Source organism: Microbispora sp. CL1-1, assembly GCF_012034195.1.
Taxonomy (GTDB): Bacteria; Actinomycetota; Actinomycetes; order Streptosporangiales; family Streptosporangiaceae; genus Microbispora.
In genome coordinates this window covers 1-45,276 of record NZ_JAATEK010000055.1, presented here as the reverse complement: position 1 = coordinate 45,276, position 45,276 = coordinate 1, and the positions used below count along the sequence as shown (strand labels likewise).

The 45,276-nt window shown below is 71.3% G+C and carries 41 protein-coding genes; 19 read left to right on the top strand and 22 right to left on the bottom strand.

Annotation, left to right across the window (positions count from 1 at the left end):
* Positions 1-446: 446 nt before the first annotated feature.
* Positions 447-665, bottom strand: coding sequence for a hypothetical protein (locus HCK04_RS36690; protein ID WP_205831160.1), 219 nt, complete (start codon positions 663-665; stop codon positions 447-449).
* 229 nt (positions 666-894) lie between these two features.
* Positions 895-1,368, bottom strand: coding sequence for an Lrp/AsnC family transcriptional regulator (locus HCK04_RS36685; protein ID WP_142651936.1), 474 nt, complete (start codon positions 1,366-1,368; stop codon positions 895-897).
* A gap of 131 nt (positions 1,369-1,499) precedes the next feature.
* Between HCK04_RS36685 and HCK04_RS36680 the strand changes: the two genes are divergently transcribed.
* A complete protein-coding gene (locus HCK04_RS36680; RefSeq protein ID WP_142651935.1) occupies positions 1,500-2,390 on the top strand; it encodes a phenylalanine 4-monooxygenase in 891 nt (296 codons plus the stop codon).
* Positions 2,391-2,493: 103 nt separating this feature from the next.
* On the opposite strand, the gene HCK04_RS36675 is transcribed toward HCK04_RS36680, so the two are convergent.
* From HCK04_RS36675 to HCK04_RS36655, 5 genes are all read right to left on the bottom strand, one after another.
* Positions 2,494-3,963: a phosphodiester glycosidase family protein gene (locus tag HCK04_RS36675; RefSeq protein WP_142651934.1), complete on the bottom strand. Its 1,470-nt coding sequence runs from the start codon at positions 3,961-3,963 to the stop codon at positions 2,494-2,496.
* Between the two features lie 132 nt (positions 3,964-4,095).
* Entirely contained in the window at positions 4,096-4,308 is a 213-nt protein-coding gene (locus HCK04_RS36670) for a hypothetical protein (protein ID WP_142651933.1), read from the bottom strand.
* A gap of 87 nt (positions 4,309-4,395) precedes the next feature.
* A complete protein-coding gene (locus HCK04_RS36665; protein WP_168066559.1) occupies positions 4,396-5,469 on the bottom strand; it encodes a P1 family peptidase in 1,074 nt (357 codons plus the stop codon).
* Positions 5,470-5,509: 40 nt separating this feature from the next.
* Positions 5,510-7,120, bottom strand: a complete 1,611-nt coding sequence (locus HCK04_RS36660; protein ID WP_142651931.1) for a PucR family transcriptional regulator — start codon at positions 7,118-7,120, stop codon at positions 5,510-5,512.
* A gap of 82 nt (positions 7,121-7,202) precedes the next feature.
* The gene (locus HCK04_RS36655) at positions 7,203-7,913 is read right to left on the bottom strand and encodes a TetR/AcrR family transcriptional regulator C-terminal domain-containing protein (protein WP_142651930.1); all 711 of its coding nucleotides are present in this window, start codon (positions 7,911-7,913) and stop codon (positions 7,203-7,205) included.
* A gap of 83 nt (positions 7,914-7,996) precedes the next feature.
* On the opposite strand from HCK04_RS36655, the gene HCK04_RS36650 reads away from it, so the two are divergent.
* From HCK04_RS36650 to HCK04_RS36635, 4 genes are all read left to right on the top strand, one after another.
* Positions 7,997-9,466, top strand: a complete 1,470-nt coding sequence (locus tag HCK04_RS36650) for an MFS transporter (protein ID WP_142651929.1) — start codon at positions 7,997-7,999, stop codon at positions 9,464-9,466.
* A gap of 69 nt (positions 9,467-9,535) precedes the next feature.
* Positions 9,536-10,831, top strand: a complete 1,296-nt coding sequence (locus HCK04_RS36645) for an aspartate aminotransferase family protein (protein WP_142651928.1) — start codon at positions 9,536-9,538, stop codon at positions 10,829-10,831.
* Entirely contained in the window at positions 10,818-12,311 is a 1,494-nt protein-coding gene (locus HCK04_RS36640) for a CoA-acylating methylmalonate-semialdehyde dehydrogenase (protein ID WP_142651927.1), read from the top strand. The genes HCK04_RS36645 and HCK04_RS36640 overlap by 14 nt, the downstream gene beginning before the upstream one ends.
* A gap of 96 nt (positions 12,312-12,407) precedes the next feature.
* Positions 12,408-13,574 carry an extracellular solute-binding protein gene (locus HCK04_RS36635; RefSeq protein WP_142651926.1) on the top strand — a complete coding sequence of 389 codons (1,167 nt, stop codon included), beginning with the start codon at positions 12,408-12,410 and terminating at the stop codon, positions 13,572-13,574.
* A 48-nt stretch (positions 13,575-13,622) separates the two neighbouring features.
* Here HCK04_RS36635 and HCK04_RS36630 read toward each other — a convergent pair whose 3' ends face one another.
* Positions 13,623-14,261: a hypothetical protein gene (locus tag HCK04_RS36630; protein WP_205831159.1), complete on the bottom strand. Its 639-nt coding sequence runs from the start codon at positions 14,259-14,261 to the stop codon at positions 13,623-13,625.
* Between the two features lie 87 nt (positions 14,262-14,348).
* Here HCK04_RS36630 and HCK04_RS36625 point away from each other — a divergent pair, with 87 nt between their 5' ends.
* Positions 14,349-14,939 carry a TetR family transcriptional regulator C-terminal domain-containing protein gene (locus HCK04_RS36625; RefSeq protein ID WP_142651925.1) on the top strand — a complete coding sequence of 197 codons (591 nt, stop codon included), beginning with the start codon at positions 14,349-14,351 and terminating at the stop codon, positions 14,937-14,939.
* A 106-nt stretch (positions 14,940-15,045) separates the two neighbouring features.
* Here the strand turns inward: HCK04_RS36625 and HCK04_RS36620 are convergent, their stop codons facing one another.
* Entirely contained in the window at positions 15,046-16,134 is a 1,089-nt protein-coding gene (locus tag HCK04_RS36620) for a sel1 repeat family protein (RefSeq protein WP_142651924.1), read from the bottom strand.
* 427 nt (positions 16,135-16,561) lie between these two features.
* Here HCK04_RS36620 and HCK04_RS36615 point away from each other — a divergent pair, with 427 nt between their 5' ends.
* On the top strand, positions 16,562-16,717 hold the full coding sequence (locus HCK04_RS36615; RefSeq protein WP_168066557.1) for a hypothetical protein: 156 nt from the start codon (positions 16,562-16,564) through the stop codon (positions 16,715-16,717).
* Positions 16,714-16,899 (top strand): hypothetical protein, encoded by a 186-nt coding sequence (locus HCK04_RS36610; protein ID WP_142651923.1) that lies wholly within the window; start codon positions 16,714-16,716, stop codon positions 16,897-16,899. Before HCK04_RS36615 ends, HCK04_RS36610 begins: the two co-directional genes overlap by 4 nt.
* Positions 16,900-16,930: 31 nt before the next feature.
* Here HCK04_RS36610 and HCK04_RS36605 read toward each other — a convergent pair whose 3' ends face one another.
* Together HCK04_RS36605 and gabT are read right to left on the bottom strand one after the other, a co-directional pair.
* Positions 16,931-17,179: a hypothetical protein gene (locus tag HCK04_RS36605; protein WP_139576006.1), complete on the bottom strand. Its 249-nt coding sequence runs from the start codon at positions 17,177-17,179 to the stop codon at positions 16,931-16,933.
* Between the two features lie 170 nt (positions 17,180-17,349).
* Complete coding sequence (gabT, locus tag HCK04_RS36600; RefSeq protein WP_142651922.1) at positions 17,350-18,699, bottom strand: 4-aminobutyrate--2-oxoglutarate transaminase; 1,350 nt, start codon at positions 18,697-18,699, stop codon at positions 17,350-17,352.
* Between the two features lie 109 nt (positions 18,700-18,808).
* On the opposite strand from gabT, the gene HCK04_RS44490 reads away from it, so the two are divergent.
* Positions 18,809-20,764 carry a PucR family transcriptional regulator gene (locus HCK04_RS44490; protein WP_312845789.1) on the top strand — a complete coding sequence of 652 codons (1,956 nt, stop codon included), beginning with the start codon at positions 18,809-18,811 and terminating at the stop codon, positions 20,762-20,764.
* Positions 20,765-20,786: 22 nt separating this feature from the next.
* Here HCK04_RS44490 and HCK04_RS36585 read toward each other — a convergent pair whose 3' ends face one another.
* Entirely contained in the window at positions 20,787-21,416 is a 630-nt protein-coding gene (locus HCK04_RS36585) for a TetR/AcrR family transcriptional regulator (RefSeq protein WP_142624811.1), read from the bottom strand.
* 218 nt (positions 21,417-21,634) lie between these two features.
* On the opposite strand from HCK04_RS36585, the gene HCK04_RS36580 reads away from it, so the two are divergent.
* On the top strand, positions 21,635-23,080 hold the full coding sequence (locus HCK04_RS36580) for an aldehyde dehydrogenase family protein (RefSeq protein WP_142651921.1): 1,446 nt from the start codon (positions 21,635-21,637) through the stop codon (positions 23,078-23,080).
* A 65-nt stretch (positions 23,081-23,145) separates the two neighbouring features.
* On the opposite strand, the gene HCK04_RS36575 is transcribed toward HCK04_RS36580, so the two are convergent.
* A complete protein-coding gene (locus HCK04_RS36575) occupies positions 23,146-24,336 on the bottom strand; it encodes a S41 family peptidase (RefSeq protein ID WP_142651920.1) in 1,191 nt (396 codons plus the stop codon).
* A gap of 399 nt (positions 24,337-24,735) precedes the next feature.
* Between HCK04_RS36575 and HCK04_RS36570 the strand changes: the two genes are divergently transcribed.
* Positions 24,736-25,389, top strand: a complete 654-nt coding sequence (locus tag HCK04_RS36570) for a response regulator transcription factor (protein ID WP_142651919.1) — start codon at positions 24,736-24,738, stop codon at positions 25,387-25,389.
* On the top strand, positions 25,386-26,513 hold the full coding sequence (locus tag HCK04_RS36565) for an ATP-binding protein (protein ID WP_142651918.1): 1,128 nt from the start codon (positions 25,386-25,388) through the stop codon (positions 26,511-26,513). The genes HCK04_RS36570 and HCK04_RS36565 overlap by 4 nt, the downstream gene beginning before the upstream one ends.
* Positions 26,514-26,572: 59 nt before the next feature.
* On the opposite strand, the gene HCK04_RS36560 is transcribed toward HCK04_RS36565, so the two are convergent.
* Positions 26,573-27,139: a TetR/AcrR family transcriptional regulator gene (locus HCK04_RS36560; protein ID WP_142651917.1), complete on the bottom strand. Its 567-nt coding sequence runs from the start codon at positions 27,137-27,139 to the stop codon at positions 26,573-26,575.
* Positions 27,140-27,233: 94 nt separating this feature from the next.
* On the opposite strand from HCK04_RS36560, the gene HCK04_RS36555 reads away from it, so the two are divergent.
* Complete coding sequence (locus HCK04_RS36555) at positions 27,234-28,199, top strand: aldo/keto reductase (protein ID WP_142651916.1); 966 nt, start codon at positions 27,234-27,236, stop codon at positions 28,197-28,199.
* Positions 28,200-28,352: 153 nt separating this feature from the next.
* Here HCK04_RS36555 and HCK04_RS36550 read toward each other — a convergent pair whose 3' ends face one another.
* Positions 28,353-29,021 (bottom strand): response regulator transcription factor, encoded by a 669-nt coding sequence (locus tag HCK04_RS36550; protein WP_142651915.1) that lies wholly within the window; start codon positions 29,019-29,021, stop codon positions 28,353-28,355.
* Positions 29,018-30,184, bottom strand: a complete 1,167-nt coding sequence (locus HCK04_RS44485; protein ID WP_142651914.1) for a sensor histidine kinase — start codon at positions 30,182-30,184, stop codon at positions 29,018-29,020. Before HCK04_RS44485 ends, HCK04_RS36550 begins: the two co-directional genes overlap by 4 nt.
* A 276-nt stretch (positions 30,185-30,460) precedes the next feature.
* On the opposite strand from HCK04_RS44485, the gene HCK04_RS36540 reads away from it, so the two are divergent.
* A complete protein-coding gene (locus tag HCK04_RS36540) occupies positions 30,461-31,672 on the top strand; it encodes a cytochrome ubiquinol oxidase subunit I (protein ID WP_205831158.1) in 1,212 nt (403 codons plus the stop codon).
* Between the two features lie 25 nt (positions 31,673-31,697).
* Entirely contained in the window at positions 31,698-32,639 is a 942-nt protein-coding gene (locus HCK04_RS36535; protein ID WP_168066555.1) for a cytochrome d ubiquinol oxidase subunit II, read from the top strand.
* 4 nt (positions 32,640-32,643) lie between these two features.
* On the opposite strand, the gene HCK04_RS36530 is transcribed toward HCK04_RS36535, so the two are convergent.
* Positions 32,644-33,738 carry a hypothetical protein gene (locus HCK04_RS36530; protein WP_142651912.1) on the bottom strand — a complete coding sequence of 365 codons (1,095 nt, stop codon included), beginning with the start codon at positions 33,736-33,738 and terminating at the stop codon, positions 32,644-32,646.
* A gap of 51 nt (positions 33,739-33,789) precedes the next feature.
* Entirely contained in the window at positions 33,790-34,938 is a 1,149-nt protein-coding gene (locus HCK04_RS36525; protein WP_168066552.1) for a peptidase, read from the bottom strand.
* A 221-nt stretch (positions 34,939-35,159) separates the two neighbouring features.
* On the opposite strand from HCK04_RS36525, the gene dxr reads away from it, so the two are divergent.
* A complete protein-coding gene (gene dxr, locus HCK04_RS36520; protein WP_142651911.1) occupies positions 35,160-36,347 on the top strand; it encodes a 1-deoxy-D-xylulose-5-phosphate reductoisomerase in 1,188 nt (395 codons plus the stop codon).
* Between the two features lie 52 nt (positions 36,348-36,399).
* Here dxr and HCK04_RS36515 read toward each other — a convergent pair whose 3' ends face one another.
* Complete coding sequence (locus HCK04_RS36515; RefSeq protein ID WP_221890022.1) at positions 36,400-37,545, bottom strand: lytic polysaccharide monooxygenase; 1,146 nt, start codon at positions 37,543-37,545, stop codon at positions 36,400-36,402.
* Positions 37,546-37,879: 334 nt separating this feature from the next.
* On the opposite strand from HCK04_RS36515, the gene ispG reads away from it, so the two are divergent.
* The 3 genes from ispG to HCK04_RS36500 all read left to right on the top strand — a co-directional run bounded on the left by ispG (position 37,880) and on the right by HCK04_RS36500 (position 41,862).
* Positions 37,880-39,043 carry a flavodoxin-dependent (E)-4-hydroxy-3-methylbut-2-enyl-diphosphate synthase gene (gene ispG, locus HCK04_RS36510; protein ID WP_142651910.1) on the top strand — a complete coding sequence of 388 codons (1,164 nt, stop codon included), beginning with the start codon at positions 37,880-37,882 and terminating at the stop codon, positions 39,041-39,043.
* A 481-nt stretch (positions 39,044-39,524) separates the two neighbouring features.
* On the top strand, positions 39,525-40,964 hold the full coding sequence (locus tag HCK04_RS36505; RefSeq protein ID WP_142651909.1) for an alpha/beta hydrolase: 1,440 nt from the start codon (positions 39,525-39,527) through the stop codon (positions 40,962-40,964).
* Between the two features lie 55 nt (positions 40,965-41,019).
* On the top strand, positions 41,020-41,862 hold the full coding sequence (locus HCK04_RS36500) for a GNAT family N-acetyltransferase (protein ID WP_142651937.1): 843 nt from the start codon (positions 41,020-41,022) through the stop codon (positions 41,860-41,862).
* Between the two features lie 111 nt (positions 41,863-41,973).
* Here the strand turns inward: HCK04_RS36500 and HCK04_RS36495 are convergent, their stop codons facing one another.
* The 3 genes from HCK04_RS36495 to HCK04_RS36485 form a co-directional block, all read right to left on the bottom strand.
* Entirely contained in the window at positions 41,974-42,372 is a 399-nt protein-coding gene (locus tag HCK04_RS36495) for a DUF3037 domain-containing protein (RefSeq protein ID WP_142651908.1), read from the bottom strand.
* Positions 42,369-43,193 (bottom strand): HipA family kinase, encoded by an 825-nt coding sequence (locus HCK04_RS36490; RefSeq protein WP_142651907.1) that lies wholly within the window; start codon positions 43,191-43,193, stop codon positions 42,369-42,371. The genes HCK04_RS36495 and HCK04_RS36490 overlap by 4 nt, the downstream gene beginning before the upstream one ends.
* 81 nt (positions 43,194-43,274) lie before the next feature.
* Positions 43,275-44,597 carry an alkyl sulfatase dimerization domain-containing protein gene (locus tag HCK04_RS36485; protein WP_142651906.1) on the bottom strand — a complete coding sequence of 441 codons (1,323 nt, stop codon included), beginning with the start codon at positions 44,595-44,597 and terminating at the stop codon, positions 43,275-43,277.
* Positions 44,598-45,276 lie beyond the last annotated feature (679 nt).

Sequence of the window (45,276 nt, the reverse complement as noted above, 5' to 3'; positions counted from 1 at the left end):
TCGGGCACCTTTCTTTTTCGCGGGTTTGTTTCCGGGGTTTGTTCCTGGGGTGTGTTCCCCGGCGGGTTGCTGGGTGTTGGTTCCCGCTGCCTGTTTCTGCGTGTGTGTGGGCGGTGGGTGTGGGTGTGGGTGTGGTGGCCCCGGCCGGGGTGTGGCCGGGGCTTTCGCATGTCCGGGGCGGTTTCCGGGGGTGTCGATCGGCACTGGTCGGGGGCTGGTGGGGGAGACGGTTGAGGAGCCGGCAGGCCCGCAGCTCGAGGGACGCGCTGGGGCGTGCAGTCAGCAGGCCGTGGGGTGACGGGCGGCGCCGGGGATGGGAGTAGCAGGCACGCGGCGGGGCGATCGGCGATGCCGAGAGGGAAAGCCGAGAGGGAAAGCAGTCGGCAGGCCGTGGGAGAAGGGTCAACACCGGGGCGGGGGCGGCTGGTCGGGTGTGGGGCGGCTGGTTAACTGTGGGGCAGGGGCTCTTGAGGACAGCGGCGAGGAGTCCCGCAAATGCGGAGAAGGACGACGGCGCCGAGTGACGACCACGGGATGTGCATGGTGGCGTCGCGGAGAGCCCGCTTCACGATGGTCTCGCAGCCGGCCCAGGCGAAGCCGATGCCGATCACGGTGCCGAGCAGGGTGGCCACGACCGTCAGCAGCACCGCCTCGGTCGCCGGCATCCGCCGTAGCTGTCCGCGGGTGAGCCCCATCGTCCCGCGCCCCAAGGGTGGACTCCGTGTCGTCGTCGAGCTGCTGCGCCCTGTTGATCTGCCGCTCCCTGTTGATCTGCCGCTCCCTGTCGAGCTGCCGGGCCATGTTGATCTGCTGCGTCCTGTTGATCTGCCCGCAGCGGGACGTCCCGGCCCGGCACCCGAATTCCGCCCGGCCCGATCGGCCTGAGTCCGGCCGTTATGCCGGGGGAGGCGTGACCGCGGCCTTCAGCAGGGGCTCGATGCGGAAGGGGATCTGGGTCGACAGGGCGATCGTCGTGTCGGTCCGCTGGATGGCGGGCGAGGCGAGGATCCGGGCGATGATCTCCTGGAGGTGCGGGGTGCTGTGGGCCACCACGCGGCACAGCAGGTCGGCCTGGCCGCTGGTGCCGTACACCTCCAGGATCTCCGGGACGTCCGCGAGCCACTGCACGGCCTCGGTCAGCCGGCCCTGGGCGATCTGCAGGGACGCGAAGGCGAGGATCGGATAGCCGATCTGCTCGGTCGTGATCGTCGGGCCGAAGTCGCTGATGACGCCGCGCGCGGTGAGCTTGTCGAGCCGCGCCTGCACGGTGCCGCGGGCGACGCCGAGGAGGCGGGCCAGTTCGGTGAGCCCGATCCGGGGGTTGGCCCGCATGGTGATCAGGAGGCGGCTGTCGAGCGCGTCGAGCATGCGCCGAGGGTACGCCTCGACTGAGCGGATCGACCAGTGGCATCCACCTCGAATGCGCTTTTTTGAGCGTTTCGCACACCTGAACTGGTCACTCTTGCCAGCCAAACGAATAGTTGCTGTCCTATGGGAGTATGTTCGAAGAAGCGCAGTATTTCGCCCCGGTCGCGACGAAGGATGACGGATCCGTCGTCGTCGAGCTGGCCACGAGCCACCCCGGTTTCGCGGACGCCGTCTACCGCGAGCGGCGCAATGCGATCGCGGCGCTGGCGCTCGGTCACACCCCCGGTGACCCCATCCCCACGGCCGAGTACACCGACGAGGAGCACCACGTGTGGGCGCTCGTCACCAAGGAGCTGGCGGTCAAGCACCAGAAGTACGCGGTGCGCGAGTTCCTCGACGCGAGCAAGCGGCTCGGCCTGCCCGAGGACCGCATCCCGCAGCTCCAGGAGGTCGGCGACCTGCTGGAGCCGCTGACCGGCTTCCGCTACCTGCCGGCGGCCGGGCTGGTCCCGCTCCGGGAGTTCTACGGCGTCCTGGCGGACGGCCTGTTCCACTCTACGCAGTACATCCGGCACCATTCCGTGCCCTTCTACACCCCCGAACCCGACGTCATCCACGAGGTGATCGGGCACGCGAACACCCTCGCCTCACCCCGCTTCGCGGAGCTGTACCGGGCCGCCGGCCGTGCTGCCCGCCGGGTGGAGACCGACGAGGCGCTGGAGTTCGTGTCCAAGGTGTTCTGGTTCACCCTGGAGTTCGGCGTGATGCGGGAGGACGGCGAGCTCAGGGCGTACGGCGCGGGAATCCTCAGCTCGTACGGCGAGATCGAGGAGTTTCGCGGGATGGACATCCGCCCGCTCGACCTCGCGGCGATGGGGACCACCCAGTACGACATCACGAAATATCAGGAGGTGCTCTTCGAGGCGGCCTCGTTCGACCACCTCGAAGACACGGTCGGGACGTTCTGGGACACCTGCGACGACGAGTCCATCGCCCGCCTGCTCACGACGTCCTCGGCCTGAGCAGGCTCGTACGCAGCCCCGCGAACAGCCCCGCGAGCAGGCCGCGTAAGCAGGCCCGGAAACAGCCCCGCGTGCAGGCCGCGTAAGCGGCCCGAAAACAGGCTCAGCGCGCGCCGACGATCAGCAGGGCGTCGCCGACCGCCCGCTCGGCGCCGTCGGACGGACGGTTGACCACCTTCTTGCCGATGACCATGGTGGTCGATCCGCCGCCGTCCAGGTTGATCGCGTCGCGCGCGCCGAGCCAGCGCATGAGCTCGGCCGCCTCGAAGAACGAGGCGCCGATCGTGCTGCCCGGCGCGCGGCCGTCGACGACCGCGACGAGGAGCTTGCCGTCGCGGGTGACGCCCGCGAGCGTACGGGGGTGGCGCCGCAGGATCATGTTGGTGTTGGCCATGCCGTCCCGCGCCGCGGTGATGGAGGTCCTGCCGTTCCTGACCAGGCCGATCGCGCCGCCGATGATGTTGGTCTCCGGGGTCAGCGGGATGGCCTTGTTCGTCCGCAGGTCGGTGACCCGGGTCGTGACCGTGACGGCCGTGCCTTCGCCCGCGTGCTGCGACAGCCAGCCGGCGGCGGCCCCGACGCCGTGCAGCACACGGGTGCCGGGTGTCACGGGACCACCGGACGCGCGGACGGCGGTCACCCTGCCGGAGGCGTCGAGGACCACCTCGATCCCGTCGTCCTTCGGGGTGTCCCGTCCGAGCTCCTCGGTGTACATGACCAGCTCGTCCGGCTTCGGCACCCGGTTGAGGCCGGTCACCTCGGCCGTGGCTCCGTCGGCCGCCCGCGCGGCGACCGAGGACGACAACTCGGTGACGCGGGCCGTACGGCCCCGGAGGACCAGGCCCACGCGGCCGGCCACGGCCTCGCTGAGCAGCTTGCCGCCGACGACGGAGATGCCCGTGGGGTCGCCGCGGAAGGCGGGCAGCGTGTGGATGTCGAAGAAGCCGCCGTTCACGGCGGCGAGGGCCTTGGCGGCGGAGGCCATGGCCGAGACCTTCTCCCGCTTGGCGACGCTCGTGCCCAGGGACGCCTGGTACGAGCCGCGGAAGGCGCGCGGGTCGACGACGATGACCCGCACGCTCCAGGGGCCGGTGGTGACGAAGCCGTCGTCGCCCTGGAAGTCGACCTTCGCGCTCACCCCGGCGTCCTTGAGCTGTTTGACGACCGCGGCGGCCTCGGCCTTCTGGTCGAGCGGCCAGCTGCCCACCCGCACCATGAAGTAGTCGCCGGCGGGGTGGTCGGCGACGGCGGGCCGGGTGAACTTCACGATGACGGGCTCGAGTCCGGCCATCTGTACGGCTGTCGCCTGGGCCTGCGCGTTGGCCTCCGACATGAAGTCCTTGCCTTTGACGACGACGCTGACCGTGTATCCGTCCTGCGGCGTGCCGTGGCGGAGCGTGAAGTAGCTGACTCCGGGGGCCAGGCTCTTGGCCGCCGACTTCGGGATCCCGGGCTCGCCGAGCGGGAAGCTCGTCGTCGGCAGCCCGGCGACGGGCTCGGCGGCGGCCGGGGCCGAAGGGATGGTCGTCGTCAGGGCCAGCAGGGCGGCCCCGACGACAAGGCGGCGTCTCATGCGATTACTCCCCATCGGTGATCCTTGCGGGACCATCGTGGCGACAATTTCCACCGGAGACGACCGAAACGCGGCGAAGCGCATGAATTTCCCAACAACAGCCGGACATTAGGGGCATAAGCCCATAAAACGTCAGGGAGGATCGGAATCGATCTCCCGGGCGCGCTGGACGAACTCCTGTGCGGACCGGGCTTCGATGTGGACGAGCAGCCCGTCACGCCTCCGGGACATGCCCCAGTAGTGCGCGGTGGCCTCGCCCCACCAGATGGTCCATTTGGGGAATCGCGCGGACAGGGCCCGCACGACGACCGTCGGGCTGATCTTGGGTTCGCTTATCGTCGGCACGTTTCGAGGTAAGCATGATTCACCCAGTGAGCGCGAGTATACGAAGAGTAGTCAGGTGCGATAGGACTTACACCCGGGACGACATACCTACGTTCCGGGTGTCACCAACTCCGCGAGGAGTCGCCCATCGAGCCCTGTAACGGTCAAATCGTCTGCCCCCGTCATCGTCTCGGACACGACGAGCGCGTTGACGATGGCCTCCTCGGTCGCCTCGATGACCGCGTAGAAGAGCGGATCGAGGTAGTCGTCCGCGAGCACCGTGACCTGGAACGTGCGCGGAGGGGCCGCGTCGAGGGCGCTGGCCGGCAGGTTGCGGTTGCCGGTCGAGAAGCACAGGAACCCGTCGCCGCTGGAGTTCTCCCCGGCGCCGCCCGTACGCGCCACACCGAGCCCCGCGCGCTGCGCCACCCTCCGGCACTGGTGCGGCAGCAGAGGCGCGTCGGTGGCGACGATCCCGATGATCGACCCCGCCTCCTCGTGGCGCAGCGCCGAGGCCGGGAGGCTCCTGCCCACGTGGACGCCGTTGACCGTCAGCCGGTCCCGCCGTCCGTGGTTGGCCTGGACGAGCACGCCCACCGTGTAGCCGTCCACGACGCGGGAGGCCGTGCCGATGCCGCCCTTGAAGCCGTGGCAGATCATCCCGGTGCCGCCGCCGACCGCGCCTTCGGCGACGGGCCCGCCCGCCGCCTTCTCGTACGCCTCCCGGACGTGGGCGGCCTTCACATGCTGTCCGTCGATGTCGTTGAGCATGCCGTCCCAGGTCTCGCCGACGACGGGCAGCGACCACGCCTGCCGGCCCTTGCCGAGCGAGCCGACCTCGATCTCGACGAGCGCGTCGCGGACCACGCCCACCGAGCCCGTGTTCGTCAGCCCGATCGGCGAGGCGAGCAGCCCGAACTCCTGGAGGAACGCCATCCCGGTGATCTCGCCGTTGCCGTTGAGCCAGTGCAGCCCCGCGTAGACAGGCTCGTCGAAGGCCGAGCCGTCGTGCGGGACGATCACGGTGACGCCGGTGCGCACCGGGCCCTCGCCGACCACCCGTGGGCCGCTCCCGCTGATCAGCGTGGTGTGCCCGACCTTCACGCCCGGAACGTCGGTGATGGCGTTGTGCCCGCCAGGCGTTCCGGTGCCCACGACGATGCCGAAATCCCGTGCTCGCAACGACACTCCCATACTCTCGACGACGGTCCCGGGTTCGCGATCAGGTGGCCTCGCGGCGGAAGGTCTCCAGGGCGAGCAGCGCGACGTGCAGCGACAGGCACGACTCGACGTCGTCGAGGTCGGTGTCGAGGACCCGTTCCAGCCGCCGCAGCCGGTCGTAGAACGCGGGCCGGGACAGGTGGGCCTTCTGCGCGGCCACCGCCTTGTTGCGCCCGGAGTCGAGATAGATGCGCAGGATCCTGGTCAGGTCGCCGTGCCGCTGGGCGTCGTGGGCCAGCAGGGCCCCCAGCTCGCGCTCGGCGAAGGTCTGCAGCCGGGCGTCGTCGCGCAGCAGGTGGAGCAGGCCGCGCAGCCGCAGGTCGGGCAGGCGGTAGAACGGCCGCCCGTCGGGCTGGCGCACCGCGACCTCCGCCACCTGCTCGGCCTCCAGGAAGCCGCGCCGTACGTCCTTGATCGACTCCACGACCGAGCCGGCCGCCAGCACGAACGGCGTGGCGAAGTTCGCCCGCAGGCGCTCGGCCAGCGCGCCGAGCGCGGCCTCGGCGGCCATGCGGGGCGGCAGCGGCAGCAGCACTCCGACGCGGCTCTGGTCCAGCGCCCCGACCAGGGCGGGCAGCTTGGCCTCGCGGCAGGCGGCGGCGCCGGCCTCGGCGAGCTCGCCCAGCCTGGCCTGCTCGCCCAGCGCGGTGCCGACGGACGCGGTCAGCCGGATCACGGCGCTCACGAGCCTGCGCCCGGTGAGCGGGACCCCGACGGCGCGGGCGCGGGCGGCGGCCTCGTCGGGATCGGCGTACGCGTGGGTGAGGATGCCGGTCAGTATGGTCCCGTGCGCCTGCCGTTCCAGGGACTCCTGGTGGCGCTCCAGCAGGCGGCTCAGTGCGAGCGTGGTCGCCGCGCGTTCGGCGAGCACGATGTCGCGGGGGCTGGGCCGGCCGTCGCACAGCAGGATGAGCCGTCCCCAGTCCTGGCCGCGGGCGCCGACCATGGTCACGAGCCAGCCGGCGGCGGCGTCGTACGCGGTCCGCTCGGACGGCATCACCGCGCGCGACCTGGCCTCCCAGTTGGCCAGCACGCTACCGGTGTCGCCCCCGGCCGCGTCGCACGCCAGCACCTGGTGGGCCAGGTTCTCCAGCAGCACCGGGCGGCCGGAGAAGCGGGCGACCTGGTTGAGCACCTCGGCCGGAGAGGCGCCCTCGACCGACAGCTCGGTGAACACCTCGTGCAACTGCTCGGAGGCCCGCAGCTCCTGGAGCTGGATGTCGATGATGCGCGCGTGGACCGACTCGGTGATCTGGACGAAGGGCGTCTCGCGGGCGAGCGTGATCAGCGGCAGCCCGTGCTCCTCCGCCGCCTTGACCACCGCCCTCGGCAGCTCGCGGACGAACCGCCGGCCGAGCTCGACGATCAGGCCCGAGGCGCCGACGGCGGCCAGGTCGCTGACATAGTCGGCCAGCTTGTCGGGCTCGCTCGGCAGCGCCACCCCGGTCGTGAGGACCAGCTCGCCGCCGCGTAACAGATGGGCGATGTCGTGGACCTCGCCCACGTGCACCCATCGGACCCGGGTGTCCAGCCGGTCGCCGCCCGCCACCACCCTGGGGCTGCCACGCCGGACCGCGTCCAGCGCGAGCACGTCTGCCACCGTGGGGAGCATGCTCAGAGGCTACCTGATCACAATGTAAGGATGACCCTCCACCGGCTGACACATTGATCTCGGCGCAGGTCGCGTCCGGATCTCAGCGCAGGCGCGTGCCGAGGCCGTCGAGGAGGGCCATCAGCCCGTAGTCGAAGGCGAGCCGCCGGGCCACGATCGGGTCGAAGTCCTGGTGCGCGTAGGAACCGTAGCGCTCCCGCAGGTTGGGCAGGTCGGCCGACAGCTTCGTCAGGAGCGGGTCCACCGCGGCCTGCAGCTCCGTCACGCTCTTGCCGGTGGCCTTCAGCGAGCTGAGAAAGGCGACCTCGGGGATCGTGGCGCCCAGCGTGTACGACACGACGGCCGTCATGGCGTAGTCCACGTCGATGCCCTCGAACCCCGCGCGGACGAAGGCGCCCATCAACCGGTCGGCCGCGGTGAGCGCGTTCGGCCCGAGCCCGGGGACCACGCCGATGAGGCTCGCGCTCCACGGATGGTCGAAGACCGCCTGACGCATGGCGTAGGCGAAGACGCTCGCCGCCTCCCGCCAGTCGGCCTCCTCGGGCACCACGACGCCCGAGTAGACCTCGTCCATCACGAGCTCGATCAGCTCGTCCTTGTTGGCCACGTGCCAGTAGAGGCTGGTCGCCCCCGCGCCGAGCCGGGCGCCGAGCCTGCGCATGCTGAGCGCGTCGAGACCCTCGGCGTCGAGCAGCTCCACGGCCGCCCGGACGATCTGGTCGCGGCTGAGGCCCTGCTCGCGCCCTCCTTTGCGCTCGCGGGTCCAGACCGAGGAGAACGGCTTCGCTGACACGGCCTCACAATATTCGCTCGCACAGTGTTCGATGGAGTCGTACAGTGTCCGACACTACTCGCACACTGTTCGAGGAGACCTTCATGTCCCATCCCCGACGCTGGTGGATCCTCGGCGTCCTCTGTCTGAGCCTGCTGACCCTGGTCGTGGACAACACCGTCCTCAACCTCGCGATCCCGTCGCTCATGCGCGACCTCGGCGCCACGCCGTCCGACGTGCAGTGGGTCATCGACGCGTACGTCCTGGTCTTCGCGGGCCTGCTGCTCACCGCGGGCAGCCTGTCCGACCGGTACGGCAGGCGGCGGATGCTCGTGATCGGCCTGGCGTTCTTCGGTGGCGCGTCGCTGGCGGCCACGCTGGTCACCGAGCCCTGGCAGCTCATCGCGGCCCGCGCGCTGATGGGGGTCGGCGGCTCCTGCGTGATGCCGTCGACCCTGTCGATCCTGATCACGGTGTTCGACGAGAGCGAGCGGCGCAAGGCCATCGCCGTGTGGAGCTCGGTCGCCATGGTCGGCGTCATCGCCGGTCCCACCGTCGGCGGGTTCCTGCTCCAGCACTACTACTGGGGCTCGGTCTTCCTGCTCAACGTGCCGATCGCGGTGCTGGCGATCATCGCGGCCTTCGCGCTCATGCCGGAGACGTACGGCGAGACGCGGCGGGCCGACCCGCTCGGGGTGATCCTGTCCACTGCCGGGATGGGCGGGCTGGTCTGGGCCGTCATCTCCGCGCCCGGCGGGCACTTCAACCCCCTCGCGGTGGCGCTCTCGGCCGCCGCCCTGCTGGCGTTCGTGCTGTGGGAGCGCCGCAACCCCCACTCGATGCTGCCGCTCGGCCTGTTCCGGGACCGCTCGTTCAGCGGGGCGTGCTTCTCCATCGTGCTGCTGTCGTTCGGCGCGGGCGCGCTCATGCTGGCCATCACGCAGTATCTGCAGTTCGTCCTGGGCTACGACCCGTTGAAGGCCGGGTTCGCCCTGCTGCCCTACGTGGTGGCGGCGGCGGTGTTCAACGTGCTTGGCGCGTCGCTGGGCAGGAAGGTGAGCAACCGGGTGCTCATCGCCTCGGGCCTGGTCGTCATGGCCGCCGGGTTCGCCCTGCTGTCCACGCTCACCGGCGGATACGGCACGCTGATCGCCGGCCTCCTGGTCATGGGAGTCGGCGGCGGCCTGGCCGGTCCCGCGGCGTACGCGACGCTGATGGGCGCGGTGCCGCCCGAGCGCGCCGGGGTCGGCTCCGCGCTCAACGACACGGTGCAGCAGGTCGGCATGGCGCTGAGCGTGGCCGTCCTCGGCAGCGTGCTCGCCGCCGCGTACACCGCGGCCATGCCGGAGTCGGCGCCGCCGGCGGCGCGCGAGTCGATCGGCGTCGCGACGACCCTAAGCGACCCCGCCGTGGCCGCCGCCGGACGCGAGGCGTTCGTGTCGGCGATGTCCGTCGGCTCGTGGGTGGGCGCGGCCTGCTCGCTCGCGGCGGCTCTGGTCGCGCTGCTGGTCCTGCGCCGGAAGGCCACAGACCCGGCTTCCGCGGAGGAGCCCGCGCAGGCCACCACTGTGTAAGTGAAGTTCGAGATATCCCAGACAGGCTGACGGGTGAGGCGGTCACCCGCCAGCCGGGATACTCGGAGCATGTCGGACCTTCTCGCACGCCATCGCGCGGTCATGCCGAACTGGATGGCCCTCTATTACAACGAGCCCATCGAAATCGTCGGAGGCAAGGGCAACCGCGTCGTCGACGCGAACGGGAAGAGCTATCTGGATTTCTTCGCCGGGATCCTCACCAACATGATCGGGTATGACGTGCCCGAGGTGCGGGAGGCCGTCGAGCGCCAGCTCGCCACCGGCGTCGTCCACACCTCGACGCTGTATCTGATCCGCAGCCAGGTCGAGCTGGCCGAGAAGATCGCCCGCCTGTCGGGCATCCCGGACGCCAAGGTCTTCTTCACCAACTCCGGCACGGAGGCCAACGAGACCGCCCTGCTGCTGGCCACCTACGCCCGCGGGTCCGACCAGGTGCTCGCCATGCGGCAGAGCTACCACGGCAGGTCGTTCGGCGCGATCAGCGTGACCTCCAACCGGTCGTGGAAGAACAACTCGCTGTCGCCGCTCAACGTGCACTTCCTGCACGGCGCCGACCGCCACCTCGTGCAGTTCCGCGGCATGTCGGACGCCGACTACATCGCGGCCTGCGTCGACGACCTGCGCCACGTGCTCGCCACGGCCGTCACCAAGGACGTCGCCGCGCTGATCGCCGAGCCGATCCAGGGCGTCGGCGGCTTCACGATGGCCCCCGACGGGCTGTTCGCCGCCTACAAGGAGGTCCTCGACGAGGAGGGCATCCTGTTCATCTCCGACGAGGTGCAGACCGGCTGGGGCCGTACGGGCTCGGCCTTCTTCGGGATCCAGAACCACGGCGTGACGCCCGACATGATGACCTTCGCCAAGGGGCTCGGCAACGGCTTCGCGGTCGGCGGCATCGTCGCGCGCGGCGACCTCATGGACGGCCCGCACGCCGTGGGCCTGTCCACCTTCGGCGGCAACCCGATCTCGATGGCGGCGGCCAACGCGACGCTCGACTACGTGCTCGACCACGACCTGCAGGCCAACGCCGCGCGCACCGGCGAGATCATCATCTCCGGGCTGCGCGAGGCCGCCGGGCGGCTGCCCGTCGTGGGCGACGTGCGGGGCAAGGGCCTGATGTTCGCGATCGAGCTGGTCGACCCCGCCACCGGCGCGCCCGCCCCGGCCCTCGCCGCCCGCTTCATGGAGGAGACCAAGAAGCTCGGCCTGCTCGCCGGCAAGGGCGGCCTGTACGGCAGCACGCTGCGCATGGCCCCGCCGCTCACGCTCACCGAGGACGAGGCCCGCGAGGGCCTGGGCATCCTCGTCACCGCTCTGGAGACCGTCAACGATGAAGCACGTTAACCACTGGATCGACGGCGCGCTCGCCGAGGGCGCGGGCCGTACGGCGGAGGTGTTCGACCCGGCGACCGGCGAGGTGAGCGGCCGGGTGTCGCTGGCCACGGCCGAGGAGGTCGACGCCGCGGTGGAGGCCGCCGCCCGGGCCTTTCCCGGCTGGCGCGACGCGTCGCTCACCAAGCGCACCCAGGTGCTGTTCCGGTTCCGCGAGCTGCTCGACGCGCACCGCGACGACCTTGCCGCGCTGATCACGGCCGAGCACGGCAAGGTGCACTCCGACGCGCTGGGCGAGGTGGCCCGCGGCCTTGAGGTCGTGGAGTTCGCCTGCGGCATCCCCCACCTGCTCAAGGGCGGCTACTCGGAGAACGTCTCGACCCGGGTCGACTCCTACTCGATCCGCCAGCCGCTGGGAGTGGTGGCGGGCATCACGCCGTTCAACTTCCCGGCGATGGTGCCGATGTGGATGTTCCCGGTGGCGATCGCCTGCGGGAACACGTTCGTGCTCAAGCCCTCCGAGCGCGACCCCTCCGCGTCGCTGCTGCTCGCCGAGCTGTGGCAGCGGGCCGGCCTGCCGGACGGCGTGTTCAACGTGGTCCAGGGCGACAAGGCGGCGGTGGACCGGCTGCTGGAGCACCCGTCCGTGCGGGCCGTGTCGTTCGTCGGCTCCACGCCGATCGCCCGGTACGTCTACGAGACCGGCACGGCGCACGGCAAGCGGGTGCAGGCGCTCGGCGGGGCCAAGAACCACATGCTCGTGCTGCCCGACGCCGACCTCGACCTGGTCGCCGACTCGGCCGTCTCGGCGGGCTTCGGCTCGGCGGGGGAACGGTGCATGGCGATCTCCGTGGTGCTCGCGGTCGACCCGATCGGCGACGAGCTGGTCGAGAAGATCGTGTCGCGGGTGCGGGACCTCCAGGTCGGGCCGGGAACCGACCCCGAGTCGCAGATGGGCCCGCTCGTGACCGCCGCCCACCGTGACAAGGTGGCGTCCTACCTCGACCTCGGCGTCCAGGAGGGGGCCAAGCTCGTGGTCGACGGCCGGGAGACCCCCGTGCGCGGGGGCCGGGGGAACGGCTTCTGGCTCGGCCCGACGGTCCTCGACCACGTGCCGCCGAACTCCCGCGTGCACCGCGAGGAGATCTTCGGCCCGGTGCTGTCGATCGTGCGCGTCCGCTCGTACGAGGAGGGCCTTGAGCTGATCAACACCGGCGAGTACGGCAACGGCACGGCGATCTTCACCAACGACGGCGGCGCGGCCCGGCGCTTCCAGAACGAGGTGGAGGTCGGCATGATCGGCGTCAACGTGCCGATCCCGGTGCCGATGGCCTTCTACAGCTTCGGCGGCTGGAAGGCCTCGTTGTTCGGCGACACCCACGTGCACGGCACCGAGGGGGTCCACTTCTACACCCGGGGCAAGGTCGTCACCTCGCGGTGGCTCGACCCCTCCCACGGTGGCGTGAACCTGGGCTTCCCGACCAACGCCTGACGTCGCAGGCGACGCCCCGGGCCGCCGGGGGCCAGTAGGCTCGGGGCGTCCGTCTTCTGTCACGGGGGGTCGTGCGTGCGCCGTACACACCTGGTCATGACGGTCGCGGCCGTGGGACTGCTCGCCGCCGCCTGCGCCGGTCGGCCTTCGCCCGCGACCAAGGTGGCCACGCCGGGCACCTCGGCCGCCGCGGGCGAGGCGGGACCCAGCCCGTCGTCCCGCTCGTCCGGCGCCACGCCCACCCCGCTCGCGTCCCTCGGGCGCGGCGAGGGAACGCTCAGCGTGGTCGCGATCGACGGGTACGCCGAGTGGGGCGGCGTCGATCCCAAGGTCAAGTGGGTCGGCACGTTCGAGAAGGCGACGGGCTGCAAGGTCGGCCTGCGTTACTACGACCCGCGCGCGCAGGAGCGGCCGGGCGACTTCCCGCCGCAGTCGTTCGACGTGATCTCCGCGACGCCCGAGGTGGGCGGCCGGCTGATGGACGAGGGCAAGGCCGCCCCGCTCAACACCGGTCTGCTGCACGGTTACGACGAGATCCCCAAGCGGCTGCGCACGCTGCCGTCTGTCACCCGGGGCGGGCGCGTCTACGGCGTGCCGTACGTGTGGTCGACCAACGAGATCCTCTATGACACCGGCAAGGTCAGCCCCGACGGCCCGGAGTCGCTCTTCACGGACAAGGGGCCTGTGATGTTCCGGGACCGTCCGCTGACGCTGGCCGACGCCGCGCTGGTGCTCAAGGCCCAGGGCACGGACGTCGGCGAGGGCATCAAGGACCCGTTCGATCTCACCGACGCCCAGCTCGACGCCGCCGCCGACCTGTTCACTTCGGACGGGGACGACCAGCGGACGTTCTGGCGTGACCCCGTCGAGGTCGTCCAGGGCTTCGCGACCGGGTCCGTATGGCTCGCGCAGGCCACGCCGTACCACCTGGACGTGCTCAGGCGCGGGCACAAGCCGGTCAGGGCGCTGACGGACCGGCCGGTGACCGGCTGGGCCGACTCGTGGATGGTGTCGGCCCAGGCCCCGCACCCCTCGTGCGCGTACAAGTGGCTCGACTTCACGATGTCGCCGGACGTGCAGCGCAGGGTTTCGTCCTGGATGGGGCTCGCCCCCGCCAACCCCAAGGGGTGCACCGGCGCGGCCCGCCGGATCTGCGCGGACTACCGTGTCGGCACCGCCCAGGCGTTCCGGGGCGTCTACTTCGCGGTGCGCCCCAAGGCGTACGACAAGTGGGTGGAGCGCTGGTCACGCGTCGTGTCCTGACCCCTCGGGTGTCCTGACCCGGGTGTCCTGATCCGGCGAGGGCTACGGTCACTTCGGCTCGCCGGTGCCGTGCGGCACCCGGTCGGGGTGGGACCCGCGGGCATGGGGTGCTTGGGCATGGGGTGCTTGGGCATGGGGTGCTCGGGCATCCCGCGGCGCGCGGGTGGGGAAGACGGTGCAGGCGAGCGGCCAGAACACCAGCCAGACCACCATGGCGAACGTGAGGCGGCCGGCCCATTCCAGGAGCGCCGCCGTGCGTTCGAGGTCGCCGACGGCCACGACCCCGGCCAGCAGCAGGCCGCAGGCGACGGCCCAGCCGATCATGCCCTTGCCCCAGGCGCGCCATTCGTCTCGGGCCCGCTCCCTGCCGTAACGCTTGCGCCGGTCGGGCGGCGGGCCTCCGGCATAGCGGTGGGCGAACCTGACGTCGGCCCATCGCACCATGTCGTGGCCGAAGGCGACGGTGAACCCCAGGTAGGCCGCGGCGAGCCCGTGCGTGAAATCCGCCCGCCCGCCGGTGCGGAGGTCGACAATGCTCGCGACGAGGAGCACCAGGTCGACCAGGGGGACGGCGAGCAGCAGCAGGCCGCCGAGCCGCTGTTTGCGCAGGAGATAACGGACGGCGAGCCCCGCGCCCAGCAGCACCCAGAACGCGATCTCGCAGGCGACGATCAGTCCGAACAGCATCCCGGCTCCTTTTTCGCACGGCGTGCTACTAACCTTTATCACACAGTGTGCTATAAAAAGCGCGCGGGTGCGTGGCGGGAGGTAGCTGTGCCGAAGATCGTGGACCACCAGGTGCGGCGCGAGGAGATCGCCGAGGCGTTGTGGCGGGTCGTGCGCCGGGACGGCGTGGCCGCCGCCACCGTCCGCAGCATCGCGGCCGAGGCCGGCTGGTCACCGAGCGCGCTGCGGCACTACTTCTCGACCCAGGCGGAGCTGCTCGCCTTCGCGATGGAGCACGTCATCGCGCGGGCTCGCGCGCGTATCGAGAGCACGGTCTATGACGGACCCGTGCGCGTCGCCGTACGCCGCCTGCTGGAGGAGCTGCTGCCCATGGACGAGGAGCGGCGCGCGGAGGCGGAGGTCTGGCTGCAGCTTGCCGCGCGGGCCCAGGGCGACCCGGCCGCCGTCGCCTGGTTGCGCCGCGCGGACGACGGAGTGGCGGAGGCGACGGCCCTGGCCGTCCGCGCCCTCGCCGAGCAGGGAGAGCTCGCGGCCCATCGGGACGCCGAGTTCGAGGCGGCGCGGCTGCACGCCCTCATCGACGGTCTGACCATCCACATGCTGACCCGGCCGGAGTCGATGCACCCTGACCGTACGAGCGCCGTGCTGGCCGCTCATCTGGACGACCTGGCAACCTGAGGAAGCGCGCCGGGCCTTCCGCCGCGGCGAACGCGAAATCCGCCATTCACGGGAAGTGATCTCATCACTACCGATAGAAATGGTGCCGGAGAAGAGATTCCGGGCGTCAAATCAACGGTGCGGGTGGGTCGCCGGTCAGGGATGGAGGCGGCGGCTGGGACGAATCGACCATGTCAGTCGGCAGCATCCAGCTCTCACCGGGATGGGCATGGCTGAGCTCTTCGGAGATTCCGTCGAAGGCAGCGGTCGCCAGGTGATGGCCCTTCGCGGCCGCGATGCGGAACCAGTAGGCGGCCGACCAGCCCTCGCCCTTGTCCCGATGGATCAGCGCCAGCTGGTAGGCGGCTTCGGGATGGCCTCCCGGGTCGGCGGCCATCCTGTAGAAGAACATCGCGACCTCGGTTCGGTCGGCGCGCTGGTAGCCGAGGCCGCAGCGGTAGGCGTAGTCGGCGGCCATCTGCTGCCGGCGTGGATGCGACAGCAGCTCCAGGGCGTCGCGGTGGCCGGCCTGGGCGGCCTCCCTCAGTCGCTGGACGCCCTCATGGGCGTGTCCACGCAGCAACGCGATCACCGCCAGGCTCACTCCGACCTTGACGTCGAACGGGCAGTCCTTCATCAACCGCACCCCCGTCCTGCCGTAGACCTGCAGCATGCGCTGGGCGTGTTCGTCCGGCTGTCCCGCGTCCTCGGCGGGCAGCAGGGGATCGTCGTCGGACGCGGGAGTCGGCGACGAAGGCACGGGTGGCATTGGGTCCCTCGACGGTTCCGCCAGCGGCTCTTCCGACGCCTCGCTGTCCAGGGCGACGGCCGGCTGGTCGCCCCGGGCGGCGCGCCAGCGGGCGTGCCAGTCCGTCAGTGTGCCCATCGTTTCGGTCGGCAGACCGGTCTGCTCGGCTGCGGCGTGACAGGCGGTCACGAACGAGGCAACCCATGGCCAGCTGGGAACCTTCTTCCGCTTTCCGCGCAATATGTCGTGTGTGGTGCTCCTGGTAAGAAGTCGGGGTTGGTGTCCGTTATTGTCGGTACCGCCCGATAGTTTTTCCAATTTGGACATCGTGGGGGAGCCTGCCTGTTCGTGCAGCGTATTCAGCTGCGCGAGGAAGGCGCGGCACGCCGCGACGCGAGCTTCTTCGGTCATCGCCTCAGCCGCAAGGAGAGAGATCCACAAATTACGGAAGCGCTTGCTGATGGTCATGGTGGCATCAGGGCGGGACAGATGTTCGCATGATTGGCATATCCCACCTCATCCGGAAATTCTGTTGAGCCTGTCGCGCCGGCAGGACCCAGACGGTTCCGAACGTTGCCGGATGATTCCGGACGGCTCCGGATAAGACAGGACGGGAGCGGATGATCTCGAACTGGGCGGGGCGGGCTCGTCCCTCGGGAGGGGTGAATCAGCGGTGGCGTACGGGCGGCGATCGTGTGGCGCCCAGATGATCCGGAGTTGTCCGGACAGTGCCGAAGCGGTGGCGGCCCCAGCCTGGCCGGGTCAAGGTGGGGCCCGTCCAATCCCCCAAGTGAAAGTCGAGCCCATGTTGCGTGCCGCCCCGAACGCATCTCCGCGCTGCGCTGGCGCGCGACCCGGCCCTCGACCTGACCGGGGCCGGTGTGATGAGCGGCAGTTGCTCATCTTGCTGGTGTCGACCTGGGTGCTGGCCACTGGGCGCATCCCGCCCGACCGGCCGCCCTGCGAGCTGTCCAGCTCGGAACTCATCGAGTTCTGGGCCGACGACCACACCGCCGGCACCCTGAACCCGCTTCAGGAGCGACAGACATGATTCCTCTGCCCCTGCTGGTCCTGCTCGTCTGTGCCGCCCTGGTGGCGGCGATCGCCTGCGCGCTTGCCCTGGCCGCCGGTGCCCCCTGGCCCACCGCGCTGCTCGGCGGCGGCGCTGCAGGGGGCGGCGTGCTGGGCATCCTGCCGCGCCTGCTGGAGGATCGCCGTGACCACGACGAGTAGGTGACCAAGGCCCTCCACCGGCGAACTGAGGTCAGGACATGGCCGCCCGGGAGCGGCGGGGCAGCGGCACCTTGCCCTCGGGGGCGGGCAGCAGGGCCTCGGCACAGTCGTCGCAGGCGTGGACGGGGGCGTTGTCGGGGAGCATGCCGACCTTGACGCGGGGGCGGGGCCACTTCTTGTGGCAGACGACGCAGGCGTCGCCGTCGCGCTGCGTGGTGGTGAGGCCGGCAGGGTCGAACGTCAGCATGAGCCGCTCGGCGCCGTTCGGGTTCCAGCCCATCAAAGTCCCCCCTCGATCGCCTATCGGAACCGTTATAACGCGGTTACCCTTCGTGATCGGCGCGAGTCGGGCCAAGCGATGGTTAAATCGAGGCATAACGCAAGCCGTATAACAACAAAAGGGACACCTCGGAACAGACCGGGTGCCCCTTTTGGTGTCTATCAAACGTTCTACGCTACGTTGAGTGCCTTCTCCAGAATGGAGAGGCCCTCCTCCAGCAGGTGGTCCGGAATCACCAGCGGAGGCAGGAAGCGCAGCACGTTGCCGTACGTGCCGGCGGTGAGCACGAGCAGGCCCTGCTCGTGGCACCTGCGCGCGATCTCGGCGGCCGGGTAGGGCTCCTTGGTCCCCGGGACGACGAGCTCGATCGCGATCATCGCGCCGCGCCCGCGCACGTCGCCGACGATCGGGTTGTGCTCCTGGATGGCGCGCAGGCGGGGCAGCATGGTCGCGCCGATGTGCCGGGCACGCTCGACGAGCTTGTCCTGCTCGATGGTCTCCAGCACGCCGAGGGCCGCTTCACAGGCGAGCGGGTTGCCGCCGTACGTGCCGCCCAGGCCGCCGCTGTGCACGTGGTCGAGCAGGTCGGCCCTGCCGGTCACGGCCGCCAGCGGAAGGCCGCCCGCGATGCCCTTGGCGGTGGTGATGATGTCGGGGACGATGTCCTCGTCCTCGCAGGCGAACATGTTGCCGGTGCGGGCGAAGCCCGTCTGCACCTCGTCGGCGATGAAGACGATGCCGTTGGCGCGGCAGAACTCGACGATCTTCGGCAGGAAGCCGCGGGCCGGCTCGATGAAGCCGCCCTCGCCCGCGATCGGCTCGATGAGCACCGCCGCGACGTTCTCCGCGCCGATCTGCTTGTTGATCATGTCGATCGCCTGGGCCGCGGCCTCCTCGGCGCAGTTGTCCGGGCCGGTCGGCCAGCGGAACGGGTAGGCGAGCGGCACCCGGTAGACCTCGGGCGCGAACGGCCCGAACCCGTGCTTGTACGGCATGCTCTTGGCCGTAAGCGTCATCGTCAGCAGCGTGCGGCCGTGGTAGCCGTGGTCGAAGACGACGACCGCCTGCCGTCCGGTGGCGTGCCGGGCGACCTTGACCGCGTTCTCGACGGCCTCGGCGCCGCTGTTGACCAGGAACGTCCGCTTCTCGTGGTCGCCGGGCGTGAGCTGGTTGAGCTTCTCGCACACCGCGACGTACGACTCGTACGGGGCGACCATGAAGCAGGTGTGGGTGAAGTCGGCGACCTGCTTCTGCACGCGCTCGACGACCCTGGGGGCGGCGTTGCCGACGTTGGTGACGGCGATGCCGGAGCCGAAGTCGATCAGCGAGTTGCCGTCGACATCGACGATCACACCGCCGCCCGCGTGGGTCACGAAGACGGGCAGCGTGGTGCCGATGCCCGGAGGCACGGCGGACTGCTTGCGCGCGAGCAGCTCGCGCGACCGCGGACCGGGGATCTCGGTGACGAGGCGGCGCTCCTGCGGAAGCTGCGGGCCGCCGTGCGTGGTGGCAGTGCTCATATCTCCGACGGTACGGCCGCCGTCGCCACCAGCCGATATGCCGCTATGTCAGAATGAAGGCGTACTTTTGGCCGGTGCGGACAAGCCGGCCGTTCGGGGGGAAAGAGCAGTGGCACCCACGCTGCGCCGGATCACCGCGATCGTACCGCTCCACCTGGAGGTTCTCGCCGGGCGGAACGGTCTCGACCGCCCGGTCCGCTGGGTCGCGGTGAGCGAGCTGGAGGACCCCACGCCGTTCCTCGAGGGCGGCGAGCTGGTGCTCACGACCGGCATGCGGCTGTCCGCCGGCGACGCCGTGCCGTACGTTTCCCGGCTCGTGGCCCGGGGCGTCACCGGGCTGGGGTTCGGGGTGGGGCTGAGCCACGACACCGTGCCGCCCGGCTTCGCCGAGGCGGCCGAGGCCGCCGGGCTGCCGCTGGTCGAGGTGCCGAGGGACACGCCCTTCATCGCGATCGGCAAGGCCGTCAGCGAGCTGCTCGCGGGGGAACAGTACGAGGAGATCAGCCGTGCCTTCGCGGCACAGGGCAGGCTCACCCGTGCCGCCCTCCAGCGCGAGGGGCCGCCGGCCGTGGTGGACCGGCTGGCCAGGGAGATCGGCGGCTGGGCGCTGCTGCTCGACCCCGCCGGCGCCGTACGGCACGCCGCCGACGCGACCGGCCGCCATGCCGGGCCGGGGAGAGCGGGCCCGGGTGACAGGCACGCGGGCACGGCGGGCCGGAGCGGCGCGGCCGGGGACCGCGCCGCGGGGGGCTGCGCCGCGCAGGACTGGATGGCGCAGGACCGGACGGCGCAGGACCGGACGGCGGAGGACTGGGCGGGCGAGACGGCCCGGTGGCTGGAGCCCGAGATCGCCCGGCTGCGGACCGCGCCGTCCCTGGCGAGCCTCGCCCTGTCGTCCCCGGACGAGCACGTCGTGGTCCAGCCGCTGGGCCGCAGGGGGTTCTTCGCAGTGGGGTCGTCCCGGCCGTTCTCGCCCATCGCGCACACGGTCGTCAACGCCGCCGGGTCGCTGCTGACGCTGGCGCTGGAACAGGGCAGGGAGCAGCGCTCGGCGGCGGCGCGGGTGCGGTCGGCGGTGCTCCGGCTGCTGCTGGCCGGCGAGGCGGGGGCCGCCGTGGAGACGCTGGCGGCCCTGGGCCTGCGGCTGCCGGGGGAGCCGGTCACGGTCCTCGCCTGTGACACCTCCGATCCCGAGGCGCTGGCCGAGGCGCTCACCGAAGCCATGACGGGGGCCATGACCGGCGCCCCGAGACAGGCCCAGACGGGGGCCCCGAGACAGGCCCAGACGGGGGCCCCGACCGGCGCGGCGCCCGGCCCGCGCGGCGCCTTCGCGGCCGTGTCGGGCCCCCGCCGCCGGCATGACGACATCTTCACCGCGCCCTGGGAAGGCATGCTCGTCGTGCTCGCCCCAGACTCGTACGCCGACGAGGTCGTGGCGCTGGCCGCCCAGCATGGCCGGGTCGGGGTCAGCGCGCCCGGCGTGGAGATCGTCCGCTCCGAGAGCCGCGGCGACAGCCGTACGGACAGTCGCATGGACAGCCGTACGGACGGCCGCGTGGGGCCTGCCGCGGCCGGATCAGCCGACCGGGGCGCGTCCCGTCCCGTTGCCGCCGACGGGTTCGATCGTGTCTCCGGCCGTGTCTCCGATCGCGCACCTGACCGCGCACCCGACCGGGTCCCCGATCGCGTCCCCGACCAGGCCCTTGCCGCCGCGCTCGACCGGGCGCTCGACCAGGCGCGGCGGGCGCTCGTCTCGGCCTCGCCGGTCGCGCGCTTCAGCGAGCTCGCCGGGCGCGGGCTGCTGTCGCTGCTCGATCCCGCCGCCGCCGCGTCGTTCGCGGCGGCGATCCTCGCGCCGCTCCGCGAGTACGGCTCGCGCGCCGACCTGGTCGAGTCGCTGCGCGCCTACCTGGCCAGCAACGGCCACTGGGACGCCGCGGCCCAGCGCCTGGGCGTGCACCGGCACACGCTGCGATATCGGATGAAGCGGGTGAGCGAGCTGCTCGGACGCGATCTGGACGACCCCGCGGTCCGGGCCGAGCTGTGGATCGCGCTGTGCCTCTGACCCCTGTGCTTGTCAGTGCAGCTCAGGCCGGGGGATGCGTGCGGAAGGCGCGGATGGCGGCTTCCGTGACGATCTCGTAGGTCTTGCCGTCGGGCAGGTGACCGGCACGTTCCAGGCTGAGCGCGCCCTGGGCCGCGGCCCACAGCGCGTCGGCGATCTTCCTCGGCTGGGTGGGCACGAGGTGACCTGCGGAGATGCAGTCGGCGATCACCCGGTCGACGATGTTGAGCGCGGCCCGCGCGAGCGTGCGGGCGCGCTCGCTCGGCACGAAGCCGGGGATGGCCCGCTCGAACATGAGGCTGTAGTAACCGGGCTCGGCCAGCGCCGCCTCCCGGTAGGCGGGACCGAGCAGGCTCAGGTGCTCCAGCGGGTCGCTGCGGTGCGGCACGGCCTCCAGCCTGCGCCGGAACCGTTCGAAGCCCTCCAGATAGAGCGCCTCGGCCAGGCCCTCCTTGCTGCCGAACATCGTGTAGATGACCTGGGTGGAGCAGCCCGCCTCGGCGGCGATCCTGCGTACGGTGAGACTCTCCGGCCCGGCCTTGGTGAGCAGGTCGTTGGCGACATCGAGAAGACGGGTGCGCAGCTCGTCATAGTTGCTGCGATGGCCGCGTGCGTAGGCACCCTGAAGACCGAGCGGCGCCGGCGTACCCATCAGCGACGAGCCCTTCTCATATTGGGGGTCCCGCGACAGACCCGGATGATGACTTAACCATGCTGCTCGCCTTTCAAACCGCGATGAAACAGAAAACATCATGAAATTGCCGCGCATCTGTGACATCCGGGGAGTTGTCCATGATGGCGCAGTGGAGGGTGGCGATTGGCCCGTCCGGAGTAACGACCGGCTCACACCAGCCGGCATAGCGTGAAGACATGGACGTAGGCCGCACTTCCGAACCCCGCCCCTTCTGGCTCGCCGGGCGCCCCGCGACGGGAGACGCCGAGCAGCCCGTGACCAATCCTCACGACGGCCGGGTCGTCGGCGTCCACTCGGTGCCGACCCCCGAGCAGGTCGAGCAGGCCGTGGCCGCCGCCGACGCCGTGCGCAAGCAGGCCGCCGCGCTGCCCATCCACGTACGCGCAGAGGCGCTGGCCCACGTGGCCCGGCGGCTGACCGAGCGCGCCGAGGAGATCGCCCGCCTGATCAGCGCGGAGAACGGCAAGCCGATCTTCTGGGCGCGTGGCGAGGTGGGCCGCGCGATCTCGACGTTCCGCTTCGGCGCAGAGGAGGCCCGCCGCTTCAGCGGCGAGGTGCAGCGGCTCGACACCGAGCCCGCCGCGCAGGGGCGGCTCGCCTACGTCTCACGCGTGCCGTACGGCCCGGTGCTGGCGATCACGCCGTTCAACTTCCCGCTCAACCTGGTGGCCCACAAGGTCGCTCCCGCGATCGCCGTGGGCGCGCCCATCGTGGTCAAGCCCGCGCCCGCGACCCCGCTGTCGGCGCTCGTCCTCGGCGAGATCCTGGCCGAGACCGACCTGCCGGAGGGCATGTTCTCCGTGCTGCCGGTGCCCAACGACCGGGCGTCCGCGCTGGTGGAGGACCCGCGGCTGCCGGTCATCTCCTTCACCGGCTCCGGCCCGGTCGGCTATTCGATCATGGACAGCGTGCCGCGCAAGCACGTCACGCTCGAACTCGGCGGCAACGCCGCCGCGGTCGTGCTGGCCGACGCCGACCTCGACTGGGCGGCGAGCCGCGTGGCGCTGTTCTCCAACTACCAGGCGGGGCAGAGCTGCATCGCGGTGCAGCGGGTGATCGTGGAGGACGCGGTCGCCGACGCGTTCACCGGCAAGCTCGTCGCCGCTGTCGGAGCGCTCGTGACCGGCGACCCCGCGGACGACAAGACGCAGGTCGGCCCGCTCGTCAGCGAGGACGCCGCGATCCGCGTCGAGAGCTGGGTCAACGAGGCCGTCGCGGCCGGGGCGCGGCTGCTGATCGGCGGGACCAGGGAGGGCGCGGCCTTCGCCCCCACCGTGCTGGCCGACGTGCCCGCCGACGCCAAGGTGGCCCGCGAGGAGGTCTTCGGGCCCGTCATGATCGTGCAGCGGGTCGCCTCGGTCGACGAGGCGTTCGCGGCGGTCAACGACTCCCGCTACGGCCTGCAGGCCGGGGTCTTCACCCGCAGCCTTGACGTCGCCTTCCGGGCCAACCGCGAGCTGGAGGTCGGCGGCGTCATCATCGGCGACGTGCCCTCCTACCGGGCCGACCAGATGCCGTACGGCGGGGTGAAGGAGTCGGGCGTGGGCCGCGAGGGGCTGCGCTCGGCCATGGAGGACTACACCTACGAGAAGGTCATGGTGCTCACCGGCCTCACGCTGTAGCCCCACGCGTCCGAGGGGTCCGGGGGACCGCCGTCCCCCGGACCCCTCGTTCGTAGGAGCCCCGTCTAGAGGAGGCTCAGCGCCTTGGCGAGGCCGGGGTCGCGGCCCTTGGCCAGGTCGAGTGCCGTCATGGGGGCGTAATGGTCGACGGGGACGCCGACGGTGTCGATGATCTCCCGGGCCGGGCCGAGGTGGCGGACCCTGGGCAGCAGCAGCACGCTGTTGTCGTCGAGGAGATACGCCTCGGCCGGCCCGGAGACGGCCCCCGCGGTGCGGGTCCCGACGAGAGTGCCCAGGCCGTTGTCCTTCACGGCCGCGCTGAAGTCCTCACAGGCCGAGGCGCACGCGCGGTCGGTGAGCACGACCAGGCGCAGCCCGAGCAGCGGCACGGTGTCGTCGGTGCGGTTGGCCGTGCAGTCACCGGTGAACGGGCAGAAGTAGCTCGTGACCTTGCCGTGCGCGAACGCGCCGAGCAGCCGGGTCACCTCGCGCGGCGACCCGCCGCCGTTGCCGCGCAGGTCGATGACCGCCGCCTTGGACGTGCCCTTCAGTGCGGCGATGACCTGGTCGGCCACGCCCTGGAAGAAGCCGGGCACCGCGACGTAGGTGACGCCGCCGGGGAGCTTCTTCGACGTCACCGCCCGCTCCTGCTCCTGGAGGGGACCCTCGGTGAGGGTCACGGTCCGCACGCGTCCCGTCGTGGGCCGCCTCAGCGTGAGCCGTACGGTGTGGGAGGCGAACACGTCGGCGAGGCTCTGGTTCACCGTGTTCCCGATGAACGCCGGGACGCCGTCGGCCTTCTCGATGATGTCGCCGGGCCGGATGCCGGCCTTGTCCGCCGGGCTCCCGGGCAGGACGCGGGTGATGAACAGGGGAGGCCGGGCGGCCGGGTCGAGCCGCGGGCCCTGCGCGGCCGACAGACCGGCGATGCCCGTCCCCACCGGCCCGCCCTCCGGCGGGGGAGTGATCTTCTCCACCCCGGCGTGGTCGTCGTGCAGCCCCGCGACCATGCCGGTGATCGCCGCGTGCAGCGCGTCCGGGTCGCCGGCGCCGATCATCCCGGCGAACGCGGCCCAGTCGGACTCGCGGTTCCCCGTCAGCGCGGGCAGGCGGAGGCCGGGCTTGTCGGCCCCGCGCCGCATCAGCTCCCGGGTGTAGGCGGAGAGGGCGTCCCGCAACAGGACTCTCGGGTCCAGCGCGGGCCCGCCGTAGTAGTTGTCCAGCACGCACTCGTACGCCTGCCGGAGCGTGTTCACCGACGTCGGCGGCGCGGACTCGGATGGCGGCGAGGTTATCCGGGCACACGCGCCGCCACTGGCAGTGGCCCGCGTGACAGCGGCCTGCGCTGTTTCGGCCTGCGCTGTTTCGGCCTGCGCTGTTTCGGCTCGCACTGTTCCGGCTCGCGCTGTTCCGGCCTGCGCTGTTTCGGCCTGCGCTGTTTCGGCTCGCACTGTTCCGGCTCGCGCTGTTCCGGCCTGCACTGGTCCGGCCTGCGCGGCGGGGGCCGGGGGAGCGGTGGACAAGGCGGCGGCCGTCAGCAGGACGGCGGCGGGAAGAGTTCTGATCATGCCGGTCAGCGTGGCCACCGACGGGTTGCACGGCCGTGAACGACACCGTTAACGCCGCTGTTACCCCGCTTCGGATACGAAGCTCGCATGCGGATTCTCGTGGCCGAAGACGAGCGTGATCTGGCCGACCTCGTCGCGATGGGCCTGCGCCGCCAGGCCATGGCGGTCGACGTCGTGTACGACGGGACGGCCGCGGCCGAGCGGCTCGCGGTCAGCGACTACGACGTCCTCGTGCTCGACCGCGACCTGCCCGGGCTGCACGGCGACCTCGTGTGCCGCGAGCTGGTCGCGCGCGGGAGCCGTACGCGGATCCTCATGATGACGGCGGCGTCGTCGGTGCCGGAGCGGGTCGCCGGGCTCGGCATGGGGGCCGACGACTACCTGCCCAAGCCCTTCGACTTCACCGAACTGGTCGCGCGCGTGCGGGCGCTGGGACGGCGCAGCCGCGACCAGGTGCCCCCGGTGCTGACCCGGCACGGGATCGTGCTCGACACGCATCGGCTCCAGGCGTCCAGGGACGGCAGGCACCTGCACCTGTCGCTCAAGGAGTTCGCCGTCCTGGAGGTGCTCATGCGGGCGGAGGGCGCGGTGGTGAGCGCCGAGCGGCTCCTGGAGGAGGCCTGGGACGAGAACGCCGACCCCTTCACGACCGTGGTGCGGGTCGTGGTCAGCCGCCTGCGGGCCAAACTGGGTGAACCGCCGTGCATCCAGACCGTTCCCGGCGCCGGATATCTGCTGTGACGACGGTCCGGGTAAGGCTGACGCTCATCTACTCGGGGCTCTTCCTGCTCACCTCCGTCGTGCTGCTGGTCATCGTCAACACGCTCCTGCGCCAGGCGCTGCACGCGCGGATCGAACGCCTCGTGGCGCCGCCGCCGGGCGAGGCGCCGGTGGCGCCGCCGGCCCCGGACATCGAAGCCGGGGTGGAGCCGCTCCCGCCCCTGTCCGAGCTGGCCAGGGACCTGATCCACTATCAGTGGGACGTGAGCGCGCTGGCGATCGGGGTCCTGACCCTTGTGTCGGTGGTCGTGGGCTGGCTGATCGCGGGACGGATCCTGCGGCCGCTCCACCGGATCACCGCCACGGCGCAGCGGCTGTCCCTGTCCACCCTGCACGAGCGGATCGCCCTCACCGGGCCGCGTGACGAGCTGAAGGAGCTGGCGGACACCTTCGACGCCATGCTCGACCGGCTGGAGCGCTCGGTCGAGGGGCAGCGGCGGTTCATCGCCAACGCGTCCCACGAACTGCGGACCCCGCTGGCCGTGCAGCGGACGGCGATCGAGGTCGGCCTCCCCGAGGATGTCGGGGAGATCCGCGACACGCTCCTGGTCCACAACCACCGCATCGAGGGCCTCATCGACGCCCTGCTGGTCCTCTCCCAGGCCGAGCACGGCCTGCAGAGGCGGGATCCGGTGGCCTTCCACGAGGTCGTACGGCTCGTCCTGGCCGAGACGGACACGGGCGCGGTGACGGACATGGGCGCGATGACGGACATGGGCGAGGTGACGGTGACGGCGCGCGTCGAGCCGTTCCTCGTCCACGGCGACCCGGTGCTGCTGAACCGGCTCGTCACCAACCTCGTCGACAACGCCGTGCGCTACAACCACCCCGGCGGCTCCGTCGAGGTGACGCTCGCCGGGGGTGTGCTGAGGGTCCGCAACACCGGCCCCGAGGTGCCTGCCGAACGCTTCGGCGACCTCTTCGCGCCTTTCCGCCGCCTGCACACGACGCGAGGGCAGGGCGCGGGGCTCGGGCTGTCGATCGTCGCGTCCATCGCGGCGGCGCACGGGGCCGCCGTCGCGGCGCGCCCGAATCCCGGTGGCGGCCTCGACGTCGCCGTGACGTTCCCGGCGGGCGCCGTATGACAGCGGCCGCCTCATGAGAGGCCGCCCCAGGACCTGTCGCCCCGGGACATGGGGCGTGGTCAGGGACGGGGGCGCAGGCCGTCGAAGAAGACGGCGAGGGCGCGACGACGCAGTTCGTCGCTCCACTCGTCGCGTTCGGCCGCCAGGCACACCCCGCACAGCAGGGCCAGCAGTTCGGGCGTCCGGAGGTCGGGCCGCACCGCGTCCGCCTGCTGCGCGGCCGTGAGCAGCCGCCCGATCGCCTGTCGCATGTCGCGGCTGACGTCGGCCGTCCCGGCCTTGGGATCGGCCCCGGACTCGGCGAGCAGGTCGGCGGCGGTCTTCGTCCGGGCCGCGTGTGCCACGATCCGCTCGAGGAACATGAAGAAGGCCGTGCCCGGATCCGGCGACGGCCTGTCCGCCTCAGCGAGGAGCCGTCGCGTACGGTCCACGATCACCGCCTGGTAGAGCGCCTCCTGGGTGGGGAAGTGCCGGTAGATCGTTCCGAGCCCCACCCCTGCCTCCCCGGCGACCGCGCGCACGGACGCGGACGTCCCTTCGCGGGCCAGCACGGCTTCGGCCGCCTCCAGGATGCGCTCCCGGTTGCGCTGCGCGTCCGCACGCCGGGGCCTTGCTTCGCCGGTCATCGTCCTCCTCGCACGTTTGACATCCGGAACGCATGTTCCGTATCGTCCCGAATCAACCGGAACAGGTGTTCCTGATACTACGGGAGGATACGTGATGGAGTACGCGACGCTCGGCCGTTCGGGACTTCGGGTTTCCACAGCCGGCCTCGGCACGATGAACTTCGGCGCCCCCGGAGGCTGCGACGAGACGGAGGCCACCCGCATCGTGGACGCGTTCCTGGAGGCGGGCGGGAACGTCATCGACACCGCCGACGCCTACACCGGCGGAGAGTCGGAGCGGATCGTCGGGCGGGCCGTGCGGGGCAGGCGGGACGAGGTGGTGCTCGCCACCAAGGCGTTCCTGCCGCAGGGGCCCGGTCCCAACGACCACGGGCTGTCCCGGGCCCACCTCACCAGGGCGCTGGAGAACAGCCTGCGCCGGCTCGGGACCGACCACATCGATCTCTACCAATGCCACCATTGGGACGACTCGACTCCGATCGAGGAGACCATGGCGACTCTGGACGGATTCGTGCGGTCGGGCAAGGTGCGATACATCGGCTGCTCGAACTTCACCGCGGCCCAGATCGTGGAGGCCCAGTGGGCCGCGCAGCGCGTGGGCGGGACGCCGTTCGTCAGCCTCCAGCCGGAGTATTCGCTGGTTGCCAGGGGGATCGAGGCGGAGATCCTGCCCGTCTCCCAGCGGTATGGGCTCGGCACGCTCGTCTGGTCGCCCCTCGGCGGCGGCGTGCTCAGCGGGCGCTACCGCAGCGGCGAGACCCCCGGAGCCGACACCCGGCTGGGGCGGCTCATGGCGTCGCCCATCCCCGCGGCCCGCACCTGGGCCGAGGGCTTTCTGACCGAGCGCAACCTCGCGATCGCCGCGCACGTCGCCGACGCCGCCGCAAAGCTCGGCGTCGCCCCGGCGGCCGTGGCGCTGGCCTGGGTGCGGAGCAGGCCGGAGGTGACCTCGGTCATCGTCGGCCCGCGTACGTTCGACCAGCTGCGCGCCAACCTCGCCGGGCTCGACCTCGTCCTGCCGCCCGACGTCGCCGCCCATCTCGACGAGATCTCCCGCTGAGGGACGCGAACGGCGGTGCCGGGCGGACGAGACCCGGCGGGACAAGCGGCTGCCGCAGATCGAGCTGCGGAAGCTTCGCGACGCCTCCGTCGTGTCCGCCGCCGACATCGTGGACGAGGACAACGCCGAGCCGCTGTCGCCGTTCTAGACCCCTCAGCCGACGTTCCACCCCGGCCGGACCAGGCCCGACTCGTACGCGATGACGACGAGCCTGACCCGGTCTCTGGCGGCGAGCTTCGTCATGATCCTGCTGACGTGCGTCTTGGCGGTCGCGGGGCTGCACCGGAGGGCGTCGGCCACTTCGTTGTTGGACAGTCCACGCGCGACCAGCACGAGCACCTCACGCTCCCGCTCGGTGAGGTGCCGCAGCTCCGGGAAGTGCACAGGGTCGCCGCTGCGGTCGACGTACTCCTCGATCAGCCGCCGGGTCACGGTGGGGGACAGCAGGGCGTCGCCCGCGGCGACCACTCGCACCGCCTCCAGCAGGCCGGTCGGCTCTATGTCCTTGACCAGGAACCCGACGGCTCCCGCACGCAGCCCCCTGAAGATGTACTCGTCGTTCTCGAACGTGGTGAGGATGACGACACGGACATGGTCGAGGCGCGGGTCTCTCGCGATCCTGCGGGTGGCCTCGATGCCGTCGACTCCCGGCATGCGGACGTCCATGAGGACGACGTGCGGCCGGAGCGCCACGGTCATCCCGACCGCCTGGTCGCCCCGGCTCGCCTCACCCACCACCTCGATGTCGTCTTCGGAGTCGAGCAGCGTACGCAGTCCCATGCGCACGAGCGGCTGGTCGTCGGCCAGCAGGACGCGGATCATGGCTCGGGCCGTCGCAGCGGCAACCACGCCTCCACCACGAAGCCGCGCCCGTCCGCGGGCGCGGCCGTGATCGTGCCGGACATCGCTCTCACCCTCTCCGTCATCCCCGCTATTCCGTTGCCGGCCCGGACATCGTCCCCCGAGGCGCCCCGCCCGTCATCCCGCACGCGAACCAGTACGTCGGCCTCGTTCACGTGGACGACGACACTCGCGTGTGCCGCACCGGAGTGCCTGATCACGTTGGTCAGCGACTCCTGAACAACGCGGTAGGCGGCCAGGCCGACGTCCGCGGGCACGCGGCTCGCCTGGCCCCGTACGTCGAGGTCGACCGTGATGCCGCCCGCGGCCGCCATGCCCGCCAGCCGCTCGATGTCCTCGATGCCGGACGGAGGGAAGATCTCGCCGGCTTCGTCGACACGGCGGAGCACGTCGAGGATCGAGCGGAGTTCGACCAGCACGTCCTTGGTCACTCGCTTGATCGTCGTCACCGCGGCGTGGGCCTTGTCGGGATCCCTGCGCAGGAGATGCTCGGCGACGCCCGCCTGGATGCTGATCACCGAGATGTTGTGCGCCAGCACGTCGTGCAGTTCGCGCGCGATGCGCAGGCGCTCCTGATCGGCCCGCCGTTGTGCCTCCATCTCGCGGGTGAGCTCGGCCCGTGCCGCCTGCTCCGCGATCATCCGCAGGTGTTCGGCCCTGCTGCGCGACACCTCGCCCGCCACGACGATCACCAAAATCCAGATGACCAGCCAGACGTGGCCCTCGGAGACGTCCTGCGGTCCGCGAGAGCTGTCGGCCAGCAGCACGATGACGAGGTAGACGGCGGCACCCGCGAATCCGGCGATCCTGTGCTTGGCGGTGATCGCGGTGTAGACGGCCAGGGCGGGTGCGATGGTGAAGGCGCCGGTTCCGAATCCGAGGCCGAAATAGACAAGCGACACCAGCATGGTGAGGACCATCACCAGCGGCGGATATCGGCGTCGCGCCACGAGGAACGCGGCGGCCACCACCAGCAGCAGGTGGCCGACCCAGTCGGGCGGGCCCTGCTCCGCCCGGCCTCCGGCTGTGACGCTGGTGAGGACGGTGGAGACGGCGACGGCGAAGGACAAGGCACAGTCGACGACGAACGCCCTGGGCATCCGGCGCAAGCTCTCGCGACCCACTCAATCGACCGTACGACGTCGCAGGCGCGTGCGGATCATCCCGCGGGATTATCCGCCGTACGACTGCCGGACATCGCGGGGGTGCGAAATCCTTCCCCGGGTCGTACGCGCCGGGCGCCCACGGCGCGATGACGGGCATCCGGGCCTGCGGCAGCCTCGTCACCAGGAGGCTTCCCCGCGCAAACCGCGCAAGCCGCGCAAACCGCGCAAGCCGCGCAAGCTGTGCCGACTGTGTGACGGCGCCGACTAGGTGACCGTGCCGGAGGGATGATGGATGTGGCGACGATCGCCCGCCTGCAGTTCGCGACCACCGCGTCGATCCACTTCCTTTTCGTCGCGCTGTCGCTCGGCCTCGTCGTTTTCGTGATCGCCATGGAGACCGCGTACGTCGTCACGGGCAACGCGTCGTTCGAGCGTATGGCGAAGTTCTGGGGCCGGCTGTACGTCGTCAACTACGGAGTGGGCGTCATCGGCGGCATCGTCGTCGAACTTCAATTCGCGCTGAACTGGGGCACCCTGACGAAGGGTTTCGGCGACGCGTTCGGCGGCGCTCTGGCATTGGAGACCCTGACCGCCTTCTTCGTGGAGTCGACGCTTCTCGGCGCCTGGGTTTTCGGCTGGGGCGTGCTCGGCAGGAAAACCCACCTGGTCCTCATCTGGCTGGTGGGGATCTCCGCCTACGCGTCGGCGCTGTGGATTCTCGCCGCCAACGCGTTTCTTCAGCACCCGGTCGGGACGCGGGACGCGGACGGCCGCCCGCTCGCCGGGTTCGGAGAGCTGCTGGGCAACCCCGCCTTGGGGGACGCCTTCCTGCACGTGGTGTTCGCCTCGCTGATCGTCGGCTCGATGTTCGTGGCAGGCGTGAGCGCCTGGCACTTGCTCAGGCGCACCGGCGAGGCGGCGTTCTTCCGGCGTTCGCTGCGGATGGCCGTCGCGGTCCTGCCCGTCGGGACGCTCGCCACCGTTCATTGGGGGATGCTGCAACTCGTCGTCATCGAGGACATCCAGCCGATGAAGCTCGCGGTGCTGGAGGCGATCCGTCCCGGTGACTACGCGCCGCCGGAATGGATCGGCGTCGCCTATCAGGTCATGCTGCGGACCGGATTCGGGCTGGTGCTCCTGTCCGTGGCTCTGGCGGTGTTGCTTTTCCGCGACTGGATCATCCGGCTTCGCGTGCCTCTACGCGTCCTGGTCGCGGCGATCCCGGTTCCGTTCGGGCTGGTCGTGGCCGGTTGGCTGGTGCGCGAGGTGGGCCGCCAGCCCTGGACCGTCTACGGCCTGCTCACCACCGAGCAGGCGGTGACGCCCATGTCGGCGAACGTCGTTCTCACGACCTTCCTGGTGACGGCCGGAGTGATGCTGGTGCTCGCGGTCACCGGCTGCCTGCTGATCGCCCGCTTCGCCCGGCGGGGACCGGAGGACGGCGCGTTCGGCACGCCCCTCGGCCAGGCCGAACCGGCCGGGCCGGTCGGCACCGCCGTGATCTGACATCGTCGAGCATCCGGGAGCACATGTGAACACGTTCTGGTTCTGCCTGCTCGGTGCGCTGTTCGGCGTCTACCTGATGCTGGACGGCACGGTCATCGGTGCCGGCATGCTGCTGCGCGCCGGCGGATCCGGGGAGCGGGCGCGGCGCGCCACGGTCACCGCGTTCGGCCCGTTCTTCCTCGGAAACGAGGTGTGGCTGGTGGTCACGGTGGCGACGTTCCTGGCCGTACTGCCCCGTCTAGAGGGAGCGCTGTTCCGCACCCACTACCCCCTCATCGCGGCCGTGCTGGTGATCTGGATGATCAGGGACGCCGCCGTCTGGTTCCGGAGCCGGCTGGAGAGGCCGGGCTGGCGGCGGGGGTGGGACCGCGTGCTCACCGGGGCGAGCACGGCCTTCGCGGCGGCGTTCGGACTCCTTGTAGGCAACGTGGTGACCACGCCGCCGGGGTCGGAGCCGGTCCGGATGCCCTTCGGCTGGCATCCGCTGCTGTGGGCGCTGACCGTGACCGTCGTCTTTCTCGTCCACGGTGCCGCGTTTCTCGTCGTGCGCCTGCCCGCGGACCTGATCGGGGGTCCGCTGCGGGTGGTCCGCCGCCTGGCCCCTGCCGCCGCCGCGTCGTACGCCGTGTTGCTGGGCGCCGGTCTCCTCACCGGATCGCCCTCGCAGGGGACCGGGGCGGTCGCCGCCGAGGCGACGGCCGTGGTCGCCCTGGTCGCCTCGGTCAGGATCGTCGCGGCCCGGCCCCGCATCGCGCCGGCCCTGACCGCGCTCGCGGCGGCCGTCCCGGCGGTGCCCGTCGGCCTCCGCCTGGAACCGGCCGCCGCGCGTTCACTCGCCGCCGGGCCCGCTCTGGACGCGCTGGCCGCGTTCCTCGTGGTCGTGATTCCGCTCGTGACTGCGGTCCAGGCGTGGACCTGGTGGGCCTTCCTCCGCCGGATCGACGCGCGTACCCCTGTCTTCTTCTAGCCCGTCATGCCCGCTCGGCGGTGCGGAACAGGTCGCGTACGGCGGAGCCGAAGTAGGGGCCGTACATCGTGCGGTGGTCGTTGCTGTATTTGAAGCTGCTGACGGACGTCAGCGTGCCCCGGCCGGAGGCGGGGTCGAAGCCGCTGAGCCAGGGCCCGCCGCTGGCCCCCGCCGTGAGGTCGCAGCGCAGGCCCTGGTCGCGGGTCTGCCTCTGTGGGTCGCCGTGGGGGACGCCCGCGCAGTAGAGCAGCCGCTCGCCGTCGTACGGCGGATCCGCGGGGAAGCCGAATCCGTAGGTCCGGCGGCCCCGGGGCGGGTCGAAGGCGATGGGCTGCCCGCCCACCAGGTCGGTCAGGTGCTGCCCGCCGAGGTCGTCCACGGCGACCATGCCCACGTCGTAGTCGTCGTTGCCCGACCGCGACCAGGGCCCGGCGACGAACATCCGCCGTGCGGGGAAGGAGCCGTACGGCTGCCGCCCGCCGTCGTATCCGGGGACGAAGGTCCAGTTCTCCGCCCAGTCTCCTGCGCCGTCCTTGACGCAGTGCCCGGCGGTGACGACGAGGTCCCTGTTCGCGCTGCGCACGGCGCTGGCCGAGCAGGAGAAGTCCACGCCGTTCAGCGTGAGGAAGACCCTGCCGGTGGTCCTCGTCACGGAGCCGCCCGCCGCCCAGCGTGTGCCGCTCGTCGTCGCCGGGGGCATCGCCGCCGCCTGCCGGGCCCTGGCCGTCCTGCCGGTCCTGCTGGTCGTGCCCGTCCTGGCCGTTCCGGTGGAGGTACGCGCCGCCTGCTCGGAGGCGAGGACCACGCCGGCGGCCGGTAGCAGGGCGGCCCGGGCGACGGGCGGCAGCACGGACGCCGGGGGAGCGGCCGGCTTCAGCACCGAGGAGGCGGCGGGCCGGGCGGCGGCGATCTTCTGCAGACCCCCCAGCAGCCCGATCGGGACCGCGCCCGCCATCCTTTGCGGCGTCCAGTAGGTCTCGGAAACATGCCCGGCCACGTGCTCCACGACGTCTCCCACAGGGGAGATGTCCCGGCCGGGGGCGCTCAGGAGTCCGGTGACGAGGGCGGTGACGACAAGCAAGGGGAGGCTCGGAGTCATGGCTCCCGAGTGTGGACCACCCGGCGTCTTCTTGCCGCTACTTTCCGTGAATCAGGTGAGGGCCGTCTTCTGGGCCGTGTTGTAGACCGCCTCGGCCTCCGGGCCGAAGTAGGGCCCGAACATCCAGTAGGACGCGAAGTTGTACTTGAAGCTGTTCACCGAGTTGAGCAGGCCGCTGCCGGTGCGCGTGTCGAACCGCACGAACCACGGGCCGCCGCTCGCGCCGCCGGTCATGCCGCAGCTCAGCCCCTGGTCCTGCGAGCTGAGGTAGTCGTCGAACGTGCGCCCGCCGCAGTAGACCAGCCTGGACTCGTCGTACGGCGCGCCCGCCGGGTAGCCGAACGCGTACGTCTGCTGCCCGCGCGGCTGGTTGAACGCGACGCCCTGGCCGCCGACGACGTCGGTGAGGTTCTTGCCGCCCTGCGGCGCGACGACGGCGGCCGCGATGTCGAAGTTCATGTTCTCGCCGGAGTTCCACTGCGGGGTGGTGAGCAGGGTGGTCGCCGGCCAGGTGCCGTTGGGCCGGTTGCCCTGGTCGTATCCGGGGACGAACACCCAGTTGGCGTGGAAGGCGCCGTTCAGCTTCACGCAGTGCCCCGCGGTGATGACCACGCTCTTGTTGGCGCTGGTGACGGCGGTGCCCGAGCAGGAGGCGTTGCGCCCGGCGTCCGATCCGGCCGTGACCGTGAAGAACACCCTGCCCGTCGTCTTCGCCACCGTCCCGCCCGCCGTCCAGGACGACCCGGAGGTACGCGACGAGGGCTGGGCCGCGGCGGACGTCGTGGCCGCGGTCAGGGTGGCGGAGGTCTGCGTGGCGGAGGTCTGCGTGGCGGAGATCTGCGTGGGGGAGACGGTCATGGACCGCGCCGTGGCCGCCGTCGAGCCGCCCGCGGAGCCGGTCACGGAGCCGGTCGCGGAGCCGGTCGCGGAGCCGGCCGCCGCGAAGTGCCGGTCGCCGGTGCCGGGGGCGTCCAGCGGCTTCGCGGCCTTCATGCGCGCGACGGTCCAGAACTTCTTGACCGTGGTCTGTTCCTTCGCCGTGTCGGCCGCCTCGTGCACGGCGGGCCGTGGGGCCGCGGCCGACCGCGTGACGGTTCCTGTCCCGGTCGCCGCGGCGCCGTGTGCGGCGGGGAGCATCGCCCCCGCCGCGGCGAGGGCGGGGACCGCGAGAACGGCGAGACGTCGTGCCCTGGGGTGCATGCTCGGCTACCTCCGTGTCGGGATGTCCTGACGCGGGAAAGTAGCGACGCCTTCAACTGGATTTCTCACGATCTGCCGATACGGTTATGGGCAGATTCGGGCATATATGTGCTTGTTTCTCCCCAGCATCTTTGGACGCGGCACCCGCCCCCTCGGCGGACCCTCCGCGTACGGCCGCGTGCCGTTGCGGGCCCGCGGACCGTCTCGGAGACAATGAGGGAATGAGCTCCCAATCCCTGCCGCAGCCCCGGTCTGTCGTCGTGCTGGGTTCGACCGGCTCCATCGGCACCCAGGCTCTCGACGTCGTCGCCAACGCCCCCGGACGGTTCCGCGTGACCGCGCTCGCCGCGGGCGGCGGCCGGGTCGACCTCCTGGCGAAGCAGGCGGCCGACTTCGAGGTCGAGGCGGTGGCGGTCGCCGACCCCTCGGCCGTACCGGCGCTGCGCGAGGCCCTGGCGGCGGCGGGCGCGCGGGCGCGGGTGCTGGCGGGTCCCGGAGGGGTGGCGGAGATCGCGGCGTCGCCCTGCGACATCGTGCTCAACGGCATCACCGGAGCCCTGGGGCTGACCTCCACGCTCGCCGCGCTGGAGGCGGGCCGGGTGCTCGCGCTGGCCAACAAGGAGTCGCTGATCGTGGGCGGCCCGCTGGTCAAGCGCTTGGCCGGGCCGGAGCAGATAATCCCCGTGGACTCCGAGCACTCCGCGCTCGCCCAGTGCCTGTGGGCGGCCGGTCCGGGCGGGGCCGACCCGGTGGCCGTACGGCGGCTGGTCGTGACGGCGAGCGGCGGCCCCTTCCGGGGCAGGAAGCGCTCCGAGCTGACGGACGTGACCCCTGAGATGGCGCTCAACCACCCGACCTGGAGCATGGGGCCGGTCATCACGGTGAACTCGGCGACGCTCGTGAACAAGGGCCTGGAGGTGATCGAGGCCCATCTGCTGTTCGACATCGGGTTCGACCGGATCGAGGTGGTGGTCCACCCGCAGTCGATGATCCACTCGATGGTGGAGTTCACCGACGGCTCGACGGTCGCGCAGGCGAGCCCGCCCGACATGCGGCTGCCGATCTCGCTCGCGCTGGCCTACCCCGAGCGGGTGCCCGGCGCGGCGCGTGCGGTCGACTGGACCACGGCCCACACCTGGACCTTCGAGCCGCTCGACGACGAGGCGTTCCCGTCGGTCGGGCTGGCCCGTCACGTCGGAGCCCTGGGCGGCACGGCGCCGGCGGTCTACAACGCGGCGAACGAGGTATGCGTGGAGGCGTTCCTGAAGGGCGCTCTGCCGTTCCTCGGCATCGTGGACACGGTGGAACGCGTGGTGGCCGCCCACACCCCCGGCCCGGCGGCGTCCGTCGAGGAGGTCCTCGCGGCGGACGCGTGGGCGAGAGCGCGGGCGGCCGAGCTCACGGCCTGAGCCGATCCTCGGCGCGATCCGGGTCAGGCGGGCCGCGCCGAGGCCGGTCGGGTCAGGTCGTCGAACAGGTCAGCGTCGGGGTGCCGCTGCCCGATCCGTTGGCCAGGAAGCCGAACGTGGTCGAGGCGCCGGCGCTCACGCTGCCGTTGTAGCTGACGTTCTTCACAGTGATCTCGCTGCCGGACTGGCTGAGCGTGCCGTTCCAGACCTGCGTGATCGTGGCGCCGCTCGGCTGGGTCCATCTCACCGCCCAGCTGCCGATGGACGAGGAGCCGGCCGTCACCGTGACCTCACCCTGGTATCCGCTGCCCCACGAGCTGACGACCTTGTAGGTGGCCGAGCAGGCTCCGCCGTTGCCACCGGGGGTCGGGCTCACCGTGGGGCTGACCCGCGGGCTCGGCGACGTGTCCGGCGTGGTGCCGGGCGACGGGGAGACGCGCGGGCTGGGGGACGGGCTGACGGGCGGGTTGCCCGTCTCGCCGACGCCGGTCACCTCGCCGTTGCCGCCGTCGAAGACGACGTCGGAGCAGCTGTAGAACGTCTCGTTGCTGTCCGAGCGCTGCCACACGGTGTAGATGATGTGGCGGCCGCTCTTACCCGAGGGCAGGCGGGCGTTCCAGTAGTAGTGGCCGTCCTCGGTGCCCACCGAGCCGACGCTCGGCGGGTCGGTGACGCTGTCGAACGGCGTCGACTCCAGGTCGCTCCAGGCCAGTGCGCGGGTCGGGCTCCAGGAGTCCTTCGTGATGTACGACCGGAACGTGCCCGGGTGCGCGGCCCACTTGTTGTACTTGAACTGGATGGTCGCCCCGGAGGTCAGGTGGGTGACCGGCCAGTCGTCGCGGGCGAGGTCGAAACCGCTGAAGTCGTAGACGACCGCGCCGCCGCTGCACAGCTGCCCGTCCGGGATGAAGCCGGACATCCGGCCCGCGCCGTCCGAACGCAGCACGGCGAACCAGTTGTACAGCGCGTTGGTGCCGCTCTTGGCCACCGCGGCCGCGCAGGCGGGGTTCTTCGGCTGGATGGCTCCGCTTGAGGTCGTGCCGTCCTTCCAGCACAGGTAGGTGCGGCTGCCGGGCATCATCGGAGCGCCGTGCGCGGACGCCGGGGAGGCGAGAACGACGGCGGAGACGAGGGCGGACAGCGCGGCGACGATCAGTGCGATCGTCGCTGTCGACAGTTTTCTTCGTGGTCTACCCACGGGCTACCCTTTCGCGTGGTCATGGCTGCCGCACTCGTGGTGCAGCACGGCACCGCCGACGGCGCGAGCACGTCGGCCCGGGGGGACAGCCGTTGACTTACCAACCAGGTGGTGCGAGAGCGCTCACGCGATTCGGACTCTAGGTCGGCCTCCGCCCCCTGCCCACCCGCGCGATGGCCGCCGCGCCCGTCCTCGCAGGTGGCGGCTCTTCCTTCAGCCGCGGGTCATGAAACCTTCATTCATCGTGAAAAGCTTTCGGCCCGCCCGGCGTCGCGGCACTCCTTAGACTGGGAGGGCCCCCACCGGGCGTCGCCTATCACAACAAGGTGCAGAAATGTCTGTTGATCTCGGGATTCCCGCCGTACGGACCCAGCCGATCGCCAAGCGGCGGGTGTCACGTCAGATCATGGTCGGCTCGGTCCCCGTCGGCGGGGACGCGCCGGTCTCGGTGCAGTCCATGACCACCACCCTGACCGCCGACGTCAACTCCACCCTGCAGCAGATCGCCGAGCTCACCGCCGCCGGCTGCCAGATCGTCCGCGTCGCGGTCCCCTCGCAGGACGACGCCGACGCGCTGCCGGCCATCGCGAAGAAGTCCAAGATCCCCGTCATCGCCGACATCCATTTTCAGCCCAAATACGTCTTCGCGGCGATCGACGCCGGATGCGCCGCCGTCCGGGTGAACCCCGGGAACATCAAGAAGTTCGATGACAAGGTCGGAGAGATCGCCCGCGCGGCCTCCGACGCCGGTGTGCCGATCAGGATCGGCGTCAACGCCGGCTCGCTCGACCCGCGCCTGCTGCAGAAGTACGGCAAGGCCACGCCCGAGGCCCTGGTCGAGTCGGCGCTGTGGGAGTGCTCCCTGTTCGAGGAGCACGGCTTCCGCGACATCAAGATCTCGGTCAAGCACAACGACCCGGTCGTCATGGTCCAGGCCTACCGGCTGCTCGCCCAGCGCTGCGACTACCCGCTGCACCTCGGCGTGACCGAGGCGGGGCCGGCCTTCCAGGGCACGATCAAGTCGGCCGTGGCGTTCGGTGCGCTGCTGGCCGAGGGGATCGGCGACACCATCCGAGTGTCGCTGTCGGCGCCTCCGGTCGAGGAGGTCAAGGTCGGCACGCAGATCCTCGAGTCGCTGGGCCTGCGCGAGCGCGGCCTGGAGATCGTCTCGTGCCCGTCCTGCGGCCGTGCCCAGGTGGACGTCTACACCCTCGCCGAGCAGGTGCAGGCCGGGCTGACCGGGCTCAAGGTGCCGCTGCGCGTGGCTGTGATGGGCTGCGTGGTCAACGGGCCCGGCGAGGCCAGGGAGGCCGACCTCGGCGTCGCCTCCGGCAACGGCAAGGGCCAGATCTTCGTGAAGGGCGAGGTCATCAAGACCGTCCCCGAGTCGCAGATCGTCGAGACCCTCATCGAGGAGGCCCTGCGCCTGGCCGAGGAGATGGGCGTCGACGTGGACCTCGACGACGAGGACGCCGGTCCGGAGGTCGTCGTCAGCTGACCCTGGCATTACAGTTCGCAATGCTCTGACTACACAATGGCAATGAACGGGTAGTACGGACCGTACTCGGTCGATCACATCGCGAAGCTGTCCTCTGCTGTTCGGAAGCAGAGGAGCAATGCCGGTGAAGCGGGTCGTTGGTGTGGTCGCGGGCGTGGCGGTGCTGGTCGCCGGGCTGGTCGGGCCGGAAGGTGTGGCAGCCGGGACGGACCGGCCGGGGCACTGGGGGCCGCCGAAGCGTCCGCTCGAGTGGAAGCAGTGCCCGCCGGAGAAGAAATCGTCCTCCGGCGGCCTGCTCGGCCTCGGCTCGGCCCGGCCGATCGGGTCCATCGAGCCTTTCGCATCGACCGGGCGTTTCGCATCGAGCGGGCCTTTTGCGTCGAGCGGGCCTTTTGCGTCGAGCGGGCCTTTTGCGTCGAGCGGGCCGGCCGAGCCTTTCGCGTCGGCCGCGCCGGCTCGCCGGGCCGGTCGGCGGGAGCCGGTGCAGGAGTGCGCGGAGCTGCGTGTCCCGCTCGACTACCGCGAGCCGTACGGCCAGCAGATCACCCTGTCGCTCAACCGCATCAGGGGCACCGTCTCACGTGACGGCAACCACCTCGGCACGCTGCTGGTCAACCCCGGCGGACCGGGCGGCGAGGGGCTCAGCCTGGCCAGGTATGTCGCGGCCAAGCTGCCCAAGGAGGTCGCGGCCCGGTTCGACATCGTCGGGTTCGCCCCGCGCGGGGTGGCGCCCAGCCAGCCCGCCATGTCGTGCGTGGACCCGGCCCGCTTCTACGCGCCGCCCCGCCCCGACAACGTCCCGAAGAACGACGCCGAGGAGCGGGTGCTGGTCGGCCGGGCCAAGCAGTACGCCGAGGGGTGCGGCAACCGCTGGGCCTGGTTCCTGCCCTACCTGACCACCGAGAACTCCGCCCGCGACATGGACACGGTGCGCGCGGCACTCGGCGAGGAGAAGATCAGCTACCTCGGCTACTCGTACGGCACCTACCTGGGGGCGGTCTACGCCACGCTGTTCCCGCAGCGGGTGCGCCGCCTCGTGCTCGACAGCGTGGTGGACCCCGCCGGCGTCTGGTATCAGGCCAACATCGCCCAGGACCGCAGCTTCGACCGGCGGCACCGCGACTTCCTCGCCTGGGTGGCCGAGCACAACGACGTCTACAAGCTGGGCACGACCCAGGCGACGGTGTCCTTCGCGTGGTACTCCATGCGCTCCCGCCTGCGCGACAGGCCCGCGGGCGGGGTCGTGGGCCCGAGCGAACTGGACGACGTCTTCTCCAACGGCGCCTACAGCGACCGCCTCTGGCCCTACCTGGGCTCCGCCTTCTCGGCGTACGTCCGCAACGGCGACTCCTCGGTCCTGGTGAAACTGTTCCGTACGGTGGCCGAGATCGATGAGGAGGAGGAGAACTCCTACGCGGTCTACCTGGGCGTGGAGTGCCGCGACGCGGCCTGGCCCCGGTCGTGGGACCGCTGGCGGGCCGACACCCGCAAGGAGCACGCCGAGGCGCCGTTCATGGCCTGGCCCAACGCCGTCTACAACGCACCGTGCGCCTTCTGGCCGGAGAAGGGCGGCACCCCCGTCAAGGTGGGCACGTCGCACCTACCGCCCGTCCTGCTGATCCAGGCCGAGCGCGACGCCGCCACGCCGTACGCGGGGGCGCTGCGCATGCGCAGCCTGTTCCCGACCTCGCGCCTGCTCGTCTCGCACGGCGGCAACCATGGTGTGTCGCTCGCCGGGAACGCGTGCGTCGACCGGCAACTGTCGGCCTATCTGCGCGACGCGGTGCTGTCGCCGCAGCGCAGGGGCACGCGGGGTGCCGACGCGACCTGCCCGGGCGAACCGGAGCCGCGGGCCACGCTGATGAAGGTCACGGAGGGTGGGCAGGGAACGGCGTCCCACACCTCCGCCAAACGGCGGTAGCCCGGCCCGGCCGATACCTCCCAAACGCTAACCGTTCGCGTAGGCTGGGCCCGTGATGCTGCGAACATCGGCGTCGCGCGTGCTCGACGACAACGATCGTGACGAGGTGCTGGCACTCCTCGACACCGATCCGGTCGCCAATGTGTTCGTAGCGGCCCGGGTCAGGGCCGTCGGCCTCAGCCCTTCACGGCTCGGCGGTCAGATGTGGGGCTACGGCCCCCGCGGAGGGCTGGTGTCCCTGTGTTACGCGGGCGCCAACCTGGTGCCCGTGAACGCCACCCGCGAGGCCATCCACGCGTTCGCCGACCGGGCGCGCAAGCAGGGCCGCCGCTGCTCGTCCATCGTCGGCCCGGCCGGCGCCGTGGAACAGCTCTGGGAGCGGCTGGAGCCGCACTGGGGCGGTGCCCGGGCGATCCGGTGGGCCCAGCCGGTCATGGCCACGACCTCCGCGCCCGCAGTCGACCCGGACCCGCTCGTACGGAGGGTCCGTCCCGAGGAGTTCGGCATCCTGCTGCCCGCCTGCGTGGCGATGTTCACCGAAGAGGTGGGCGTCTCCCCGGACAACGGCGACGGTGGAGCGCTCTACCGGTCGCGGGTCGCCGAGCTCATCCGCATCGGCCGGTCGTACGCGCGGATCGACGACGGCCAGGTGGTCTTCAAGGCCGAGATCGGCGCGGTCACACCGCAGGCGTGCCAGATCCAGGGCGTGTGGGTCCACCCCGATCTACGCGGACGCGGTCACGCCGCGGCGGGCATGGCCGCCGTGGTCGAGCAGGCGCTGAAATATTTCGCCCCGGTCGTCACCCTCTATGTGAACGACTTCAACCTCCCGGCCAGGGCCGTCTACCGCAAGGTGGGCTTCCAGGAGGTCGACACGTTCATGTCCGTGCTGTTCTAGCCGGTCCTGGGACCCCGGTCGTCGCGAAGCCCGCTCCGCCGGGCTTTCGCTGTGGTCCTCGCTCCCTTTCGCTCCGCTTCCCGAACCCGGTGAACGTCGGCGGGCGGCGCACTAACCAGTGCCGAGGCCGGCCTGCACGGGGCGCACCAGCCGGGTCAGCAGGTGGTCCAGCTCGGCCGCCGGGTCGCCGGTCAGCCCGGCATGCACCGGCCCGGTCTGCACGACCGTGCTGCGCGGTGCGGTGAGCCAGCGGAACCGGGCGCCCAGCGGCTCCCCGCACAGGGGGCCCGCCTCCTCGCCGCACGCCCGCTCGTAGGCGGCCAGGGCCAGCCGTACGCCGGGCAGGTCCACCGGCACGCCCAGCGCCAGCAACCGGGTCTCGTCCAGCTCCACCCGTGCGCACAGGTAGCCGCGCGGCTGGCAGTAGAGGATGACCCCGGCGTTGACCAGTTCGCCCCGCTCCACGCTGGGCACCACGCGGATCACCGCGTACTCGTAGACGTCGCTCATCGGCCGCCCTCTCGCGCCGCACGCCAGAAGCCGCCGATCGTCGCGCTCGGCCCGCCCCTGCGCGGAGCGGGAGCGGCGGGGTCGGGGAGCCAGTCGCGGGGGCCGGCGGCCCGGGCGAGCAGATGCTCGACATAGGCCTGCCGTACGGCGTCGGCGTCCGGGAAGCCCGGCTCGTCCTCCAGCCACTCGTCCGGGACCAGCGCGGTCACCTCGTCGAGCAGCGGCCGGGTGACGAGCCCGGCCAAGTCGGCGTCGGCCTGCTCCAGTTTCGTCGCGAACGGCGCGAGCACGTGGTCGCGGCCGTCGAACCGGCGGCGCGGGTCGGCCGTCGGCCAGTTGTGGTGGAACCACAGGGCGGCGCCGTGGTCGATCAGCCACACCCCGCCGTGCCAGACGAGCAGGTTCGGGTTGCGCCAGCTCCGGTCAACATTGTGGACGAACGCGTCGAACCACAGCACCCGGGAGGCGAACTCGGCGTCGGGCTCCCAGGCGAGCGGGTCGAAACCGAGCGCACCGGGCAGGAAGTCGATCGCGAGGTTGTGCCCGGCGCTCGCCGTGAGCAGGTCCTGGATCTCCTCGTCGGGTTCGCGGACGCCGAGTTGCGGATCGAGGTCGATGACCTTGAGCTCCGGCGTGGCGAAGCCGAGCCGCCTGGCGAGTTCGGCGCAGACGATCTCGGCCACGAGCACCCGCCTGCCCTGTCCCGCACCGCGGAACTTCACGACGTACGTGCCGAGGTCGTCGGCTTCGACGACTCCGGGCAGCGACCCGCCCTCGCGCAGGGGCGCGACATACCGGGTCGCCGTGATCTGTTCGAGCACGGAAGGAAGGTTACCGGCAGGGCCGGCGGGCGCTCCCCTCCTCGCGCCCGCCGGCCACCTGGGCGGCTCCGCTCGGCCGGCTCAGTTGGCCTTGCTCGGCAGCCACCACATCCGTCCCTCGGCGATGTCGTGGTAGACGTCGAGCAGATCCATGCCGGTGATCTTGCTGCGCGACTCGGCGGCGGCCCAGGCGTACACGCCTCGCGCGATCGAGCCGCTCTCCTGCTGGACCCGCATCGCATAGACGAGGGCCCTGATCTCGTGCACCTTGTGGTTCTCCGGCTCGGCCTGCGCCGCGAGCTCGGCGAGCTGGCAGGCCAGGCGCAGATCACCGTCGGCCGCCGCGGCGACGGCCCGGCCCGCGACCGACGCCGCCCCCGCCGACAGCTCGGCGACCGCCCGGGCGAACACTGCGTCCGGTGCGGGCTTGAGATTGGCGGGGTTGCCGTCATGCCAGCCGCCGTGCAGCCGCCAGATGTTGCGCACGATGAACTCGGGCTCGTCGTGGCGCTCACGCAGGTAGGGCCGCCCGGCCAGCGCGGGCGGTGGCTTGACCGAGTGCAGGATCTCGTCCAGGCGTGCTCCGGCGTTCATCAGATCGAGCGTCTGCTCGACCAGGCTGTCGAGATAGTCGGCCGTGTCGGTGAGCGCCCGGCGCACCCGGGCCGGGCCGCGGATCGGCAGCCCCCGCCCGGGGAGCAGCAGGTCGGCGTCGAGCGCGGCCATGGCCCGCAGCGCCACCGCCCAGTCGTCCGGATAGCGCTGGATCCGCTGCGGGTGGCCCGCCCCCGGGACCGACCACGCGAACAGGTCGCCGGTCATCAGCACGCCCCGCTCGGGCAGGAACGCCCAGGTGGCGTCGTCGGTGTCGCCGCAGGCATGGGTGAGCTGGAACGTGACGTCTCCCAGCGACAGGGACAGCCGGTCGCGGTAGGTCAGGTCGGGAAACCGCTGCGGCGGCGGCCAGACCAGCCGGGGGAAGCCGCGCTCGCGCAGGTCGACGACCGCGTTGTATCCGGCGGTCCTGCCCTGCTGGGCGAGTCTGAGGGCCAGCCTTTCCTGCGCCACCACCAGTGGGCGGGGGCCCGGCTCGGCGTCGAACTCCTCCATCCCCGCCAGCCGGTCGGCCCGGCTGCGGGAAAAGATCGCATATTTGAGCGGTTCGGACGACCACTTCCTGATCGCACGGTACGACTGCTCGGCCTCGCGGGCGTCGCCCGTGTCGAAGAGGCCCAGCCCGTCCTCGCCACGGACCACGTACACGTTGCCGCACGCCGGCCACATCGCCACGCCGTAGGCGATCTCCTGCACTCCGTCGCGGCGCAGCTCCGCGTAGGGCACGTCCTCGGGGCGCACCGAACCACGCCAGACCTCGTCGGCGTACGAAAGGATCGGTGATTCCATGTCAAGAGCCTGATCCTCTAGGCGGACGGTGCACAGTAGGGAGATCCCTAATGTCCGTGCCGGTCTCGCACCGCGCCCCGTACGCCCCGCGTGGGCGGCGTAGGCCCGCGCCGTAGGGGCCGGCGCGCGCAGTTCACCGCCCGCAGTTCACCGCCCGCAGTTCACCCCCAGCTCACCACCGCGCGGGCCAGCGTCACGGGGGTCAGTGCCGCGTGATCTGCCACCGCGCCGGCCGCCGTCGCGCGGGCCAGCGTCACGGGGGTCACCGCAGCGCGATCCACCACCGCGCAGGCTGGCCCTATGCGGGTCAGCGCCGCGCAGTTCACCGCCGCGCAGTTCCGTCGCAGCGCACAGTTCGGCACAGCGCAGTTCATCACCGTGAAGTCAGCGTCATTCGGGTCAGTGCTGCGTGTGGCACCCGGCGTGGCTCAGCAGCCGAACGGGATGCGGGCCGCGTCTTGACACTGCTTCTCCCTCCAACAGTGTCGGGGGCGAGGAGGGGGCGTCAAAAGGGCGGTGCCTCGAGGTCGCGTTGGATGAGTGTTCCTCTTGATTCGTCCTGTGGTGTGGCGTTGTCGTGTTCCTCCGTGTCGGGGCTGTCCGCGTCGGGTGTCTGGGTCGTGTGCCTACGGGTTGGTTGTGCCGGGGTTTCTGCGGGGGTTTGTGCTGGTGGGGTGGT

Bases quoted from the DNA above. Each gene is read 5' to 3' on its own strand.
- HCK04_RS36690 (WP_205831160.1), bottom strand. From the start codon at position 665: ATGCCGGCGACCGAGGCGGTGCTGCTGACGGTCGTGGCCACCCTGCTC.
- HCK04_RS36685 (WP_142651936.1), bottom strand. From the start codon at position 1,368: ATGCTCGACGCGCTCGACAGCCGCCTCCTGATCACCATGCGGGCCAAC.
- HCK04_RS36680 (WP_142651935.1), top strand. From the start codon at position 1,500: ATGTTCGAAGAAGCGCAGTATTTCGCCCCGGTCGCGACGAAGGATGAC.
- HCK04_RS36675 (WP_142651934.1), bottom strand. From the start codon at position 3,963: ATGAGACGCCGCCTTGTCGTCGGGGCCGCCCTGCTGGCCCTGACGACG.
- HCK04_RS36660 (WP_142651931.1), bottom strand. From the start codon at position 7,120: ATGCTCCCCACGGTGGCAGACGTGCTCGCGCTGGACGCGGTCCGGCGT.
- HCK04_RS36650 (WP_142651929.1), top strand. From the start codon at position 7,997: ATGTCCCATCCCCGACGCTGGTGGATCCTCGGCGTCCTCTGTCTGAGC.
- HCK04_RS36645 (WP_142651928.1), top strand. From the start codon at position 9,536: ATGTCGGACCTTCTCGCACGCCATCGCGCGGTCATGCCGAACTGGATG.
- HCK04_RS36640 (WP_142651927.1), top strand. From the start codon at position 10,818: ATGAAGCACGTTAACCACTGGATCGACGGCGCGCTCGCCGAGGGCGCG.
- HCK04_RS36635 (WP_142651926.1), top strand. From the start codon at position 12,408: ATGACGGTCGCGGCCGTGGGACTGCTCGCCGCCGCCTGCGCCGGTCGG.
- HCK04_RS36630 (WP_205831159.1), bottom strand. From the start codon at position 14,261: ATGCTGTTCGGACTGATCGTCGCCTGCGAGATCGCGTTCTGGGTGCTG.
- HCK04_RS36620 (WP_142651924.1), bottom strand. From the start codon at position 16,134: ATGACCATCAGCAAGCGCTTCCGTAATTTGTGGATCTCTCTCCTTGCG.
- HCK04_RS36610 (WP_142651923.1), top strand. From the start codon at position 16,714: ATGATTCCTCTGCCCCTGCTGGTCCTGCTCGTCTGTGCCGCCCTGGTG.
- HCK04_RS36605 (WP_139576006.1), bottom strand. From the start codon at position 17,179: ATGGGCTGGAACCCGAACGGCGCCGAGCGGCTCATGCTGACGTTCGAC.
- gabT (WP_142651922.1), bottom strand. From the start codon at position 18,699: ATGAGCACTGCCACCACGCACGGCGGCCCGCAGCTTCCGCAGGAGCGC.
- HCK04_RS36585 (WP_142624811.1), bottom strand. From the start codon at position 21,416: ATGGGTACGCCGGCGCCGCTCGGTCTTCAGGGTGCCTACGCACGCGGC.
- HCK04_RS36580 (WP_142651921.1), top strand. From the start codon at position 21,635: ATGGACGTAGGCCGCACTTCCGAACCCCGCCCCTTCTGGCTCGCCGGG.
- HCK04_RS36570 (WP_142651919.1), top strand. From the start codon at position 24,736: ATGCGGATTCTCGTGGCCGAAGACGAGCGTGATCTGGCCGACCTCGTC.
- HCK04_RS36560 (WP_142651917.1), bottom strand. From the start codon at position 27,139: ATGACCGGCGAAGCAAGGCCCCGGCGTGCGGACGCGCAGCGCAACCGG.
- HCK04_RS36555 (WP_142651916.1), top strand. From the start codon at position 27,234: ATGGAGTACGCGACGCTCGGCCGTTCGGGACTTCGGGTTTCCACAGCC.
- HCK04_RS36550 (WP_142651915.1), bottom strand. From the start codon at position 29,021: ATGATCCGCGTCCTGCTGGCCGACGACCAGCCGCTCGTGCGCATGGGA.
- HCK04_RS36530 (WP_142651912.1), bottom strand. From the start codon at position 33,738: ATGACTCCGAGCCTCCCCTTGCTTGTCGTCACCGCCCTCGTCACCGGA.
- HCK04_RS36525 (WP_168066552.1), bottom strand. From the start codon at position 34,938: ATGCACCCCAGGGCACGACGTCTCGCCGTTCTCGCGGTCCCCGCCCTC.
- dxr (WP_142651911.1), top strand. From the start codon at position 35,160: ATGAGCTCCCAATCCCTGCCGCAGCCCCGGTCTGTCGTCGTGCTGGGT.
- ispG (WP_142651910.1), top strand. From the start codon at position 37,880: ATGTCTGTTGATCTCGGGATTCCCGCCGTACGGACCCAGCCGATCGCC.
- HCK04_RS36500 (WP_142651937.1), top strand. From the start codon at position 41,020: ATGCTGCGAACATCGGCGTCGCGCGTGCTCGACGACAACGATCGTGAC.
- HCK04_RS36495 (WP_142651908.1), bottom strand. From the start codon at position 42,372: ATGAGCGACGTCTACGAGTACGCGGTGATCCGCGTGGTGCCCAGCGTG.
- HCK04_RS36485 (WP_142651906.1), bottom strand. From the start codon at position 44,597: ATGGAATCACCGATCCTTTCGTACGCCGACGAGGTCTGGCGTGGTTCG.